At 62.4% G+C, this 57671-nt stretch carries 50 protein-coding genes (1 of these 50 running past the window's edge); 23 read left to right on the forward strand and 27 right to left on the reverse strand.

The window, feature by feature from the left end; translation table 11 throughout:
- Positions 1-226: 226 nt before the first annotated feature.
- The 4 genes from C6W91_RS05040 to C6W91_RS05055 all read right to left on the reverse strand — a co-directional run bounded on the left by C6W91_RS05040 (position 227) and on the right by C6W91_RS05055 (position 6638).
- Entirely contained in the window at positions 227-2209 is a 1983-nt protein-coding gene (locus C6W91_RS05040; RefSeq protein WP_370570476.1) for an FAD-dependent oxidoreductase, read from the reverse strand.
- Positions 2210-2212: 3 nt separating this feature from the next.
- Positions 2213-2938, reverse strand: a complete 726-nt coding sequence (locus tag C6W91_RS05045; protein WP_274837694.1) for an NAD(P)-binding domain-containing protein — start codon at positions 2936-2938, stop codon at positions 2213-2215.
- 1 nt (position 2939) lies between these two features.
- On the reverse strand, positions 2940-4985 hold the full coding sequence (locus C6W91_RS05050) for an NADH:flavin oxidoreductase (protein ID WP_274837693.1): 2046 nt from the start codon (positions 4983-4985) through the stop codon (positions 2940-2942).
- Positions 4986-5075: 90 nt separating this feature from the next.
- Positions 5076-6638, reverse strand: a complete 1563-nt coding sequence (locus C6W91_RS05055) for a trimethylamine methyltransferase family protein (RefSeq protein ID WP_274837692.1) — start codon at positions 6636-6638, stop codon at positions 5076-5078.
- 115 nt (positions 6639-6753) lie between these two features.
- Here C6W91_RS05055 and C6W91_RS05060 point away from each other — a divergent pair, with 115 nt between their 5' ends.
- Positions 6754-7380: a TetR/AcrR family transcriptional regulator gene (locus tag C6W91_RS05060; RefSeq protein ID WP_274837691.1), complete on the forward strand. Its 627-nt coding sequence runs from the start codon at positions 6754-6756 to the stop codon at positions 7378-7380.
- 15 nt (positions 7381-7395) lie between these two features.
- Here C6W91_RS05060 and C6W91_RS05065 read toward each other — a convergent pair whose 3' ends face one another.
- Positions 7396-8172: a cyclase family protein gene (locus tag C6W91_RS05065; RefSeq protein ID WP_274837690.1), complete on the reverse strand. Its 777-nt coding sequence runs from the start codon at positions 8170-8172 to the stop codon at positions 7396-7398.
- Positions 8173-8210: 38 nt separating this feature from the next.
- Positions 8211-9089: a LysR family transcriptional regulator gene (locus C6W91_RS05070; RefSeq protein ID WP_370570477.1), complete on the reverse strand. Its 879-nt coding sequence runs from the start codon at positions 9087-9089 to the stop codon at positions 8211-8213.
- 122 nt (positions 9090-9211) lie between these two features.
- On the opposite strand from C6W91_RS05070, the gene C6W91_RS05075 reads away from it, so the two are divergent.
- A complete protein-coding gene (locus C6W91_RS05075) occupies positions 9212-9493 on the forward strand; it encodes a DUF1330 domain-containing protein (RefSeq protein WP_274831230.1) in 282 nt (93 codons plus the stop codon).
- 67 nt (positions 9494-9560) lie between these two features.
- On the opposite strand, the gene fdhF is transcribed toward C6W91_RS05075, so the two are convergent.
- The 4 genes from fdhF to C6W91_RS05095 all read right to left on the reverse strand — a co-directional run bounded on the left by fdhF (position 9561) and on the right by C6W91_RS05095 (position 15167).
- A complete protein-coding gene (fdhF, locus tag C6W91_RS05080) occupies positions 9561-12335 on the reverse strand; it encodes a formate dehydrogenase subunit alpha (protein WP_274831231.1) in 2775 nt (924 codons plus the stop codon).
- A gap of 3 nt (positions 12336-12338) precedes the next feature.
- Positions 12339-12473, reverse strand: coding sequence for a hypothetical protein (locus tag C6W91_RS05085; RefSeq protein WP_257784212.1), 135 nt, complete (start codon positions 12471-12473; stop codon positions 12339-12341).
- Positions 12474-12475: 2 nt separating this feature from the next.
- Positions 12476-14164 carry an NAD(P)H-dependent oxidoreductase subunit E gene (locus C6W91_RS05090; RefSeq protein ID WP_274831232.1) on the reverse strand — a complete coding sequence of 563 codons (1689 nt, stop codon included), beginning with the start codon at positions 14162-14164 and terminating at the stop codon, positions 12476-12478.
- Between the two features lie 94 nt (positions 14165-14258).
- Complete coding sequence (locus C6W91_RS05095) at positions 14259-15167, reverse strand: LysR family transcriptional regulator (protein ID WP_274831233.1); 909 nt, start codon at positions 15165-15167, stop codon at positions 14259-14261.
- A gap of 504 nt (positions 15168-15671) precedes the next feature.
- Here C6W91_RS05095 and C6W91_RS05100 point away from each other — a divergent pair.
- On the forward strand, positions 15672-16241 hold the full coding sequence (locus C6W91_RS05100) for a hypothetical protein (protein ID WP_065272785.1): 570 nt from the start codon (positions 15672-15674) through the stop codon (positions 16239-16241).
- Positions 16242-16284: 43 nt separating this feature from the next.
- Positions 16285-18114, forward strand: coding sequence for a methyl-accepting chemotaxis protein (locus tag C6W91_RS05105; protein WP_370570478.1), 1830 nt, complete (start codon positions 16285-16287; stop codon positions 18112-18114).
- A gap of 99 nt (positions 18115-18213) precedes the next feature.
- Here C6W91_RS05105 and dacB read toward each other — a convergent pair whose 3' ends face one another.
- Positions 18214-19698, reverse strand: coding sequence for a D-alanyl-D-alanine carboxypeptidase/D-alanyl-D-alanine-endopeptidase (gene dacB, locus C6W91_RS05110; protein WP_370570479.1), 1485 nt, complete (start codon positions 19696-19698; stop codon positions 18214-18216).
- Between the two features lie 113 nt (positions 19699-19811).
- Here dacB and C6W91_RS05115 point away from each other — a divergent pair, with 113 nt between their 5' ends.
- Complete coding sequence (locus C6W91_RS05115) at positions 19812-20618, forward strand: DMT family transporter (RefSeq protein WP_274831138.1); 807 nt, start codon at positions 19812-19814, stop codon at positions 20616-20618.
- On the opposite strand, the gene C6W91_RS05120 is transcribed toward C6W91_RS05115, so the two are convergent.
- The gene (locus C6W91_RS05120) at positions 20607-21212 is read right to left on the reverse strand and encodes a nicotinate-nucleotide adenylyltransferase (RefSeq protein WP_370570539.1); all 606 of its coding nucleotides are present in this window, start codon (positions 21210-21212) and stop codon (positions 20607-20609) included. The two genes, C6W91_RS05115 and C6W91_RS05120, sit on opposite strands and share 12 nt — an antisense overlap.
- Before the next feature lie 238 nt (positions 21213-21450).
- Here C6W91_RS05120 and ettA point away from each other — a divergent pair, with 238 nt between their 5' ends.
- Both ettA and C6W91_RS05130 read left to right on the forward strand, forming a co-directional pair.
- Positions 21451-23106, forward strand: a complete 1656-nt coding sequence (ettA, locus tag C6W91_RS05125) for an energy-dependent translational throttle protein EttA (protein WP_370570480.1) — start codon at positions 21451-21453, stop codon at positions 23104-23106.
- Positions 23107-23384: 278 nt separating this feature from the next.
- Positions 23385-23594 (forward strand): hypothetical protein, encoded by a 210-nt coding sequence (locus tag C6W91_RS05130; RefSeq protein ID WP_274831237.1) that lies wholly within the window; start codon positions 23385-23387, stop codon positions 23592-23594.
- Positions 23595-23635: 41 nt separating this feature from the next.
- Here C6W91_RS05130 and trxC read toward each other — a convergent pair whose 3' ends face one another.
- On the reverse strand, positions 23636-24067 hold the full coding sequence (trxC, locus tag C6W91_RS05135) for a thioredoxin TrxC (RefSeq protein WP_274831238.1): 432 nt from the start codon (positions 24065-24067) through the stop codon (positions 23636-23638).
- A gap of 235 nt (positions 24068-24302) precedes the next feature.
- On the opposite strand from trxC, the gene C6W91_RS05140 reads away from it, so the two are divergent.
- Positions 24303-24854: a L,D-transpeptidase gene (locus C6W91_RS05140; RefSeq protein ID WP_065272778.1), complete on the forward strand. Its 552-nt coding sequence runs from the start codon at positions 24303-24305 to the stop codon at positions 24852-24854.
- Between the two features lie 230 nt (positions 24855-25084).
- Positions 25085-25291, forward strand: coding sequence for a cold-shock protein (locus C6W91_RS05145; protein WP_065272777.1), 207 nt, complete (start codon positions 25085-25087; stop codon positions 25289-25291).
- A 97-nt stretch (positions 25292-25388) separates the two neighbouring features.
- Here C6W91_RS05145 and C6W91_RS05150 read toward each other — a convergent pair whose 3' ends face one another.
- The gene (locus C6W91_RS05150) at positions 25389-26030 is read right to left on the reverse strand and encodes an arylesterase (RefSeq protein ID WP_274831239.1); all 642 of its coding nucleotides are present in this window, start codon (positions 26028-26030) and stop codon (positions 25389-25391) included.
- Between the two features lie 49 nt (positions 26031-26079).
- On the opposite strand from C6W91_RS05150, the gene C6W91_RS05155 reads away from it, so the two are divergent.
- Both C6W91_RS05155 and C6W91_RS05160 read left to right on the forward strand, forming a co-directional pair.
- Positions 26080-26787: an ABC transporter ATP-binding protein gene (locus C6W91_RS05155; RefSeq protein ID WP_065272776.1), complete on the forward strand. Its 708-nt coding sequence runs from the start codon at positions 26080-26082 to the stop codon at positions 26785-26787.
- Positions 26784-29309, forward strand: a complete 2526-nt coding sequence (locus C6W91_RS05160) for an ABC transporter permease (RefSeq protein ID WP_370570481.1) — start codon at positions 26784-26786, stop codon at positions 29307-29309. Before C6W91_RS05155 ends, C6W91_RS05160 begins: the two co-directional genes overlap by 4 nt.
- A 33-nt stretch (positions 29310-29342) precedes the next feature.
- On the opposite strand, the gene C6W91_RS05165 is transcribed toward C6W91_RS05160, so the two are convergent.
- A complete protein-coding gene (locus C6W91_RS05165) occupies positions 29343-29789 on the reverse strand; it encodes an Rrf2 family transcriptional regulator (protein WP_065272774.1) in 447 nt (148 codons plus the stop codon).
- Positions 29790-29878: 89 nt separating this feature from the next.
- Here C6W91_RS05165 and C6W91_RS05170 point away from each other — a divergent pair, with 89 nt between their 5' ends.
- Together C6W91_RS05170 and C6W91_RS05175 are read left to right on the forward strand one after the other, a co-directional pair.
- Positions 29879-30457, forward strand: coding sequence for a gamma-glutamylcyclotransferase family protein (locus tag C6W91_RS05170; protein ID WP_370570482.1), 579 nt, complete (start codon positions 29879-29881; stop codon positions 30455-30457).
- Entirely contained in the window at positions 30454-31635 is a 1182-nt protein-coding gene (locus tag C6W91_RS05175) for a DUF2254 domain-containing protein (protein ID WP_274836367.1), read from the forward strand. The genes C6W91_RS05170 and C6W91_RS05175 overlap by 4 nt, the downstream gene beginning before the upstream one ends.
- Positions 31636-31732: 97 nt before the next feature.
- Here the strand turns inward: C6W91_RS05175 and gltX are convergent, their stop codons facing one another.
- The gene (gene gltX / locus C6W91_RS05180; RefSeq protein ID WP_370570483.1) at positions 31733-33058 is read right to left on the reverse strand and encodes a glutamate--tRNA ligase; all 1326 of its coding nucleotides are present in this window, start codon (positions 33056-33058) and stop codon (positions 31733-31735) included.
- 250 nt (positions 33059-33308) lie between these two features.
- Between gltX and C6W91_RS05185 the strand changes: the two genes are divergently transcribed.
- Entirely contained in the window at positions 33309-34241 is a 933-nt protein-coding gene (locus C6W91_RS05185; protein ID WP_274831244.1) for an MBL fold metallo-hydrolase, read from the forward strand.
- A 17-nt stretch (positions 34242-34258) separates the two neighbouring features.
- Here C6W91_RS05185 and C6W91_RS05190 read toward each other — a convergent pair whose 3' ends face one another.
- The gene (locus C6W91_RS05190) at positions 34259-35608 is read right to left on the reverse strand and encodes an FAD-binding oxidoreductase (protein ID WP_274831245.1); all 1350 of its coding nucleotides are present in this window, start codon (positions 35606-35608) and stop codon (positions 34259-34261) included.
- Between the two features lie 157 nt (positions 35609-35765).
- Positions 35766-37424: an NAD+ synthase gene (locus C6W91_RS05195; protein WP_370570484.1), complete on the reverse strand. Its 1659-nt coding sequence runs from the start codon at positions 37422-37424 to the stop codon at positions 35766-35768.
- A 211-nt stretch (positions 37425-37635) separates the two neighbouring features.
- Here C6W91_RS05195 and C6W91_RS05200 point away from each other — a divergent pair, with 211 nt between their 5' ends.
- On the forward strand, positions 37636-39081 hold the full coding sequence (locus tag C6W91_RS05200; RefSeq protein WP_370570485.1) for a 2-isopropylmalate synthase: 1446 nt from the start codon (positions 37636-37638) through the stop codon (positions 39079-39081).
- Positions 39082-39105: 24 nt separating this feature from the next.
- Here the strand turns inward: C6W91_RS05200 and C6W91_RS05205 are convergent, their stop codons facing one another.
- Positions 39106-40632, reverse strand: a complete 1527-nt coding sequence (locus tag C6W91_RS05205) for a cryptochrome/photolyase family protein (protein ID WP_370570486.1) — start codon at positions 40630-40632, stop codon at positions 39106-39108.
- Positions 40633-40989: 357 nt separating this feature from the next.
- On the opposite strand from C6W91_RS05205, the gene C6W91_RS05210 reads away from it, so the two are divergent.
- Positions 40990-42564 carry a 2-isopropylmalate synthase gene (locus C6W91_RS05210; protein WP_065272765.1) on the forward strand — a complete coding sequence of 525 codons (1575 nt, stop codon included), beginning with the start codon at positions 40990-40992 and terminating at the stop codon, positions 42562-42564.
- A 118-nt stretch (positions 42565-42682) separates the two neighbouring features.
- Here C6W91_RS05210 and C6W91_RS05215 read toward each other — a convergent pair whose 3' ends face one another.
- A complete protein-coding gene (locus C6W91_RS05215) occupies positions 42683-43477 on the reverse strand; it encodes a 23S rRNA (adenine(2030)-N(6))-methyltransferase RlmJ (RefSeq protein ID WP_274837676.1) in 795 nt (264 codons plus the stop codon).
- A 274-nt stretch (positions 43478-43751) separates the two neighbouring features.
- On the opposite strand from C6W91_RS05215, the gene C6W91_RS05220 reads away from it, so the two are divergent.
- From C6W91_RS05220 to C6W91_RS05250, 7 genes are read left to right on the forward strand one after another with little or no spacing between them, the layout of a single operon-like run.
- Entirely contained in the window at positions 43752-44798 is a 1047-nt protein-coding gene (locus C6W91_RS05220) for a rod shape-determining protein (RefSeq protein WP_065272763.1), read from the forward strand.
- Positions 44799-44848: 50 nt separating this feature from the next.
- Positions 44849-45790, forward strand: coding sequence for a rod shape-determining protein MreC (gene mreC, locus C6W91_RS05225; RefSeq protein WP_274827800.1), 942 nt, complete (start codon positions 44849-44851; stop codon positions 45788-45790).
- A complete protein-coding gene (locus C6W91_RS05230; RefSeq protein WP_274827799.1) occupies positions 45783-46319 on the forward strand; it encodes a rod shape-determining protein MreD in 537 nt (178 codons plus the stop codon). Before mreC ends, C6W91_RS05230 begins: the two co-directional genes overlap by 8 nt.
- Positions 46319-48265, forward strand: a complete 1947-nt coding sequence (gene mrdA, locus C6W91_RS05235) for a penicillin-binding protein 2 (RefSeq protein ID WP_274827798.1) — start codon at positions 46319-46321, stop codon at positions 48263-48265. Before C6W91_RS05230 ends, mrdA begins: the two co-directional genes overlap by 1 nt.
- The gene (rodA, locus tag C6W91_RS05240) at positions 48262-49401 is read left to right on the forward strand and encodes a rod shape-determining protein RodA (protein ID WP_370570487.1); all 1140 of its coding nucleotides are present in this window, start codon (positions 48262-48264) and stop codon (positions 49399-49401) included. Before mrdA ends, rodA begins: the two co-directional genes overlap by 4 nt.
- Before the next feature lie 36 nt (positions 49402-49437).
- Entirely contained in the window at positions 49438-49848 is a 411-nt protein-coding gene (locus C6W91_RS05245; protein ID WP_274831251.1) for a VOC family protein, read from the forward strand.
- Positions 49845-50771: a glyoxylate/hydroxypyruvate reductase A gene (locus C6W91_RS05250; RefSeq protein ID WP_274831252.1), complete on the forward strand. Its 927-nt coding sequence runs from the start codon at positions 49845-49847 to the stop codon at positions 50769-50771. The genes C6W91_RS05245 and C6W91_RS05250 overlap by 4 nt, the downstream gene beginning before the upstream one ends.
- Positions 50772-50848: 77 nt before the next feature.
- Here the strand turns inward: C6W91_RS05250 and C6W91_RS05255 are convergent, their stop codons facing one another.
- The 7 genes from C6W91_RS05255 to C6W91_RS05285 all read right to left on the reverse strand — a co-directional run.
- On the reverse strand, positions 50849-52864 hold the full coding sequence (locus tag C6W91_RS05255; RefSeq protein WP_370570488.1) for a M3 family metallopeptidase: 2016 nt from the start codon (positions 52862-52864) through the stop codon (positions 50849-50851).
- A gap of 78 nt (positions 52865-52942) precedes the next feature.
- Complete coding sequence (locus C6W91_RS05260) at positions 52943-53293, reverse strand: hypothetical protein (protein WP_274837673.1); 351 nt, start codon at positions 53291-53293, stop codon at positions 52943-52945.
- Positions 53294-53327: 34 nt separating this feature from the next.
- Entirely contained in the window at positions 53328-54458 is a 1131-nt protein-coding gene (locus C6W91_RS05265; protein WP_370570489.1) for a ThiF family adenylyltransferase, read from the reverse strand.
- Positions 54458-54913, reverse strand: coding sequence for a dUTP diphosphatase (dut, locus tag C6W91_RS05270; RefSeq protein WP_370570490.1), 456 nt, complete (start codon positions 54911-54913; stop codon positions 54458-54460). The genes C6W91_RS05265 and dut overlap by 1 nt, the downstream gene beginning before the upstream one ends.
- A gap of 50 nt (positions 54914-54963) precedes the next feature.
- Entirely contained in the window at positions 54964-56160 is a 1197-nt protein-coding gene (gene coaBC / locus C6W91_RS05275) for a bifunctional phosphopantothenoylcysteine decarboxylase/phosphopantothenate--cysteine ligase CoaBC (RefSeq protein ID WP_370570491.1), read from the reverse strand.
- An 84-nt stretch (positions 56161-56244) separates the two neighbouring features.
- On the reverse strand, positions 56245-57015 hold the full coding sequence (locus C6W91_RS05280; RefSeq protein WP_370570492.1) for a ChaN family lipoprotein: 771 nt from the start codon (positions 57013-57015) through the stop codon (positions 56245-56247).
- Between the two features lie 83 nt (positions 57016-57098).
- On the reverse strand, positions 57099-57671 hold the 3' portion of the coding sequence (locus C6W91_RS05285) for an RNA polymerase factor sigma-32 (protein WP_065272752.1). The gene runs 306 nt beyond the window's last position; 573 of the gene's 879 nt are visible here — the last part of the coding sequence; its start codon lies beyond the right edge, outside the window; it ends in the stop codon at positions 57099-57101.

A 57671-nucleotide genomic window follows, 5' to 3' on the forward strand; every position in this document is an offset into this window, starting at 1 on the left:
CGAAAAAACGGGAAAAATCTCGCAAGACATAACAAAATCAAACTCTTAGCCAACACTTAAATCTGACCCCGATGCGCTGTTGAGCGGTACCTTCTCCTTTTTGCAGGCCCTCCCCCCCACACTCGGCGAGGGATGCTTAGTCCTCCACAGGGTTATCCACAGAATGCCGTTGAATCACGCCTGAAAGGGGCTGGAATCGGATGGAAATCGCCCGGACGAGAGCCAGTCAGAGGGCCAAACCGACTCGACGACCATCGTAGATTGCCTGCGCCGCCATCCGGGGCGCATCGGCATCACCGACGAGTTGCGGCGTAACACCCAGCCCGATCAACTCGTCCCGCAGAGACATATCCGCATGGTTCGGGACCGCCATTACCAAATCGTCTGCCGGAATGGCCCTTTGCGAGCCGGTCAGCAAGCAGGTCACCGTCGCGCCCTGCCCGTCCCAGCCTGCGATGGCGGCCTCGGTTATAAATGTGACACCCAACTCCGCCAGTGCGCGGCGCAGGTGGAGATCCGTGGCCGAACGCTGCAGCTCCTTGCCCACCATTGGGTCCGGCGTCACCAGCGTCACCCGGTGCCCGTCTTCGGCCAGCCGCCAGGCGGTGCCGCAGCCGCGCCAGTTGCCGCCTTCATCCAGGACGATCACCTCCTGGCCCAGACGGGCACGGCGGGCCATCACATCCTCGGCAGACCAGACGTGGCCGTGTTCTTTCCCCGGCAGGTGGGCCAGATGCGGTAGGGCCTTTTGGAACCCGGTCTCCGTCGGCTGGCTGCCGGTAGCCAGGACCACCCTATCGGCGCCCTCGCCCTTTATGTCCTCCGCATCCATATAGGTGTTGAGCCGGACATCAACGCCCAGACGAGTGAGCTGGCGATCGTACCAGCTGATCAGATCGGTAATCTGCCCCCGGCGTGGCTGCAGACCAGCCAGATGGAATTGCCCCCCTAGATGCGCAGCCGCCTCGACCAGGGTCACGTGGTGGCCACGCTCGGCCGCAACCCGGGCAGCCTCCAGCCCGGCGGGGCCACCGCCGACCACCAGCACCTTTTTCGGATCGGTCGTCGGGTTGAAGCGATCACCGCCCCAGTCATGCTCTCGCCCGGCGGATGGATTGACCAAGCAGGAAATCCAGTAATCCCGGCTGCGCCTCCCCCAACACTGCTGGTTACAGGACAGGCAGCCCCGGATATCCTCTGCCCTGCCCGTCTCTGCCTTGGCGACAAGATGCGGATCGGCGATCTGGCCGCGCACCAGGGACACCAGATCTGCCTCTCCCGCGCCCAAAAGGGCATTGGCGTTCTCCGGCGTGCGGATATGACTTTCGGATGTCACAAGGGCCTGCTGCACAGCGCCCTTCAGCGTTCCGGCTAGATCCGAGGTCAGCTTCTCCCCGTGCTGAAAGCTGGGCAGCAGCCGGGCGAAATCGAAATAGGAACCGGAGCCGATGGTCACATAGTCCATCGCACCTTCGCTGTCGTGCAGGGCGACGATCTCGGCCATGCTTTCACGGCTGAGAGCAATATCGACCCCCGGTTCGTCATTGACCGACAGGCCGATGATAAAGTCCTCCCCGCAGGCGCGGCGGATGCGGTGCAGGATCTCGCGCGACAGGCGGGTGCGGTTCTCCAGACTGCCGCCCCAACGATCATCGCGCTGGTTGGAAAAGGGCGTCCAGAACTGATCGAGCAGGCAATGGTAGGCGGCCCAGACCTCGACCCCGTCGAACCCTGCTTTTTGGCAGCGGATCGCGGCCTGAACGAACCCTTCGATGGTTTCCTCGATTTCGGCCTCGCTCATCATGTGGCTGGCGTCGCTGTCGTGGTAACTTGGCCCACCCGAGGGCGACCAGGCGGCGTGCCAGGAGTTGTCCTGATCGCCGTGGGCGCCGACGTGATAGAGCTGCTGAATCATCACCGCGCCTTCGGCCTTGCTGGCCTCGGTCAGGCGACGGAAGTGGGGGATCACTTCATCGCTGGAATGGAGGAAATTCCCGCGCGTCAGCACCGCAGAGGCATGCACCGGCATCGGCTCGACCACGATCATCGCCGCGCCGCCCAGCGCCCGTTCGCGGTAATAGGCCGTATGCGCCTCCCCCGGCAGGCCGCCATGGGCCATGTTGGTGGTATGGGCGCCAAAAACGATACGATTGCGCAGCGTCTTATGGCGCAGGGTCACCGGGCGAAAGATATGCGGAAAGGTGCTCATGGCTCAGCCCTCCAGGTCGTTCAGTCCTGACATCAGATCGCCGGTGATCCCGGCGTCCTCCATATGCAGGCGCAGGCGCTGGTTATAGCCGCCGGGCGTGTTCAGCGCTTCGATCAGATCGGCGCAGCCTGCCTCGGCGAGGCTGGTGGCGACCAGCATCCGCAGGAAGGCCTCTCCCTGCGCCGGATCTGCAACGCGCTCCCCCAGCCAATCCGCTGCATCGCCAACCATGCGCGCCACCGGTGACAGCACCGCCTGCGCACAAAGATAGGCGTCCAGTTCCGCACTGTCCTTCAGCGCAAAAACGGTATTGCGGATGCCAAAGATTTCATTGACCAGATCGGTATCGCCCTGCGCCATGATGGCGGATCCGCCCTGCGCAATGCCGGGGAAGGGCATCATCACCGCCGAGGCCCGCGCGGGGGCGACTAGCTCCCCCACCAGCCCGAGATCGGCGCCCGCCATGAAGGAGATCACCCGCTGATCCGCGCGAAAGGTGAGCGGCGCGAGGATACCCGGCGCGGCCCCGGCCATGAGCCCGAGAAAGATCACATCGCTTTGATCCAGAACCTGCTGGTTCGGCGCGATGGTCACGTTTTCAAACGCATCGGCCAGCGCAGCAGAGACACCCGTGCTGCGCTCCGAAACCGTGATCTGGTGGCCGTCGCCCTCAATGCCGCGCACCACCGCGGCCGCGATGGTGCCGGTTCCGATGACGCCAATGCGCATCTCAGATGTCCTTCATCAGGCGCAAGGCATCATAGATCGCCGCATGGGTGTTGCGGGCCGAAACCGCATCGCCGATGCGGAACAGCTGGAAGGTGCCATCTTCATTGCGCGCCACCTGTTGCGGCTTCCCTGCGATCAGCGCCTCGTGATCCAGCTCACCGCCATTACGGCTAAGCGGTTTCAGATCGAAGTAGAGATCATCCAGCGGCAGGGTGCCATAGTTCACCACCACCTGATCATAATCGGCGGTATAGCTGTGATCGCTGTAATCGGTGCCGATGGTGGCGGTCAGCATATTGCCGTTCTTCGCCACATCGAGCAGACGACGCGTCACGGTAAAGCGCACATCCTTGTCCTGAAGGCTGCGCATGTAAGGCACCAGGTTCATCGCCATGATATCCGGCGCGAACACACGATCCGGGGTCATCACCTCGACTGTGCTGCCTGCCGCAGCCGCAGCCTCGGCCGCCATCAGGCCGGGGTGATCGCCGCTTTCATCATAGATCAGCACGTTCTGCGCAGGCTTCACATCGCCTGAAATCAGATCCCAGGCCGAAATCACGTTGGCGGCTTCCTCCTTGACCTCGAACAGGTGGCCGTTGGGCAGACCGCCAGTGGCGACGATCACCACATCGGGGTTGAGGGCGGTGACATCCGCCGCCTCGGCCCAGGTATTGAAGAGGAAGGTCACATCACGCGCCGCACATTGGGCCATGCGCCAGTCGATGATGCCGATCATCTCGCGTCGGCGCGGGCTTTGCGCCGTCAGCAGGACCTGCCCACCGGGGTCGGCGGCAGCCTCGAACACAGTCACGTCATGACCACGCTCGGCGGCAACACGCGCTGCCTCCAGTCCAGCAGGGCCGGCGCCGATGATGACAACCTTCTTCTTCTCGTCTGCCGCCGGAATGTCATGCGGCATGGTCAGCTCGCGCCCCGTTGCGGCGTTGTGGATGCACAGGGCATCGCCCGCCTGATAGATCCGGTCCAGACAATAGGTGGCCCCGACGCAGGGACGGATATCGTCCTCGCGCCCCTCCATGATCTTTTTCACCACATGGGGGTCGGCCATATGGGCGCGGGTCATCCCCACCATATCAAGAAGCCCCGAGGCCACCGCATGGCGCGCCGTGGCCACATCGGGAATGCGCGCGGCATGGAAGGTCGGCATGCCGGTCGCCTCTTTCACCGATCCGGCAAAATCAAGATGCGGCGCGGCGGCCATGCCCTGCACCGGGATCACGTCGGTCATCGCCGGATCGGTATGGATGCGCCCCCGAATCACGTTGAGGAAATCCACCATGCCGGTGGCAGACAGGCGTTTGGAGATTTCGAGCCCCTCTTCAGGGGTGATGCCACCTGCCTGATCCTCATCCGCCGTGTAGCGCAGGCCGACGATGAAATCCTCGCCGACCCGGTCGCGCACTGCCTGAAGCACATCCAGCGGCATCTTCATGCGGCTTTCCAGACTCGCGCCGCCATAGGGCCCATCAAGATCATTGGTCAGTGGCGACCAGAACTGATCCAGAAGGTGGCCGTAGACCTGCAACTCGATGCCATCCATGCCGCCTGCCTTCATCCGCTCGGCGGCATCGGCGAAATCGGTGATGATGCGTTCGATATCCCAATCCTCGGCCAGTTTCGGAAAGGCCCGGTGCGCCGGTTCGCGGTGGCGGGTGGAGCTGACCGAAGGCAGCCAGTCGCCCTTGTTCCAGTTGGTGCGGCGACCCAGATGGGTCAGCTGGATCATTACCGCCGCACCGTGTTCATGCACCCGGTCGGTGAGCGCCTGGATCCACGGCACCACCTCGTCCTTATAGGCCAGCACGTTGTTGAACACCGGCGGGCTGTCCTTGGACACCGCCGCCGACCCCGCCGTCATGGTCAGCGCCACCCCCGCCTTGGCCCGTTCCGCGTGATAGGCCGCATAGCGTTCCTTTGGCATGCCATCCTCGGGGTAAGCCGGTTCATGGCTGGTGGTCATGATCCGGTTGCGCAGGGTCAGGTGTTTCAGTTGGTAGGGCTGCAAAAGCGGATCATTGGACATCTTGGCGCTCTCCTTGCGGGCATCTGTTGCGGGGTTGTCGGGTCAATGGTGAAACGGAAACGGGTTCAGGAAAAGGCCTCAGTACAGGACTTAATACCAGGCATCGGGGACCTCGGCTTTCTTCCGGGTGATAAAGGCCTGAAGCGCCTCATCGGTGGCTTCATCCATGGCAGGCGCCTCATAGGCGGCCAGCTGTGCCTTCCAGCGGGCGTTGGCGCGGGAGGCCGCATCGACGCCGCCCTTTTCATCCCAGGTTTCCCAGGGCTGGTGATCGTCCACCGCGCTGTCCCAATAGGCGGTCTGGTAATGGCGCAGGGTGTGCTGGGTGGAAAACAGGTGCTGCCCGGGGCCGCCTTCGGCAAGAGCGTCGAACCCGAGCGTGTCGTCGTTAACCTCGAACCCGTTCAGATAAGCATGCAGCGCCCCGCAAAGGTCCGTATCAAGGATGAACTTTTCATAGGACATCGACAAAAGCCCATCGAGGAAGCCCGCCGAATGCAGGATGTAATTCGCGCCGCATTGCACCGCTGACATCATCGACATCATCGCCTGCTGCATCGCCTGCGCGTCGGGCAGCTTCGAGGTTGAGAAATTCCCGGCGCAGCGCAGGGGTAGGTTCAGACGGCGCGCCAGCTGCCCCATGGCAAGCGAGGCCAGCGCCGGTTCCGGTGTGCCAAAGGTGGGAGAGCCCGACCGCAGCGACATGGAGCTGATGAAGGAGCCCAGAATGGTCGGGGCGCCGGGACGCTCCAGCTGGGTGATGGCGCAGGACACCATGGTTTCGGCCAGGCATTGCGCCAGCGACCCGGCCATGGTCAGCGGCGACACCGCCCCGCCCAGCAGGAAGGGCAGATGGATCGACCCTTGTCCCGCCGCCGCATAGGCGCGGATCCCCTGCGAGGTGACGCCATCGATCACCAGCGGCGAGGTGGTGTTGAAATTGCCCATGATGACGCAGTTCTGGTCGACGAAATCCGCACCAAACAGGATGCGGCACATCTCGATACTGTCCTCGGCACGCTCGGGCGCGGTGATCGACCCCAGGAAGGCCCGGTCGCTATAGCGCATATGAGCATAAACCATATCCAGATGCCGCTTGTTGACGGCAATATCGGTCGGCTCGCAGATGGTGCCGCCAGAATGGTGCAGGAAGGGGCTCATCTGCGCCAGTTTCACGAAATTGCGGAAATCGGCGATGGTGCCGTAGCGGCGGCCATTGTCCAGATCCATCACGAAAGGCGAGCCGTATGAGGGCGCCAGCACCATGGCATCGCCGCCGATTTCAACAGAATTGGCAGGATTGCGGGCGTGCTGGGTAAATCGCGCGGGCGCGGTTTTCAGGATCTCCCGGATCATGCCGGGGGCAAATTTCAGGTTCCAGCTGCTGGCGGTCAGATCGGTCACCTCGGCGCCTGCCGCGCGGAACAGGGCAACGGTTTCTGGATCGTCGCGGAACTCCAGACCGATTTCGGACATGATCCGCTCGGCGGTGGCTTCGATCTTCGCAAGGCTTTCCTCGGACAGGATATCGTAGGTGGGAATCCTGCGGCTGATATAGGGCACGCGCAGGTGTTCGTTCTGCCCCGGCTCTGCCGTGCGCCCGGCGCTGCGGCGCGCCCGCCGTCCCCGCGATTTGACTGCCACCTCTGCCATCTGTGCGACCTCCTCTTATCGAATTGACATCATCTGTTGACACCAGTGTCAATTCAATAATCACATGCGTCAACTTCGATTGCGTCACGAGGATGTCGCTGTTATGCAAAATGCCATGAACACTTCTCAGACCCTTGCAGAACTCTCTCAGCAGACCAGCAGCGCGGATGCCTGGCTGATGGCCGCCTATGAAGAGCTGACCGCCCATGGCGTCGGCGCGGTGAAGATCATGCCGCTGGCGAAAAAACTGGGGGTCTCGCGCACCAGTTTCTACTGGTATTTCAAGGATCGCGAGGCGCTGCTGGAGGCGATGATCCGCCACTGGGAGGACAAGAACACCGGCAATCTGGTCGCCCGCACCGAAGCCTATGCGGAGAATCTGTTCGAGGCGGTGTTCAACCTGTTTGATTGCTGGCTAGACCCGGATCTGTTCGATTCCCGGCTGGATCTGGCGATCCGCAACTGGGCGCGCAGCGACCCGTCGCTACAGGCCCGACTGGATCTGGCCGATGCTCGCCGCAAGAGGGCGATGACCGATATGCTGATCCGGTACGGGTATGATCCCGAGGACGCCGAGATCCGCGCACTCACCATGATCTACACCCAGATCGGCTATATCTCGATGCAGGTGCACGAGGACGCGGCCCAGCGTCTGGCGCGGATGCCGGGCTATATGGAGGTCTTCACCGGCCAGAAGCCCGCGCAAAAGGACATCGACCGCTTCATGGCGCGCCATCGCTGAACAGCGCGCTGTTCCTTAGTCGTTGAAGATCGCCACCGCCCGAATGAACCCGGCAGAGGCACCCTTGATCTTGAAGGGAAAGCAGGAAATCTCGAACCCTGTCGGCGGCAGCTGGTCAAGGTTGGTCAGCTTCTCCATATGGCAATAGCCCACCTCCATCGAGGCGCGGTGCCCTTCCCAGATGATCGCCGGGTCGCCCGATTTTGCGTATTCCTGCGCCGTCAGCGGAAAGGGCGCATCCCAGCTCCAGGCATCCGTGCCGGTGACACGCACACCCCGCTCGGTCAGGTACAGCGTCGCCCCCCGCCCGATGCCGCAGCCCCGCACCAGGTAATCGGGATGCCCATAACGCGCCCCGGCCGAGGTATTGACCACCACGATATCAAGCGGCTGCAATTCGTGGCCGATCCGGTCCAGCTCGGCCTCCACATCCGCGGCTGTAACCACATAGCCATCGTCGAAATGGCGGAAATCCAGTTTTACCCCCGGCGCCATGCACCATTCCAGCGGCACCTCGTCGATGGTGATCGCCCGCTCCCCGCCATTCATGGTGGAATGATGGTGATAGGGCGCATCCAGATGGGTGCCGTTGTGGGTGGCGATCTGCAGCCGTTCGATCGCCCAGCCCTCACCGCCGGGAAGATCCTCCCGTTTCAGCCCCGGGAAAAAGCTCATCACCTGTTCAGCGGTCTGATCGTGAGAAAGGTATTCGATCTGCGGCAGCATGATCTCTGGGTCGGACTGGATACCTGTTTCTAGAGCAACGGAAAGATCGACAAATCGGCGCGGCATGGGAAATCCTTTTTGAAATCTGCCGCGATGCTAGCGCCTCAGGGCAGGCATGAGAACAGGGTTCTGTTGTCGCGAAACCAAGGTTCCAGAATGCCCTTGAGCGCCGTGACTTTGGCCGATCCCTGCAGGTCCCGGTGGCTCAGCAACCAGATCGGCGCATAGGGTTGTACCGGCAGATGCGGCAGTGGCACCAGCTGCGGATAGGCGCGCCCAAGGAAGACGGGCATGCGCAGGGCACCCATCCCCGCCAGCGCCGCGGCAATCATACTGGGCATATCATCAAGCCGTGCCCGCACCCGTATATCGGGATGGATCTTGCTGGCGGCGGCGGGCGGCGCATCGTGCCCCGCATAAAGCACCCATTCCAGCGGTGCCTGCGGATCGCGCGCCGCCGCTTCGGCGATCTCGGGCAGCGCGAAAAAACCGCTCTGCTGTTCGGCAAGCTTGCGCCCCACCAGCGTCTCCTGCGGGTGGCGACTGATCCTGAGCGCCAGATCAGCCTCACGCCGGGCGAGATCCAGAACGCCATTGGCCGCCCTGACGGTCAGCTCCAACTGTGGGTGCCCGGCCGTGAACTCTGCCAAAAGCGGCGCCAGAAAGGTCTGGATCAGCAAGGGCGGCGCGGTGAGGCTCAAAGGGCCGCTCAGATCCTGCGCCCGGCCCGACAGGCGCCGCATCGCCGCCTGCTCCTCGGCCTCCATTCGGGCGGCGGCCGCAGCGATCTCATGCGCCTCTTCGGTCGGGTGATAGCCCTCGGGGCGGCGTTCGAACAACGGACGACCCAGCGCCTCCTCGGCGCGGCGGATGCGGCGCGCCACGGTGGTATAGGTCAGCCCCAGCTGCGCGCCCGCAGCGGCCAGATTGCCGCCGCGCACCAGCGCAAGAACGGTCTGCATATCATCCCATGTGATCTTCATGCGTGCGTTTTTGCATGTCTGATGTCGAAATTCACGCGTTTTTCTACACCACACTGCCGGGCATTCAGCACGGGTTGAAACACGGGTCGCAAACCCGACCACTCCACAGAAGGAAACGCATCATGGTTTATGCCTATGTCAATCTGCCCATCACCGACCCCGACAGCTTTGCCGCCTATCGCGAAAAAGCAGGCGCCGCGCTTGCAAAACACGGGGCGCGGGTCGTGACCTCCTCCCCGCAGCAGCAGGTGATCGAAGGCTCCCGTGACGAAACCGGGGTCGGCGTGATCCTGGAATTCGACAGCACCGAGGCTGCGCTCGACTGGATCAACGATGAAGAATTGAAAGAAGTGCACGGCCTGCGTCAGGCCGCGGGCAACGGGGCCATCACCCTGTTGGGCTAACCCATAAAAATAAAACCGGGCGCAATATGGCTGACATTGCGCCCGGTAACAGTTTCATTTGGCTGGATTACTCCGCCGCGATCTGCTCTTCCGCCTTTTCGACCCGGACCGCCGAGAATTTGAACTCGGGGATCATGCCGTAGGGGTCCAGCGCCGAGTTGGTCAGCACGTTGGCTGCCGCCTCCACATAGGCGAAGGGCACAAAGACCATATCTTCGGACACGGCCCGGTCGGCGCGCGCCATGATCTTGATCGAGCCGCGCCGGGTGGAGAGACGCACCATGCCGCCGGGCTCGACACCCAGTTTGCGCAGGGTCTTCGGATGCAGCGAGCAGTTCGCTTCCGGCTCTACCGCATCCAGCACCAGCGACCGGCGGGTCATCGCTCCGGTGTGCCAATGCTCCAGCTGGCGGCCGGTGGTCATGATCATCGGATACTCATCATCCGGCGCCTCATCCGGGGCGATCACTGCCGCCGGCGTGAACATCGCCTTGCCACCTTCGCGCGGGAAGCCATCGCCGAACACCACCGACTGGCCCGGATCCTCGGGCGACAGCGACGGGTAGGCCACGGTCTCGTTCTCCAGCCGCTCCCAGGTGATGTTGTTGAGCGACTTCATGTTGAGCTTCATCTCGGCAAAGACCTCGGACACATCGGTATAGGTCCAGGGCAGACCGATCCGCTGCGCCAGATCGACGGTGATCGACCAATCCTCGCGCGCCTCACCCGGAGGGGCGACAGCCGGGCGGACCCGCTGCACCTGCCGGTTGGTGTTCGAGACGGTGCCGTTTTTCTCGTAAAGGGCCGAGGCGGGCAGGATGATGTCGGCAAAGTTCGCAGTCTCGGTCAGGAAGATATCCTGCACGATCATCAGTTCCAGCTTAGCAAAGGCCTCCCGCGCGTGATCCGCGTCGGGGTCGGACATCGCCGGGTTCTCACCTTGGATGTACATGCCCTTGATATTGCCCGCATAGACCTGATCGACGATCTCCGTCACCGTCAGGCCCTTCTCGTTCGAGAAGTCGCCGCCACCCCAGACATCGGTAAAGGAGCTGCGCACTTCGTCGCTGGTCACCGTCTGGTAATCCGGCAGGAACATCGGGATCAGGCCGGCATCGGATGCGCCTTGCACATTGTTCTGACCGCGCAGCGGGTGCAGGCCCGTGCCCGGACGCCCGACGTTGCCGGTCATCAGCGCCAGGCTGATAAGGCAGCGCGAGTTGTCGGTGCCGTGGATATGCTGGCTGACGCCCATGCCCCAGAAGATCAGCGCAGATTGCGCGCCAGCGAACATCCGGGCCACGCGGCGCAGCTGCTCCGGCGGGATGCCACAGATTTCGCTCATCTTCTCAGGGGTGAACTGGCGCAGATGCTCTTTCTCGGCGGCCCAGTTGTCGGTCCAGCGGTGGATGTACTGGCTGTCGTAGAGCTCCTCCTCGACGATCACATTCATGATCGCGTTCAGCATCGACACATCCGCGCCGGGGCGGAACTGCAGCATCTCAGTGGCGTAGCGGCGCATGCCGACACCGCGCGGATCCATCACGATCAGCTTGCCACCGCGTTTGGTGAACTGCTTGAAGTAGGTCGCCGCCACCGGGTGGTTCTCGATCGGGTTGGCACCGATGATGATCGCTACATCGGCGTTTTCGATCTCGTTGAAGCTGGCGGTCACCGCACCGGAGCCGACGTTCTCGATCAGCGCCGCCACCGAGGAAGCGTGGCACAGACGGGTGCAGTGGTCGACGTTGTTGTGCTTGAAGCCTTGGCGAATGAACTTCTGGAAGAGATAGGCTTCTTCGTTGGTGCATTTTGCCGAGCCAAAGCCCGCAACGTTGCGCGGATCCTCGTTGCGCAGCTTGATCAGCCCCTTGGCCGCGAGATCCAGCGCCTCTTCCCAAGTCGCTTCGCGGAAATGGGTGGAGAGGTTGCCCGGATCGACGTTTAGCCCCTTGGCCGGCGCGTCGTCGCGACGGATCAGCGGCTTGGTCAGGCGGTGCGGGTGGTGGATATAGTCGTAACCGAAGCGGCCCTTGACGCAGAGACGGCCTTCGTTCGCCGGGCCATTGATGCCCTCGACGTATTTGACCTTGCCGTCCTTCACCTTGAGGCTGACCTTGCAGCCGACGCCGCAGAAGGGGCAGACGCTCTCGGTTTCGGAATCGTAATCCTTGCTGTCGCCAACCTGCGCCTCGTCCACCACAGAGGCGGGCATCAGCGCGCCGGTCGGGCAGGCCTGCACGCATTCGCCGCAGGCCACGCAGGAGGATGCGCCCATCGGGTCGGCGATATCAAAGGTCGGATAGGCATCGTGACCACGCCCGGCCATGCCGATCACGTCGTTCACCTGCACTTCGCGGCATGCACGCACGCAGAGGCCGCAGGAAATACAGGCGTCAAGGTTCACGCTCATCGCGACATGGCTATCGTCGAGCAGCGGAATGCGACCCTCTTCCAGTTTCGGGAAACGCGACTCCGAAACCCCGTTCAGCTCGGCCATGTCCCACAGGTGCGAGGACTTATCATGCGCCTCTTCCTGTTTGGGCTGGTCGGCCACCAGCAGTTCCATCACCATTTTGCGGGCGTTTGTGGCGCGCGCGTTATTGGTGGTGACAACCATGCCCTCGGCGGGTTCGCGGATACAGGAAGCTGCGAGCGTGCGCTCGCCTTCGATCTCCACCATGCAGGCGCGACAGTTGCCGTCGGGGCGGTAGCCGGGCTGCGGCTTGTGGCACAGGTGCGGGATTTTCAGACCGCGACCGTTGGCGACTTCCCAGATGGTCATGCCCGCATCCGCGGTGACCTGTTCGCCGTCGAGGGTAAAGGTGATTTGCTTCGACATGGCTCAGATCTCCTTGGCTTGCGAAGATGAGAATAGGGGAGTGCCCGACCCGGGGTGGGCGTGAAGCGCCCGCCCATGGGGGCGGGTCGGGCGCTGCCCGGCGTTACCCGCCGGGCGGAACATCAACTGAAGGATCATGCTCAGATCTCCTCCGGGAAATGCTTCATGGTCAAACGGATCGGGTTCGGCGCAGCCTGGCCCAGACCACAAATAGACGCATCGACCATGGTCTGGCTCAGCTCCTCCAAAAGGCCCTGATCCCACTTGTCGGCCTGCATCAGTTTTACCGCCTTCTCGCAGCCAGCCCGGCAGGGGGTGCACTGGCCACAGCTTTCATCCTCAAAGAACCGCAGCATATTGAGCGCGGCCTCGCGGGCGCTGTCCTGATCGGACAGGACCACCACGGCGGCCGAGCCGATGAATGTGCCATGCGGTTGCAGCGTGTCGAAATCGAGCGGGATATCGTCCATATGCGCTGGCAACAGACCGGAGGACGGACCGCCCGGCTGATAGGCCTTGAAGGCGTGGCCATCGAGCATACCGCCCGCAGCCTCGATGATATCAGCGATGGTGGAACCTGCAGGCAGCAGATGAACACCGGGGTTCTTGACCCGGCCCGAGACGGAGTAGTTGCGTAGCCCCTTGCGACCGTTCTTTTCAACCGAATTCAGCACTTCGGGGCCAAACCGGCAGATGCGCGCCACCCAGTAGAGGGTTTCGACATTGTGCACGAGCGTCGGCTGACCAAAGATCCCCACCTGCGCCACAAACGGCGGGCGGTGGCGCGGTTCACCGCGCTTGCCTTCGATGCTTTCGATCATCGCGCTTTCTTCGCCGCAGATATAGGCCCCTGCCCCGCGGCGCAGATCGATATAGCCTTCCTCGACAATACCGGCATCTTCCAGCGCCTTGATCTCGCGGCGCAGGATTTCCAGCACCGCCGGATATTCGTCGCGCATATAGATAAAGGCTTTCTCGGCCTCGACGGCCCAGGCGCCGATCAGCATGCCCTCAAGGAACATATGCGGGTCGCGTTCAAGATGGTGACGGTCCTTGAATGTGCCGGGCTCGCCCTCATCGCCGTTTACCGCCAGATAGCGGGGACCGGGATTGGCGCGTACAAAGCCCCATTTCTTACCCGAGGGGAAACCGGCGCCGCCAAGACCGCGCAAACCGGCCTCAAGCACCTTGTCCTGCACCGCTTCCCAGTCGCCGCCCGCGCGCAGCTCGGCAAGGATGCGATAGCCGCCATCGGCGACATATTCGGCATAGGTTTGGTAATCGGGGATCTGCGGGTGGGTGTCACCGGCGTGAACGGCGGCAATCGCCTTTTCCGCGGTGGCGTGATCGATGTGATTGTGACCGATCTCCAGCACCGGCGCCGTGTCGCAACGGCCCATGCAAGGCGCGCGCAGCAGACGCACCTCGGACGGGTCCAGCCCATCCTCCAGCGCTTTTTGCAGCTGCTGGGCACCGGCCAGTTCGCAGGACAGGCTGTCGCAAACCCGGATGGTCAGCGCAGGCGGCGGGGTCTCGCCTTCCTTCACCACATCGAAATGTGCGTAGAAACTGGCGACCTCATAGATCTCGGCCTGACCGGTGCGCATTTCCTCGGCCAGCGCCCGGATATGCGCCGCACTGAGACAGCCATACGCATCTTGGATGAGATGCAGGAATTCGATCAGAAGATCGCGATTGCGGGGACGGTCCCCCAGAAGTGCCAAGACTTCCTCGTGGGCCTGATCGTCAAGCTGACGACCCTTGGGGGTTTTGCGTCCCTTGCCCTTGCCGGATTTCCATACGCCCTTGCTATTGTCCAACGGTGCCACGTTGATCTCCACTTCGCTGGTGCCATGCGCTTTGGCATTTCATCAGCTGTGAATATCGTCAAATCGCATATTCATAAGGCACGATAACGAAGACTTATTGCTCAAAGGCGGCAACCACGTCCCTCAGCGCCCGGACCGTGGTCAGCTCGGGCTGGCGGTCCAGCGTGGCCATGCAGATCGGCCGCGCCTGTTCCGGCGCCTCCAGCCGCAGCACCCGGGTTCCTTCGATCGGGCCCAGCGCATCGGCCAGCGCTTGCGGCAGGATGGTAGCCACAAGCCCCTCACGCGCCATAATAATAGCGGACATAAAGCCGCTGGATTCCGACAGGACCTCGGGCCGCAGCCCCTGCTCGGCAAAGATCCAATCCAGAATACGCCGGTTCTGCATCGATTGATCCAAGAGGCTCAGCGGCAGTTCAGCAGCCTGTGCCCAGCTGATTTCACCGGCGCCCTCGCCCGCCTGCAGAGCGATCTGCGCCACCAAGCGGACCGGCGCCAGAACCACATAACGTTCGTCGTAAAGCGGCTGCCTGATCACAAGATTTTGTTCGATGGAGTCCATATACGTGAGCCCCGCATCCAGCGTTCCCTCGAACAGACGCTGCTGGATGGCCGCCGAAGACATCACGTTGATTCGAGCGAGAATGCGCGGGTGGGCCTGTTGCAGCCGGTTGACCAACCGCGCCGCGAAACTGGTGGCCGTCGGCACCACACCCAGATCCAGCGTGCCAGTAACCTGCCCGCGGGCCGCCGCGATCTCCTGCTCCAGCGCCCGGGCGTCATCCAGCAGCGACCGGCCCCGCGCCACGATCAGCTCGCCTTCGCCTGTCAAACCCTGAAACCGGTTGCCGCGCCGCACGATGGACACGCCCAACTTGTCCTCCAGGTTGCGGATCCGCATCGAGAAGGCAGGCTGCGACATGCCGCATTCTTGTGCAGCTTTGGCGAAATGCTGGTGTCGGGCCAGCGCCGTTAGCAGCTGTAGGTCTTTGAGCTCAATCATGCGGTGACATTAGGGGCTTGCAGAGTGCAACTTCAATGCCGCGCGGTTCGGTCCAGATCACAATGACTTTTCCAATATTCGAAAGCTCGCGATGCCTGACATAAGCAGAATGCGATGCCATGAATGGAATCGACTGGTAACCGCCCCTGTGCCGTCAATATTCAACCATCAAAAACGCCATGAAAACCGCGAGATAACACTTACAATTTTAAGCTTGTTATCTCCAATGCCCCCCCCCTGCACACGCCCCCCTTCCCCCTGTTTCAAGGCTGTGTCTTCCTTACTGCGCCCTGTCACACAATCGTGATTTTGAATGTAATTCAGAGGCTTGCTGCATTTCGCAGGCACGCCCCCGATCAGTCGCTGCAACGCAGAATTTCCCTTCAAAACCTGGCCCAAAGGCCGCCCAGGCCCCTCACTGCACCGTTAATTCATCCGTAAACCCTTGGACCTAGCGTCGATCATGGTCTGCATCCCGACCTAAATCACAGCAAAGAGTATCCAATGCGTATAGTTACCTGTTCCGCCCTGTTTTCCCTTGTTCTGTCGCCCGTCTGGGCCAACGACTTTGAGCCAAGCATGAAAGCGTATCTGGAAAATAGCATCCGTGACTGGGCAACCGCCCCGGTTCTGATTGATGCCATCAACGGGCAAAACGCCCGGACTTCCGGCTATTCGCAGGCTCAGATCGATGCCATGGACACAGCTTGGCGCGCCGAAGTGGGGACCGCCTCCACACCGACGATCACGCCTGTGCTGGAGAATGCCGCCGCCGACTTCCTGCGCGAGCAGGTGGTGAAATCGGGTGGCCAGATCACCGAAGTTTTCGTCATGGATGCCCATGGGCTGAACGTGGCTGCCTCGGCGGCGACCTCTGACATGTGGCAAGGCGACGAGGCCAAGTTCCAGCAGACCTACCCCGTCGGCCCGGATGCCGCGCACTTCGGGGATGTCGAGCTTGATGCATCTACCCAAAGCTATCAGGCGCAAATCTCGCTTACCATTGTGGATCCCGCAACCGGCGCTCCGATCGGAGCAATGACGGTGGCTGTTGACGCTGAATCGCTGATGTAATCCAGCGCGTTCCACGCACTGCAAAAGATCGAAAGGTGCACAAATGAAAGTCCGTCTTCCCTCGATATCCCTGTTCAAAGGCATGTCGGTATTCATGAAATGCTGCCTGTTGATCGCGGCAACCACTCTGGTGGTAGCCGGATCGCTGACCTACAAGAACGAGAAGACCTTCAGGGCCGCCGTTGAAAAGGGCGTCCGCACGCTGGGCAGCGGGGTCACAATCACCGTGGCGGCCCGCAGTGGCGGCGCCATCCGGTTTGGGGACTCGGACCGGCTGTCGGCTGATATCGAGAAACTGATCGAACTGTCCGATGGCCGCGCCCTGGCAGGGGTTGCCGTAAACAAGGATGGCAAGGTCGTTGCAACCGGTGGAGAAATCAGCGAAGCCGACCAGGCAAAGCTGAGCGAGCTCGGCCATGCCTCGGCCCAGTCTGGTCAGACGGAAATGTCGGCGGACGGTTACTATGTTGCCGCTCCCGCGACGGCCGGGGCCGATGGATCCGTCATTGTCGGCTCTGTCGCAATGCTCTGGTCGCCCGAGGTGGCCTTTGCCGAAGCCGCCTTTGACGAAATGATGTCCATGGTCTTCGCGATCGCCGCCTTTGTGATCATGTGTACACTATCGGTCTTTGCACTGCGCTCTATCCTGTCGCGCCCGCTCAGCAGCGTCACCAAGTCGATCGACGTGATTGCCGACGGCGATTACGACACCGAAGTCAGCCACCTGGACCGCCGCGACGAAATCGGCCGGATTGCCCAGACGCTGGATCATTTGAAGTCCCAACTGGCCGCCGCCCGTGAGGTGGAGGAGCAGCGCAAGGTGGCCCAGGCTGAGCAGAAAAAGGTCGTCGAGACGCTGAACGTGGCGCTGCAGGACATGTCCGAAGGCGATCTGAGCAAGACCATCGACACGCCGTTTGCCACCGAATACGAAAGCCTGCGCCAGAACTACAATGCCACCGTGGAAAAGATGGTCGGCATCATCGACGCAGTGATCGACAATTCGACCCGCATCCGGGAAAACTCCGAGGAAATCAGCCAGTCGTCCAGCGATCTGTCGCAGCGCACCGAAAGCCAGGCGGCCACGCTGGAGGAGACTGCAGCGGCCATGGAAGAGCTGACCGTCAGCGTCCGCTCCGCCGCGGATGGCGCCAAGGAAGTTGAAACCATCGTGACCGAGGCGAAATCCACCGCCGAGCAAAGCGGCAAGGTGGTGACCGATGCGGTCAACGCGATGTCCCAGATCGAAACCTCTTCCGAAAAGATCTCGCAGATCATCTCGGTCATTGACGATATCTCCTTCCAGACCAACCTTCTGGCGCTGAACGCCGGGGTGGAAGCCGCCCGTGCAGGCGAAGCAGGCCGTGGCTTTGCCGTCGTTGCCTCGGAAGTGCGTGCCCTGGCGCAGCGTTCCTCGGATGCTGCTCAGGAGATCAAGGGCCTCATCGCCGAAAGTTCCCAGCATGTGAACAAGGGCGTTGATCTTGTCGGCAAGGCCGGTGACGAGCTGAAGAAGATCATCGACCGCGTCGGCACCATCTCCGGCCATATCTCCGAGATCGCCGGCGGCGCGCGGGAACAGTCGACAACACTGGCCGAGATCAACACCGGCGTCACCCAGCTGGATCAGGTCACCCAGCACAACGCCGCCATGGTCGAAGAGGCAACCGCCGCAGCCCAGATCCTGCGCAACGATGCCAACGAACTGGCCCGGCATGTCTCGGTCTTCAACACCGGGGGCGGTCGTCGCCCCGTGGCCAGCATCGCAACGATGCCCGCGCCATCGGCCCACCCGGCACCCGGCAGCGAGAACGACGATTTCTTTGCGGACGAGCCGCCTGCGAAAGTGGCGGTAGGCTGGGAAGACTTCTGATCCCCGCCCACTCCTCAGGGATAATAAAAACGCGGCCAAATAGGGGCCGCGTTTTTCATTGTAAGGGGGCACCATCGGCCTTTTGGGAAGGCGCCGGTGTCAACTTCCGTAAACGCTGCCCCAGCGCTCGATCAGCATCTGTTGCAGCGCTTTCGCCTTGCGGTTCCATCCACGCGCGCCTGGCGGGCGCTCCCGGTCGGCGCGTTTGATCCGTGACCGGGCCGTGGTGTTGGCGGCAAAGATCGCAAAGGCCAACTCGGTACCGTCGGCAGCCGTCATGAAACCGCCCAGCCCCGAGACGAAATTCAGGGTCCCGGTCTTGGCCAGTACTTTGATGGGATGAGATTTCAAGACCCGCCCTTTGCGGTCCCGCATCGGAAACGGTTTCAGCAAGGGCTTCAGCTGCCCTGCCCCATGATCCGCGATCAGCACCGTGACCAGATCATCCGGCGTCATCCGCGAGGCATCGCCAAGGCCCGAATGATCCACCAACCGGCTGTCTTTCATACCGTACTTACGCGCTGCCCAATCGCTCATCTGGGCAGCGGACTGCCGCAGCGATCCGGGACGCTTGCCCGCTGCTGCTGTCGCCGACATGCCGATCATTTCAGCCATCAGATTGTTGGAATACTTCAGCATCGCCTTCAGCATCACACTCAGCGGCGGGCTCTGATGCTGGGCAAGAACCTGCGTCTGCGGCAGGCTCTGCGTGACCTTGGCCTTGCGCAGGGCAATACCGTGCGACCGCGCCAGGGTCCGGAACACATCCCCCGCATATTCCGCCGGGCGCCGCACCGGCAACCAGCGCGAACCACCATTGCCCAGCGCCTGACTGGCCACGGTCCAGGTATCGGCGCCGCCCCGGTCCGCATAGGTATAGACCGGCAGGGCGCGGTTCTTCACCGCCATGCGCGCCATGGCAACTTCGGGGCGGTATTTCTCGGTGCGGGCATCCATGCTGACGGACCAGCCCTTGGCCCCGCGTTTCCATTCGAAATGAACACGGTTGAAATTGAGCGCGATGCCAGACACCGCCGGGCTGTAACCCACGTGATCCGGCTGCTCCGGATCGATCGACTGCACCTGTGGCAAGGCGCCATCCCAGACTTTGAAATCGCCACGCACCTCACGCAGGCCCGCGGCCTTCATGCTACGCGCCAGCTGCGCCAGATGGTCGGTGTTCAGCATCGGATCGCCGCCACCAGCAAGGATCAGATCACCATGCAGCACGCCACTGCGGATCTGGCCTGCGGCCAGAATATGGGTGGCAAACCGGTGTTCGGCCCCCAGCACATCAAGGGAATAAAGCGCCGTCAGGGTTTTTGCGACGCTGGCCGGCGGCAGCCCCGCCGCGCCCGCTTGCGATTCAAGCCGCGCTCCGGTTTTGACATCCGCCACCGCGCAGGCGACCTTGCCCTGAAGGCCAGAGCGCGCAAGCACCGTCTCCAGATCCGCCACCGCCGCAGCGGTCCGTTCTTGTGTCCGAGCTACAGGACGCAGGGACACCGTCGGCGCATTGGCCCAGCTTGCCGATCCTGCTAGCGCCGCCACCCCGGCGCCAAGGAATTTTCGTCGCGATATCATATCTGTCAGTGTCTTATAAAAACTGCCAAACGGCAAACCCGGGCGGCTTTTCCTGTTTCGCCTCCGTGCCCTGCCTGCTACCGCTGGCCCCCATGTTGCAAGCAGTCACTATCATGTTCATCGCCATGTCAATGATCCCTGCCGGGGATCTTTGCGGGAAGTTATTGACCAGCAGCGGTCTGGCAACACCCGGGTTCGTGGCCTGGTCGCGGTTTGCCATCGGTGCGCTGCTGGTGCTGCCCTTTGCCCCGCGGGGTTGCCTGCGCCTGCTGAAGGACTGGCGGATCTGGCTGCGCGCGAGCCTCATTACCGGCGGCATCCTGTCGATCCAGACGGCCCTGCAGACCGAGGCGATCGCCGATGTCTTTGCCGCCTTCTTCATCGGGCCGGTGATCAGCTATGTATTGTCTGTGACCCTTTTGCGGGAAAGTACCACGCCGCTGCGCGCAATCCTGATGGGCGCAGGCTTTTGCGGTGTGCTTCTGGTGGTCCGCCCCGGCTTCGGTGGCTCGGCCAATCTGATGTATGCGGTTCTGGCGGGTTGTTTCTACGGCTGTTTCCTGACGGCGTCGCGCTGGCTGGCCCATGTCGGCAAACCGGTCGAGCTGAGCTTTACGCAGCTCCTGCTCAGCGCGCTGTTTCTGTTGCCGCTTGGCCTGTCCAACCTGCCCGAGGCGAGTCTCTCTACCGCCGCCCTGACCGTCGGAAGCGCGACCTTTTCCATGCTGGGGAACCTGCTACTGCTCTATGCCTATAGCCGGAGCGAGGCCTCGCGTCTGGCGCCCACCGTCTATTTCCAGCTGATCGCGGCGGTGCTGCTGGGCTGGGCCGTCTTCGGTCAATTGCCGGATCTTCTGACATGGGCCGGGCTTCTGGTGGTGATCAGCGCCGGGATCGCCTCGGCCAGCTTACGTCGCTGACCAGTCCCCCCGCGCGCGGATTTCCGTCGAACTGGTATCGACCATCGGCACATTCAGGAAACACCAGGCAGGAGTCTCTGCCCCGGCCAGCAGGTGGCTCTGGCTGCTTTTCAGCCGGTAGTGCCCATAGATCTTCGCAGCCGGAGACAGCCGCGCCGAGATCCGGTCGCCGGGGCGCGCCAGCACCCCGACCGGCACCGTCTCAAGGATCTCGCGCCAGTCCTTCCAGCGGTGAAAATGGGTGAGGTTGTCCGCCCCCATCAGCCAAACAAATCGCACGCCGGGATAACGCGCCCGCAGATGCCGCAGGGTCTCCGCCGTGTAACGCGTGCCAAGGCGCGCCTCGATATCGCTGATCTCGATCCGCGGATGCTGCATCATCTCCCGCGCCGCCGCGACCCGCCGCTCCAGCGTGGCCGGGGCACGGGATTTGAGAGGATTACCGGGCGACACCAGCCAGAGCATCCGATCCAGCCCAAACCGTTTCAGCGCCGCAAGACTGATCTGCACATGCCCCATGTGCGGCGGATCAAAGGAGCCGCCAAGCAGCCCCACGCGCATGCCGGGCCGAAGATATGGAAATCCACAGGTCATGGCCGCTTGATGCGCATAGTTCTGCGGGGAAATCAATTGGGTGCGCCCCTCGGTTTGGACGCGGGTCCTTCCCAGGTGAGGCAAACCGCGCATTGGAGCGTTGCACTGATGGTTTATGCACACCTCCAAGATGCTGTGCGCGTCAGGGCCTCAGCCCCGCGCGCCTACCCGATTGCTCCTTGCCCCCCCATCCGCTATCACACCGGGCAGCGAATTTTCCCGATTATGGAGCAGTCACATGGCCGCCTATCAATACGTCTACCACATGCAGGGGGTCTCCAAGACCTACCCCGGTGGCAAGAAATGCTTTGAAAACATCCACCTGTCCTTTCTGCCCGGCGTGAAGATCGGTGTCGTCGGCGTCAACGGCGCCGGTAAATCGACTCTGCTGCGCATCATGGCCGGGATCGACAAGGATTTCACCGGTGAAGCCTGGGCCGCAGAAGGCGCCAAGGTGGGCTACCTGCCGCAGGAACCGCAGCTGGACGAAAGCCTGTCGGTGCGTGAAAACGTCATGCTGGGCGTTGCGGAAAAGAAAGCAATTCTCGACCGTTACAACGAGCTGGCCATGAACTACTCGGATGAGACCGCCGAGGAAATGGCCAAGCTGCAGGACGAGATCGACGCCCAGAACCTTTGGGATCTGGACAGCCAGATTGACGTGTCGATGGAGGCGCTGCGCTGCCCGCCGGATGACGCAGATGTGAAAACCCTCTCGGGCGGTGAAAAACGCCGGGTCGCCCTGTGCAAACTGCTGCTCGAAGCGCCCGACATGCTGCTGCTTGACGAACCAACCAACCACCTCGATGCCGAAACAATCGCCTGGCTGCAACAGCACCTCATTGATTACAAAGGCACAATCCTCTGCGTCACCCACGACCGTTATTTCCTCGATGACATCACCAGCTGGATCCTGGAACTGGACCGCGGCGCCGGTGTGCCCTGGGAAGGCAACTATTCCAGCTGGCTGGAGCAGAAGGCCAAACGGCTGGAGCAGGAAGCGCGCGAAGACAAATCCAAGCAGAAAACGCTGGAGCGCGAACTGGAATGGATGCGTCAGGGTCAGAAGGCACGTCAGGCCAAATCCAAGGCCCGTATCGCCGCCTATAACGAGCTGGCAAACCAGTCCGAACGCGAAAAGGTCGGCCGCGCCCAGATCGTCATCCCCAATGGTCCGCGCCTTGGCTCCAAGGTGATCGAGGTCCACGGTCTGTCCAAACACTATGGCGACAAGCAGCTGATCGAAGGGCTGGATTTCTCGCTGCCCCCGGGTGGCATTGTCGGTGTGATCGGCCCCAACGGCGCCGGTAAATCAACCCTGTTCCGCATGCTGACCGGGCAGGAGCAGCCCGACGATGGCAGCGTCGAATTCGGCGATACGGTGAAGCTGTCCTACGTCGATCAGTCGCGCGACGATCTCAATGACAATGAAACCGTCTGGGAAGCGATTTCCGGTGGCGCCGAGATCATCGAACTGGGCGACGCGCAGGTAAACTCCCGCGCCTATTGCTCTTCCTTCAACTTCAAGGGCGGCGATCAGCAGAAAAAGCTGAACCTGCTATCCGGTGGTGAGCGCAACCGCGTCCACATGGCCCGGCTCCTGAAAGAAGGCGGCAACGTGCTGCTGCTTGACGAACCGACCAACGATTTGGACGTGGAAACCCTGCGCGCGCTCGAAGACGCGCTGGTGGATTTCGCGGGCTGCGCGGTTGTCATCTCGCACGACCGTTTCTTCCTCGACCGGATCTGTACCCACATCCTGGCCTTTGAAGGCGATGCGCATGTGGAGTGGTTCGAGGGCAACTTCGAAGATTACGAAGAAGACAAGAAACGCCGCCTTGGCGCCGACGCGCTGGAACCCAAGCGCCTGAAGCACAAGAAATTCGTGCGTTAAACCTCAGCCGGGCCTGTCCATATGGCAGGCCCGGGTCTGACCCTAGGGAGGTGCGAAAGCGCCTTGCCGCGGGGAAAGTCTGGCGCGGTCAGAACTATAAAAAGCCTGCAAAACGCAGGGCCAGATGCCCAACCGCCCCACTCCCTGCCGTGGATTTTCCACAGCTTCGCCCCAGACCCATCCAGATTTAAACAAAATCTTAAGAACTATTGTCTGTAGTGAAAAACACGGGCTGAGGTATCGTCCTTTCGTCGATCTATCCGGAAACAGGAGAAGACATGGCACTTGCAGGCATCATGATGGGAACGCTGACCGGTTTCTTCTCGGCGCTGTTCAGCCTTGTTGTACTGGGCCATTCCGTCTGGACCAGTCTTCTGGTCTACTCCGGCGTCGGCATTGCAACAGCGCTGGTGCTGACGATTGCGGTGCTGTTGCGCAATCTTTCTGATGCACCGCACCTGACTGACGAGGCGACGGCCGAGGCCTGAACGCTGGGTCCAGCCTCGAACGCAGCCCGTTTAGGCGACCGTTACGCCGGGCTTTGCACCCATCCGACAATCTGACCTTCGCTCAGCGCGCCTGACTGGCGCTTGCTCTCGCGACCACGCTCAAAGGCGACCATGGTCGGAATCCCGCGAATCCGATAGCGCGCGCCGGTGGACTGGTGGTCCTGGGTGTTCAGCTTCACCAGCCGCGCCTTGCCCGCCAGCTTCTTCGACGCCTTGGAGAACTCCGGCGCCATCATCCGGCAGGGGCCGCACCAGGGCGCCCAGAAATCCACCACCAGCGGCAGGTCATCATTCTTGGCTGCCTTTTGCAGAATGGCCGGATCGATATCCAGCGGCGCATCCGGGATCAGAGCCGCGCCACAGGTGCCGCACTTGGCGCCTGCGGTCAGTTTCTCCTCGGGCACCCGATTCAGCTGGGCGCAGGACAGGCAGGTCAGGGTTTTGGCTCCCATGACAGGATCCTCCTCAAAAGGGGTCTGGCGCAGAGGGCGCTGCGCCTCTGCTGAAATATTCAAAATTCCATATAGGAATGAAACCGTCCCCAGCAAGAGGCGCACATGCACAGTCAATCACCGCCTCAGGTCATTGTGATCACACCTCTGACTGCATGCTTCCCGCCCCATTGACGCAAATTCAGCGCCAGATCAAAATATTGATCTGTAACGTTCCATAGTAAATGAGGCCGATATGATTTCACGCCGCCTGTTTCTCGCCAGTTCCGCCCTCGCCGCGACCCTTCCTGGTTTTGCCGCTGCTGAGGGTGCTTTCGATCCGACTCCTCAGGTCGTGAGAATCAAGAAAGAATTCGCCCCCGGGCAAATTCTGGTCCTGCCCCGGTCCTATTACCTCTATTTCGTGACAGAGCCCCGCAAGGCGATCCGTTATGGGGTCGGGGTCGGCCGGGCGGGCCTGGAATTCACCGGCAGCGCGGTGATCGAGGCCAAGAAGGAATGGCCCACCTGGCGGCCGACGCAGGAAATGATCGAGCGCAGCCCGCGTACCTACAGCCGGTTTGCAGGCAACAAGTACATCCAGCCGGGCGGCCCCGATAACCCATTGGGCGCGCGGGCTCTTTACCTGTTTCAGAACGGCATCGACACCTATTTCCGCATCCATGGCACCAACCAGCCGGACACCATCGGGCATTCGGTTTCCAACGGCTGCATTCGCATGCTGAACGAACATGTGGTGGACCTTTATGAACGGGTTCCGCTGGGCACCGTCGTTACCGTTCTTTAGACGCTGCGCGCATCGCAACAGGCGCATTTTAGCCACACAGCAAAAATCCCCACCAAGATAAGGCGCGCGTTTTTCTTGCGTGATGGGGGCAGGATGGCCAATGCTGTTACTGCGACGTTACGCGAATGACATTACTGTACGCCTTACAGGCACGGTCGTGACCATCTGCTGATGCGGCCGCCTGACCGCACCGGCGGTTAGACTGAGACTAGACTTTAGGAGTACAGACGATGGCCACAGGCACCGTCAAATGGTTCAACACAACCAAAGGCTATGGATTTATTGCCCCCGATGCGGGCGGCAAAGACGTATTTGTTCACATTTCAGCGGTTGAACGCTCGGGCCTGACCGGCCTCGCAGACAACCAAAAAGTATCCTACGAGCTGCAACCGGGCCGTGATGGCCGCGAGTCGGCCGTGGATCTTCAACTGCTCTGACTGCCGGGTAATTCCTCCGGACCAGCGCTACGATGCTGCAGCTCCCTGCTTGGGGGCTGCTTTCTCGGTCGTTCTTGCTGCAGTGTTAAGGGGCGGCTCAGCCCGAAACCCGTGCCACGAGTTGCAGCGCGACCGGACCTAGCGCCTCGATATTTTCCCGAACGCCTTCGGCATTTGGGTGGATATCGTCGTCCTGCATGAATTCTTGCGCCTTGGCGGGATCCCCTCCGACACGTTTAAAAATCCCGGCGAAGGCATCCGGGTGCAGCAGGGCACCGAACTCCTTGGCCAGATCCGGGTACACAGCGTTGAACGCGGCCCGATAATCGGGTCCATAGTTATTGGGCGCCCGCATGCCGACCAGCAGGACCTCGGTGTCGGCCTGTTGTGCAGCGCTCAGGATCTTGCTCAAATTGGCGCGCATTTCCTCGGCCGACAGGCCGCGCAACAGATCGTTGCCGCCCAGAAGGACGATCAGAGCGTCGGGATCATCCGCCAGCGTCCAGTCGATCCGCGCCGCCCCGCCCGCGCTCGTGTCCCCCGAGACGCCCGCGTTGGTGATCTCGACTTCGGCGCCGTGCTCCTGCAGCCAGTGTTCCAGCTGGGGCACGAATCCATCCCCCTGTGGCAGGCCATATCCCTGCACCAGACTGTCGCCAAACGCCGTGATCCGCACCGGTTCGGCCCAGGCCGCAGAGACACTGATCAGAAATCCGATTATCACCCATACCTTGCGCATTGTCACAATCGCTCCATATCCGAAAGAACACATTCAACAGGCCGCCTTTATGACAGATCAAAACCGCCCCGTTCTTCACCTCAAAGATGCGTCTTTGACCCTGAATGGCAATACCGGTCCCGTCCGTATTTTGCAGGACATCACCCTGGATGTGCACAAGGGCGAGACACTGGGCATGATCGGCGCCTCGGGATCGGGGAAATCCTCGCTCTTGATGCTAATGGGCGGGCTTGAACAAGCCACCGGCGGTACCATTACGGCACTGGGGCAGGATCTGACCGCGATGAACGAAGACGCGCTGGCCCATTTCCGCCGCGATCACATGGGGGTGGTCTTTCAGAACTTTCACCTGATCCCAGCGATGACAGCGCTGGAAAACGTGGCGACCCCGCTTGAGCTGGCCGGGGTTACGGATGCCTTTGAACGCGCGCAGGCGGAGCTCGACGCTGTCGGTCTTGGCCACCGTTCAGGCCACTACCCGGCGCAGCTGTCCGGCGGCGAACAACAGCGGGTGGCGCTGGCCCGCGCCCTGGCGCCGCGCCCGGCGATCCTGCTGGCGGATGAACCCACCGGCAATCTGGACGAGGCCAACGGCGCCGCCGTGATGGATCTGCTATTTGGCCTGCGCGACCGTTACGGCGCCACGCTGATCATGGTCACCCATGCGCCGGAACTCGCCGCCCGCTGCGACCGGGTCGTGCGGCTGCGCGATGGGCATCTGCTGGATGATCGGGCCGCGCATGAGGCCGCGGAATGAGTTTTCCAGATCTTCGCCTCGCCTGGCGTTTTGCCCTGCGTGAGTTGCGCAGCGGGCTGAAGGGCTTTCGCATTTTCCTGGCCTGCCTTGCGCTGGGCGTCGGGGTGATCGCCGCCATCGGTTCGATACGCGCCTCGATCGAGGCCGGGCTAACCCGCGAGGGTGCCACCATGCTGGGCGGCGATGCGGAGATGTCCTTTACCTACCGCTTTGCCAACGAGGAAGAGCGCGACTGGATGGCCTCCATCGCCGAGCGCAGTTCGGAAATTGCCGACTTCCGCTCCATGGCAGTAGTGGGCGAGGAACGCGCGCTGACACAGGTGAAGGCGGTCGATGGGCTTTACCCGCTGACGGGGACCCTGCGCCTGTCGCCCGACATTCCGCTGGAAGACGCGCTGGCGGGATCGAACGGGGTGCCCGGCGGTCTGATGGAACGGGTTCTGGCGGATCGTCTGGGCCTTGCGCCCGGGGATGTCTTCCGTCTTGGTACCCAGGATCTGCGCCTCGCGGCCATTATCGAAAACGAGCCGGATGCGGCGGCATCCGGCTTCACCCTTGGCCCGCGCACCATTGTTGCCACTGACGCGCTGGCGCAGTCGGGCTTGCTAGAGCCGGGAACGCTATATTCCTCAAAATACCGGCTTGATCTGCCCCCCGGCGCAAACCTTGAACAGCTGCAAGCTGCCGCCGAGGAGCGGTTTGCCAATTCCGGCATGCGCTGGCGCGATGCCCGCAACGGCGCCCCGGGCATCACTTCCTTTGTGGAGCGTCTGGGCGGGTTCCTGGTTCTGGTCGGCCTCTCCGGTCTCGCGGTGGGCGGCGTCGGTGTTTCGGCCGCCGTGCGTGCCTTTCTGGCGGGCAAGACCGAAACTATCGCCACCCTGCGCACCCTTGGCGCCGGGCGGCAGGTGATCTTTCTCACCTATTTCCTGCAAATCGGGGTGCTGGCGCTCTTGGGCATTGCCATGGGCATGGCGATCGGTGGGCTTGGACCGGTTCTGGTGGGGCCGCTGATCGCCGCGCAGCTGCCATTTCCCGCGATCTTCTCAGTCTACCCCGGCGCGCTGGCCGAGGCGGCGCTTTATGGTCTGCTGACCGCCTTCATCTTTGCGCTCTGGCCGCTGGCCCGGGCTGAGCGGATCCGCGCAGCGGCGCTGTTCCGCGATGCCTTTGCCGGTGGCAGCAGCCTGCCCGCGCCGCGCTATGTGCTGGCAACCGCTCTGGCACTGGCTCTGCTGGTGGCGGCGGCGGCCCTGTTCAGCGGATCAGTGCGTCTGACGCTCTGGACCGCTGGCGGGCTTGGGGGGGCGCTGGCCGTCCTGATGGTGGCTGCGCTGATCCTTGGCGGTCTGGCCCGGCGCGCCGCGCGCATTGCCCGTGGACGCCCGGCCCTGCGATGGGCGCTAGCGGCGATTGGCACTTCCCGCGATGGCGCGGTTCCAGCCGTTCTGGCACTGGGTCTTGGCCTGACGGTTCTGGCCGCCATCGGACAGATCGACGGCAATATGCGCCGCGCCATCACCGGCACCCTGCCAGATGTCGCGCCCTCCTATTTCTTCGTCGACATCCAGCGCGATCAGATGCCCGCCTTTCTGGATCGGGTCGAAGGTGACCCCGCCGTCAGCCGTATCGAAAGCGCGCCAATGCTGCGCGGGGTTGTGACTGGCATCAACGGTCAGCCCGCCAGCGAAGTCGCTGGAGATCACTGGGTGGTGCGCGGCGACCGTGGCCTCACCTACGCAGGCGCCAAACCCGAAAATACCCAAGTCACTGCGGGGGAATGGTGGGGCGAAGACTACAACGGCCCGCCACAGATCAGCCTGGCCGAAGAAGAGGCCGGAGAGCTGGGCATTGCCATCGGCGACACCATGACGGTGAATGTACTGGGCCGCGACATCACCGCCACGGTCACCAGTTTCCGTTCGGTCGATTTTTCCACCGCAGGGATGGGTTTCGTGATTGCCATGAACGAATCCGCGCTGGCCGCTGCGCCGCACAGCTATATCGCCACCGTCTATGCCGAGGAGCAGGCCGAGGCGCAGATTCTGCGGGATCTGGCCCAGGAAATGCCGAATATCACCGCGATCCGGGTGCGCGATGCGGTGGACCGGGTTTCCGACATCCTGCGCCAGCTGGCCGCAGCGACTTCATACGGGGCGGCGGCAACTCTGCTGACCGGGTTCCTGGTGCTGCTTGGCACCGCAGCCGCCGGAGAACCCGCCCGCCGCTACGAGGCTGCTTTGCTGAAAACACTCGGGGCGCCACGCGCGCAGATCCTGAAAAGCTTTGCGTTGCGCTCCATCATTCTGGGCGCAGGCGCGGGCATGGTGGCGCTAGCGGCAGGTATCGCCGGAGCCTGGGCAGTGAATTCCTATGTGTTTGAAACCAGCTACAGCATCATCTGGCCGAATGCGCTGGCCGTGGTCGGTGGCGGGATCCTGACGACACTGCTGGCCGGTCTTGCCTTCGCCTTGCGTCCGCTGGCGGCACGCCCGGCCCGCATTCTGCGCGCCCGAGATTGATCAGCTGCCCCGACAACGGGGCGGCAACTGCGATCACCGGGTGCAGGTAGCTGGTTGCAGCAAGCGCATCAGATCCGGATTGTCGCAGATCAGAGAATCCAATGAGACGTTGTCGAGGGATTCGTAAAAAGCCTGCGCCGCATCCGAAAGGGCCAGCCGCAGCCGACAGGCATCGACCAAGGGACAGGTGTTATCGGCGTCAGCAAAACATTCCACCATCGGCAGATCGCCTTCGATATGACGAAACACGTCACCGATCCGGATCTCAGTGGCGGTTCGCCCCAGGCTCATACCGCCATTGCGGCCCCGCTGGGTGTGCAGGTAGCCAAGCTGGCTCAGCTGATTGATCACCTGCGCCAAATGATTTTCTGATATATTGCAGGACTCTGCGATCTCTGATTTGGTCACCAACCGGTCAGCATTGGCCGCACAGTACATCAGCAACCGGACGGCAATATTCGTCCTCTTTGTAATTCGCATCGTTCTGCACCCCTCAAAACATGCAGATTACAGTATATATTTTTTCAGCGCCCGATTTGACATAGATCAAATGGCAAGGAGGACCCGAGATGACCCAGACCGCTCCGTATTTCTTCGGATATGGCAGCCTCGTGAACACGGCGACCCACGATTACAGCGATCCGCGCCCTGCCCGGCTGAGTGGCTGGCGCCGCACCTGGGCACATACCGATCTGCGCGACGTGGCCTTTCTGACCGCCAAACCGGCGCCGGGCGATACCATCGACGGGCTGATCGCTGCTGTTCCCGGTGCGGATTGGGCGGCGCTTGATGAACGCGAGTACGCCTATGACCGGGTTCTCGCTTCGCAAGCGGTGGGCCACGACCTGCCCGGCGCGCCGGAAATTTCGGTCTACGCGGTTCCGGCTGAGCGCCAAGCACCGGGGTCGAACCGCCATCCGATCCTGCTGAGCTATCTTGACGTGGTGCTTCAGGGATACTTGCAGGTCTTTGGCCGCGAAGGCGTAATCGACTTTGTCGCGACCACCGATGGCTGGGACGCGCCTATTCTGGATGACCGCGACGCGCCCCGCTATCCGCGCCACCAACCCACCACCGCGCAAGAACGCAGCCTGTTTGACGATCTGATCGCATCAACCGGCGCCCACAGACTGCGCCCTGCGTCATGATCTCGAAAACACTGCTCTATTTCCAGCGCCTGACGCGCCAGCTGTGGCTGAGGGTGGTTCTGATCTCGCTCTGCTCCGTGCTCGCTCTGGCATTGGCGCCGCTTCTGACCCCCATGCTGCCTGAGGGGCTGAGCAACCGGTTCGGGCGTGACGCAGTCCTGCCGATCCTGACCATTCTTGCCTCTGGCATGCTGGCGGTAACGACCTTTTCGCTCAACGTCATGGTCAGCGCCTACCGGACCGCCTCTTCGATGTCTACGCCGCGGGTCTACCGGCTGCTGCTCGAAGACACGGTCACGCAAAGCGTTCTTGCCACTTTTGTCGGCGGGTTCGTCTATTCGCTGTGCGCGATCATCCTGTTCCGGGCCAAGGTCTACGCGCCTGAATCCGCCATTGTCGTCTTTGCCATGACCATCTTTGTCGTTGCGCTGATTGTCATCGCCATCCTACGGTGGATCGACCACCTGTCGGGACTTGGCAGCATGGACCACACCCTGCGTCTCATTGAAACCCGTAGCCGTACCAGCCTGAAACAGCAGGCAAAACGCCCCTGCCTGGGGGGCAAACCCGCTGACAGCGATGAACAGCCAGAGGGCGCCCTGCCCATTCCGGCCAGGCGCAGTGGTTTCGTGCGTTTTGCCGATATGGCGCGTCTGAACGAGATCGCCGCCGAGGCAGGCGCGCATATCACCATGCACCGCGCCCCGGGTGATTTTGTCCTGCGCGGCCGCCCTGTCGCCTGGACAGAAAGCGGCGATGAGAGCCTCTGCAAGGAAGCTGCGAAGGCCATTGAAATCGGCGATGTACGCAGTTTCGATCAGGATCCGGTTTTTGGCCTGACGCTGCTGGCCGAGACCGCGCAAAAGGCCCTGTCGCCCGGGGTCAACGACCCTGGCACCGCGATTGAGGTGATGGGACGGCTGGAACGCCTGCTGTGGGAAACCCTCCCCGAAGATCCGACCGAGGATGACTGCATGTTTGAACATGTCAGTATGGTGCCAATATCGCCCAAGCTTTTGCTGGACAGCAGCTTTGCCCCGATTGCCCATTGCGGCAAGGAGGACCCTTTCGTGATGAAATGGATGCAGCAAGCGCTGACTGCCCTCGCCTCGCATCCGAACAGGGAACTGGCGAATTCCGCTACCGACATGGGCAAAGAGCTGAAAGCAAAGCCTTAGATCCGCCCGTGCAGATGGCCATCAAGGAAAAAGACGGCCCGGAAACCGGACCGCCTTTGTTTTCTGGTCAATCAGGCGCGGATCGCACCCCAACCGCTCAGCCCTTGGCGCGGACCTTCTCCATCAGCGCCAGAAGGGCACTCATGTCGGGGCCGCGTTCCATGCCCGTGACTGCGTGGCGCAGCGGCATGAAGAGGGATTTGCCCTTGCGGCCAGTCGCCTCTTTCACCGCAGCGGTCCAACTGCCCCAGGTGGTTGAGTCGTAGGGGCCATCAGGCAGCAGCGCCATCGCCTCGGCAATGAACTCCTTGTCTTCATCCGCGATGAGCGGCTCAGCCCCGTCACGGCACAGCGTCCACCAGCCTTCAAGGTCTTTCAGCGTGGTGATGTTTTCCTTGGCCATATCCCAGAAGGCGGCCTGTTTTTCCGCCGGAACACCCAGCGCCTCGACCTGCTCCTGGACGGCTTCCAGCGGCAGGCTCTGCAGATAGCGCCCGGTGAGCGGGAACAAATCCTCAACGTCGAATTTCGTCGGCGCGGCGCCAAAACGGTTGATGTCGAAGCCCTCGATCAGCTCGGCCATCTCGCTGCGCAACTCGACCGGGTCAGAGGAGCCCAGCCGCGCCATCAGGCTCAGCAGGGCCATCGGCTGCACGCCCTGTTCGCGCAGATCGCGCAGCGCCAGCGTGCCAAGACGTTTGGACAACGCCTCGCCCTGCGGGCCGGTCAGCAGCGAGTGATGGGCAAATTCCGGCACCTTGCCGCCCAGTGCCTCGATGATCTGGATCTGGGTCGCAGTATTGGTCACGTGATCCGATCCACGCACCACGTGGGTGACGCCAAATTCCGTGTCATCCACGACCGAGGCCAGCGTATACAGGAACTGCCCGTCGCCACGGATCAGAACCGGATCCGAAACCGAGGCCGCGTCGATTGAAATATCGCCAAGGATACCATCGTTCCATTCGATGCGCTGGTGGTCCAGCTTGAACCGCCACACACCATCGCCGCGCTCGGCGCGCAGGGCGGCTTTTTCATCTTCAGACAGGTCCAGCGCAGCGCGGTCATAGACGGGCGGCTTGCCCATGTTCAGCTGCTTCTTGCGCTTCAGATCCAATTCGGTCGGCGTCTCGAAGGCCTCGTAGAACCGGCCCATCTCGCGCAGCTTGTCAGCCGCTTCATGGTAGCGGTCCAGCCGCTCGGACTGGCGTTCGATCCGGTCCCAGCCAAGACCTAGCCACTCCAGATCCTGCTTGATCGCATCGACATATTCTTCCTTCGACCGCTCGGGGTCGGTGTCGTCGATGCGCAGGATGAACGTGCCGCCAGCCTTGCGGGCGATCAGGTAATTCATCAGCGCGGTGCGCAGGTTGCCCACATGGATATAGCCGGTGGGCGACGGAGCAAAACGGGTGGTGGTCATGAATGGTCTCCTGTTGCTGTGCCCCATCTCACATGGAACGGGTTTTGTCCAGTTTTGGCACCCATAGCGCCCCCTCCTTTCGGATTGGTGTCTTTGCTGGGGCCCAGAGGAGATTTACCCGCTGCCCCCCTCGTAAAGCGACACGATCCCGTGACCTCGCGCTGCGCGTACCTTGTCCCCCGCCAAAAAGCCCTATCTCGATCCCAAAGACCGCATAACAAGTGCCAACCAACAAAGAGGAGACCAGAATATGACCGTAAAGATGTCCCGCCGCAGCGTGCTGACCGGCGCAACCGCCCTCCCCCTGGCCGCGACCGTCACACCCGCCTTGGCAGAGGGCCACGCGGCCACGGCACCGGCCACCCACGCTCGCAGTTTCAAGCTGGGCGATTTCACCGTGACGACCCTGCTGGACGGCAGCCTGCCTCGCGACGGCGCCAAGGCAATTTTCGGCGGCGGTGCAACGGACGAGGAATTCGCCGAAGTCTCGGCCCAGAACTTTATCCCCGCCGAGATGGCGCAGTTCTTTTTCACCCCCACGCTTGTCGATACCGGCAAAGAAAAGATCCTTTTCGATACCGGGCTTGGCCAGGGCGGCATCCAGAAAGCCCTGGCAGAGGCAGGCGTCACCCCGGATCAGATCGATGTGGTCGTCATCACCCATATGCACCCCGACCACATCGGCGGCATGACCACCAGCGGCGCCGCGACCTTTGCCAATGCGCGCTATGTGACGGGGCGCACCGAGTATGATTTCTGGGCCAAGATGGACGCCGAAAACCGCGTTGCCGATCTGGTTTCCAAGAAGGTGACCCCGATGGCCGAAAAGATGACCTTTGTCGAGGACGGCGGCGAAGTAGCCTCTGGTATCACGGCGATGGCCGCCTTTGGCCATACCCCCGGTCACATGACCTATATGCTTGACAGCGGCGATCAGCAGCTGCTGCTGACAGCGGATCTGGCCAACCACTATGTCTGGTCCTTCGCCCACCCGGAATGGGAGGTCCGCTTTGACATGGACAAGGCTGCTGCCACGGCATCGCGCCGCCGTATTCTGGATATGCTGTCCGCCACGCGCACGCCAATGATCGGCTATCACATGCCCTTCCCGGCAGCCGGTTTTGTCGAAACCCGTGGCGAGGGATTCCGTTTTGTGCCGGTCAGCTATCAGATGATGGGCTGAGAATTGCGCCGCGCGCCTTAGCGGGCGGTGCCAATGACTTCGGGCGCGGGCACTGCTGTCCGCGCCTTTTTCGTGAACCGGCTCAGCGCAAAGGCGCGCGGGTCCACGATGGGCGCATCGCCGGTCACCAGATCTGCGGTCAGCCGTCCAGCAGCAGGGCCAATGCCAAACCCATGGCCGGAATAACCGGTCGAGACGAACAGCCCCGGCAGATCGTCCACCTGCGAAATTACCGGAATGGCATCCGGGGTCACGTCAATCATGCCGCCCCAGCTTTGCACCACATCAGCGGACTGCAGGATAGGAAAGGCCTTTTGCGCGGCGGCCCAGCTGTTGCGGATCGCCTTTTGCGAGGGCGCGGGATCCAGCACCCGGCAGGTTTCGAACGGCGTGCGCTGATCCGGTGCCCAGCGCCGGTCCTGCCCCGCCTCGATCCGCCAACGGTCGGACAGGCGGAACCGAAGGGATCGCCACTCCTCCAAGAAGGCCGGGAAAAACTTCAGCGCCAGCCGCAAGCTGTCCGGCACGATATCGACTACATTCTCGGTGCCATCCGCGATGGAATAGCCACCATCGGCGCGCTTGCGCATGGCGAATCCAGCGGCCCACATAGCGGCCTCGGGACCGCCCTGCACCGCCGAGGTTCTAAGCACCGAATTCAGAACTTTGAGCTGCGGCAGCGCCACGCCCGCATTGCCAAGGAACAGCCGCGACCAGGCCCCGCCCGCAACGACCACGGCCGAACAGCCGACACGGCCGCGTTCGGTCATCACGCCGCTGACACGTCCAGCCTCGGTTTCGACGCTGCGCACAGCGCATTCGGTCATCACCTTGGCCCCGGCTGCCCGCGCGGCGCTGGCAATAGCATGGGTGGCCAGTTGCGGCTCGGCCCGGCCGTCTTCGGGCGTATGCAGCGCCGCGATGGTGCCGGTTTGATGCCCCGGCATCAGCTCCGCCAGTTGCTCTCCACGCACCATCTGTGCCGGAATGTCATAGGGGGTCAGATGCTCTGCCCAGGCCGCCAGTTCGGCCTCGGCCCGCGCCCGTTCGGCGGTGAACAGAATACCGGATCGGGTATAGCCGGTGGGATGTCCTGTGCGAGCCTCCAGACCGGGCCAGATCTCCATCGCCTTGGCCATCAGGGGCAATTCGCGTGGATCGCGCTGCGAGATGCGCACCCAGCCCCAGTTGCGCGAGCTTTGCTCGGCGCCAATCTGGCCCTTTTCACAAAGAAGAACGGAATACCCCCGCTCGGCCAATTCGAGAGCGGTCGTGGAGCCGATGATTCCCCCGCCGATGACAACTGCATCGACACGTTTGGGCAGGGCAAGATCAGCTTGGAAATGTGGCAGCTTAGGTCCAGGCATAAGAGGTCTATGCCGTGCCCCGCGCCCCTGGTCCATGGGGCAAGAGCGCTCTTTCATCCACCCCGTGCAAGCTGTGGCTTTTTCGCGTCAGCCCAGGCACGCGGGGGTATGGTTTTCCTGCCCCTGGACGCGCACTCTTGCTGGCAAATACGCCGGTTCAGCCCGGATCGCGCCAGCGGTTTGCAATCGGGTAACGCCGGTCCAGCCAGAAGGCGCGCGGCGTCAGGCGGGTGCCCGGAGCGGACTGGAAGCGCTTGTATTCACTGATATAAATCAGGTGTTCCACCCGTTTCGCCACATCGCGGTCAAACCCGGCAGCGACGCAATCGGCAATCGAGCCTTCCTCGTCCACCAGGATCGTGAGCAGCGCATCCAGCTCGGGATAATCGGGCAGGCTGTCGCTGTCTTTCTGATCCTCGCGCAGCTCGGCTGACGGGGGCTTGTCGATGACATTGGGGCGGATCACCTCGCCCGCCGGGCCCATCATCCAGGGCCGGTGATTGGCGTTGCGCCAGCGGCAGGTTTTAAAGACGCGGGTTTTGTAGAGATCCTTGATCGGGTTGTAGCCGCCGTTCATATCGCCATAGATCGTGGCATACCCCACCGCGACCTCGGACTTATTGCCGGTGGTCAGCAGCATCTCACCAAACTTGTTCGACATGGCCATCAGCAGAAGACCGCGTAGGCGGGACTGGATGTTTTCCTCGGTAATGTCGGCGTCGCGCCCTTCGAACAGCGGCGCCAGCGTGTTGGTGATGGCGGCCCGCCCTTCGCTGATCGGCACATAGTCGTAATGCACGCCCAGCGCCTTGGCGACGGCTTCGGCATCTTCCAGGGATTCCGCGCTGGTATATTCCGAGGGCAGCATCACGCAGCGCACATTTTCGGCCCCGATGGCATCGACGGCAATGGCGGCGACAATGGCCGAATCCACCCCACCGGACAGACCCAGAAGCGCCTTTTTGAACCCGGTCTTGGCCATGTAATCGCGCAGGGATTCGACCATGGCGCGGTAGTCCTGCTCCCATTCATCGGGGAAATGCGCCTTCTCGCCCTCGACCGCGCGCCAGCCTTCGTCGGTGCGTTCAAGATCCAGCTGGGTCACCGCCTCGTCATAAAGCGGCATCTGCAGGGCCAGCGCCCCACCGGGGTTCAGCACGAAACTGCCACCGTCAAAGATCTGATCGTCCTGTCCGCCAACCATGTTGAGGTAGATGACCGGCAGATGGGTTTCGATGCAGCGCGCCACCATCATGTTATAGCGCACCTCCATCTTGCCGCGGAAATAGGGCGAACCGTTCGGGATCAGCAGGAACTCGGCGCCGGTCTCTGCAAGCGTCTCGGCCACGTCTTCGTGCCAGCCATCCTCGCAGATGGGGCTGCCGATGCGGGTATCATCAATCGCATAAGGCCCGCCCAGCGGCCCGGCATCAAAGACGCGAACCTCGTCAAAGACGGTTTCATTGGGCAGGTGGTGTTTCAGGATGCGGGAGGCAATGCGCCCGTCCTTGAGGATCAGATAGGCATTATAGAGCTTGCCACCCTCGGCCCAGGGCGCGCCGATGGCCAGCGCGGGTCCGTCGGCACAATCCTGCGCAAGCTGTTCGGCAGCCGCCATGGCGGAGCGGTGGAACACCGGCTTCATCACCAGATCCTGGGTGTTATAGCCGGTCAGGAACATTTCGGGCAGCGCCACAAGCTGCGCACCGGCCTTGCGACCTTCCTCCCAGGCCGCGTGGGCCTTGGCCGCATTGCCCGCAATATCGCCGACCGTCGGGTTCAGCTGCGCCAGAGAGATACGGAAACGGTCTGCCATGGTGGTCGTGCCCTTCGCAATACTTCTTCCCAGCCGTTTACCAGATCCCCGGCCAAGGGAAAGAGTGCAGGCCGCAAAAGACATTGCGACAGGCCGCCCTGTCGCATAGTTTCGCAGCTGAGATGCAACATCAGGCGGTATTCCATCCGCAGACTGGCACCGCGCCCGGCCCATTGGTCCGGCGCAGAACTAAAGGGCAGGCAGAAGTTTCATGACCCGTTTCGGCTCCGTATTCGTGATTTCAGCAGCTATGGCGCTGGCCTCTCCCCTGCAGGCGCAGGACGGTCAGGTCCTTACCACACAGGATGAAATCGGCGGCGAATACGAAGGCACCTTTCGCGGCGGCCTGCAGCATGGCACCGGCACCTACCGGCTGCCCAATGGTTATGAGTATTCCGGCAACTGGATCGATGGCGAAATCCGCGGTCAGGGCGTGGCGCGCTACCCGAACGGCGCCGTCTACGAAGGCGAGTTCGCCAAGGGAAAACCCGAGGGGCTCGGCAAGATCACCTTTGCCGATGGCGGCACCTATGAAGGCGAATGGACCGATGGTCTGATCAGTGGTCAGGGCATCGCGGTCTACGCCAATGGCGCGCGCTACGAAGGCAGCTTTGTCAACGGCCAGCACCATGGCAAGGGCGTGATGCGCAATCCCGGCGGTTATGAATACGCTGGCGACTGGGTTGAGGGCCGCAAGGAAGGCGAAGGCAAGATCGTCTATCCTGACGGTGCAACCTACGAAGGTGGGATCGCAGACGGTCTGTTGCATGGCACCGGCACGCTGACCATGCCAGACGGGCTGATCTACGAAGGCGACTGGGCCAACAATCAGATGCACGGCACCGGCAAGCTGACCCAGCCCAACGGCGACGTCTACGAAGGACCGCTGGAAAACGGCCGCAGGCAGGGCATCGGCAAACAGACCCATGCCAATGGTGACGTCTATGTCGGCGAATTTCAGGATGACCTGCGCCACGGCACCGGTACCTTCACCAAGACCGATGGCTATGTTTACGAGGGCGAATGGCTGGCGGGTCAGATCGAGGGCACGGGCAAGGTCACCTATCCTGACGGCTCGGTCTACGTGGGGGAATTCCGCGATGATCTGGCTGATGGCACAGGTAAGATCACCTATCCCGATGGTTCGACCTATGAAGGCGACTGGATCGCCGGTGTCATCGAAGGCACCGGCACCGCCACCTATCCCAACGGCGTGACCTACACCGGCGGTTTCAAGAACGCCCGCAACCACGGTCAGGGTGTCATGACCTATGCCAGCGGATACCGCTACGAAGGTGAATGGCAAGACGGGCAGCGCCACGGTCAGGCCAAGGTCACCTATGCGGATGGATCGGTCTACACCGGGCAATTTGCCAACAGCCAGCGCCACGGCAAGGGCCGGATCGAGATGCCCGGTGGCTTTGTCTACGAAGGCGACTGGCAGGAAGGCAAGATCACAGGCGAAGGTGTTGCCACCTATGCCAATGGCGACGTCTACCAAGGCAGCTTCGTCAACGGCAAGCGGCAGGGCCCCGGCAAGATGCGTTATGCCACTGGTCAGGAAACCGACGGTGACTGGCAGAACGGCGCCTTGGTGACCGAAACTACTGAAACGGACGCCGCTGCGGACGACAACGCCGCCAGCACCGACAACTGATCCAGCGGCGGTCCGCCCTTCGGGTTAGACCGTACCGCCCGCCTCAAGCCGGGCCAAAAAGGCGTCAGCCTCTTCCAGAATCTGCGCGCGCTTCTCCGCATCCATCCGGTCCCAGCTGCGATACATGTTGCCCATGCGCGGATTTGCCGAGAACCGCTCCCGGTGGCGGTCGAGGAAATGCCAGTAGAGCAGGTTGAACGGACAGGCGCCCTCCCCCACCTTGCGACTGACGGAATAGGCGCAGGATTTACAGTAATCCGACATGCGGTTGATATAGGCGCCGCTGGAGACATAGGGTTTGGAACCCACGATACCGCCATCGGCAAACTGGCTCATCCCGACGGTATTAGGCGCCTCGACCCACTCAAAAGCATCGGCATAGACAGCCAGATACCATTCGTGCACCTCCTGCGGATCAATCCCGGCCAGAAGCGCGAAATTGCCGGTCACCATCAGCCGCTGGATATGATGAGCATAGGCCTCTTCCCGGGTCTGCGATACCGCCTGTGACAGGCAGTGCATGCCCGTCTCAGCTCCCCAGTAAAGCGGCGGCAGCGCGCGATCATGGCCCAGCACATTGCGCTGCGGATAGTCCTCCCCTTCCAGGAAATAGATCCCACGCACGAATTCGCGCCAGCCAAGGATCTGCCGAATGAACCCTTCGGCGGCGTTGAGCGGCACATCACCTGCTTTCCACGCCTCTTCGGCCGCGACGCACAGCTCCATCGGATGCAACAGACCGATATTGAGATAAGGCGACAGAACCGAATGGTAGAGCCATTTCTGCCCTGTCATCATCGCATCCTGATAGTCCCCGAACAGTGGCAAGCCATGCCGGATGAAATGCGCCATTGCCCTCAGGGCATCGGCACGGGTGACCGCAAAATGGAACGGGCGCAGATCACCGAAGTGGTCCCCAAACCGCCGCTCGACAAGGTCCAGGACCTCTTCCGTCTCGTCATCCGGGGTGAACTGCATGGGCCCCGGGGTCTTGATGTCCTTGGGCGGTGCCTTGCGGTTCTCCTGATCGTAGTTCCATTTGCCCCCGGCGGGGTTGTCACCCTCCATCAGCAATCCGGTCTTGCGCCGCATCTTGCGATAGAAATACTCCATGCGCAGTTGCTTGCGCCCCTCGGCCCAGTCGTTGAAATCAGCCCGCGTGGCAATGAACCGCGTATCCGGCCTGAGACCGACCTTCAAAGGCAGAGACTGCAGATGCCGGATCAGCCTCCATTCCCCCGGCGTTGTGGCGATCACCTCATCAGCGCCGCTCTGGGCCGCCCGGCGCAGGATTTCCTCCGCGATGGAGCCGGTGTTGTCCGCATCGTCGAGTCGGGTATAGGCGACAGTCCAGCCCTCTGCCCGCAACTGCTCCGCAAACTTCCGCATCGCCGCGAGAATCAGCGCGATCTTCTTGGGATGGTGACGCACATAGGTACCTTCCTCGGCAACCTCGGCCATGACGATGATGTCGGTGTCCTTGTCCGCGACCTGCAGCGCCGACAGCGACAGGCTCAGTTGATCGCCAAGAATTAGGATGAGTTTTGCCATGTGTCCTGCCTCTGCCGCACCTTTTGCCTATGGCTCATCGCCAAGGCTCTGGCGCAGCTAGGAGGAATTTCCCACAAATCAAATCTGCCCGCACCAAAGCGCTCTGCCGACCGCCAAATGGTCAGGATCACTGAGCTATTTTCGCTCTTTCCATTCGCGGCGCGCTCTGTATAACTTTGCCGCATGACAGCTCGCGCACATATCTTCGGCCCGGCCACCGCCATTTGCGGTGCGGCTCTGCGCGACCTACTGATCCTAACCCGCCTCTGAGCGTGCCATTCGGCGCGCCCGCTCAGAGGAGGAGGCTTGCGCGCCACGAGAATGGATCCAGGACAGAGTTTTAAGAAAGCTACCGACATGACGACTGCACTTGAAAAAGATCGCGTATTGATCTTCGACACCACTTTGCGCGACGGCGAGCAGAGCCCCGGCGCCACCATGACCCACGATGAAAAGCTGGAAATCGCGGGCCTTCTGGACGAGATGGGCGTCGACATCATCGAGGCCGGTTTCCCCATCGCCTCCGAAGGCGATTTCAAAGCGGTGAGCGAGATCGCCGAACGCTCCAAGAACGCGGTGATCTGCGGTCTGGCGCGCGCCAATTTCAAGGATATTGACCGCTGCGCCGAGGCCGTGCGCAAGGCTGCGAAACCCCGCATTCACACCTTTATCGGGACATCGCCCCTGCACCGCGCCATTCCGAATCTCACCATGGATGAGATGGCCGAGCGGATTCACGACACGGTGACTCATGCGCGCAATCTCGTCGATGACGTGCAATGGTCGCCCATGGATGCGACACGCACCGAATGGGATTATCTCTGCCGGGTGATCGAGATCGCCATCAAGGCCGGCGCCACCACCATCAACATCCCCGACACCGTCGGCTATACCGCGCCGCTGGAATCGGCTGATCTGATCCGCCGCCTGATCGAAACCGTACCGGGCGCGGACGAGGTGATCTTTGCCACCCACTGCCACAACGACCTGGGTCTTGCCACGGCCAACGCTCTGGCCGCCGTCGAGGGCGGCGCGCGTCAGATCGAATGCACCATCAACGGTCTGGGCGAGCGAGCCGGCAACACCGCGCTCGAAGAGGTGGTGATGGCGCTGAAGGTCCGCAATGACATCATGCCCTGGCACACGCAGATCGACACCACCAAGATCATGCATATCTCCCGCCGGGTCTCCACCGTCTCTGGCTTCCCGGTGCAGTTCAACAAGGCCATCGTCGGCAAGAACGCCTTTGCCCACGAAAGCGGCATCCACCAGGACGGGATGCTGAAGAACAAAGAAACCTTCGAGATCATGCGCCCCGAGGACGTAGGTCTTTCAGGAACCTCGCTGCCGCTTGGTAAGCACTCGGGCCGCGCGGCGCTGCGCGACAAGCTGAATAACCTCGGCTATGAGGTCGGCGACAACCAGCTCAAGGATATCTTTGTCCGCTTCAAGGAGCTCGCCGACCGCAAGAAGGAAGTCTTTGACGACGACATCATCGCGCTCATGCGTTCTGGCGAAGATGCCGAAAACGATCATCTGCAACTGGTGTCGATGAAAGTGATCTGCGGCACCGGCGGTCCGGCCGAAGCGACGCTGGAAATGGAGATCGACGGCAAGGATCTGAGCGCCACGGCACAGGGCGATGGCCCGGTGGATGCCGCCTTCAAAGCGGTGCGTGAGCTTTATCCGAACTCGGCGCACCTGCAGCTTTATCAGGTTCACGCCGTGACCGAAGGCACCGATGCACAGGCAACGGTTTCCGTCCGGCTGGAGGAAGACGGCAATATCGCCACCGGCCAGTCGGCCAACACAGATACTGTGGTTGCCTCGGCCAAGGCCTATATCAACGCGCTGAACCGGCTGATCGTGCGCCGCGGCAAGGTCGGCGAAGGCGCCGATACCCGCGAAATCTCCTACAAGGACGCGACCTGAGCGTCTGAAAGATTCGGCGCCGTGCCGCAGGCGCGGCGCCAGGCCCAACGCCTTGTCGCCCATCTCTGATGGGCGGCCAAGGGGGCGGGAGATCCCCCCACCTCTACAGGTCTTCGCCTCAGCCCTGATTGAGCCTCTCGAACAGGGCCGAAATACGCGCGGCTTCCTCTTCGGCGCCAAAGGGCGCATTCACTACGAACATACCTGATCCAACCATCCGGTGCCCGGCGCGCACCGGCGGAAAGCGCACCTCGTGGCGCAGGGCGCCCGGCAGCGCCTGCGTCTCTAGCGCGCTCAGCATCTTTTGATGCGCCCCATCTGTCAGGATCGGATACCACAGCGCGATGACGCCGACGTTCCATTTCCGGTGCAGCTTGCCGATGATGCCGGGGATACGTGCGTAATCGGATTTCACCTCATAAGACGGATCGATCAGCATGAGCCCTCGGCGCGGCGTCGGCGGTGCCAGCGACAGGGCCAGCTCGAACCCATCCTGCTGATGCACCTTGGCATGCCAGGGCCTCAGCGCCTGCCGCAGGGCAGCGTATTCCTGCGGGTGCAATTCGGCAAAATGCAGGCTGTCCATCTCGCGCAGCAAGGCCGCCGCCACCAGCGGCGATCCGGGATAGCTGGTCGCGCCAAACCGCTCGCGACAGGCATCAATCGCGCGGCTCAGCGGATGATCCGCCGCCAGTCCGTGGTTTTCCAGCACCCGGGAAATCCCCGCGGCCGCCTCCCCCGTCTTCAGCGCCTCGGGCGCCTCCAGCTCATAGACGCCCCGCCCGGCATGGGTTTCGATATAGCTGAGCGGTTTGTCCTTGCGGGTCAGATAGGTCAGCATCCAGGCCAGAAGCGCGTGTTTCTGGACATCCGCCAGATTTCCGGCGTGGTAGATATGTTGATAGGACAGCATGACACAGCCCCTACCCCGGTTGGCGCGCCATAGAAAGATCCTTTCGCCGATGCTGCGCCGCAAATGCCCCGCCCGCCGTCGCCGAAGGACGGCCCGGACCACGGCCATCACATTGCCCGCTATGTGGCCAACCCCCATGTTTCACAGGCGGAAAGGCGCTAGTTGGAGGTAATCGGCCCTTTCGCGGCAGCGCTGCGCTGCTTATAAGATCTACAATGCGCGTTGGCAGCAGAGTCGCGGGCACGAACGGCAGAACTTACAGGATCCCTCATTTATGGCGCTCTTTGGAAATCTAGGCGGTCTGTTCACTTCGGACATGGCCATCGATCTCGGCACTGCGAACACTCTGGTCTATGTCAAAGGCCGCGGCGTGATCCTGTCCGAGCCGTCGGTTGTTGCCTATCACGTCAAGGACGGCGTCAAAAAGGTACTGGCCGTGGGCGAGGACGCCAAGCTGATGCTGGGCCGTACCCCCGGCTCGATCGAGGCGATCCGCCCGATGCGCGAAGGCGTGATTGCGGACTTCGACACCGCCGAGGAAATGATCAAGCATTTCATCCGCAAGGTGCACAAACGCTCGACCTTCTCCAAGCCCAAGATCATCGTCTGCGTACCCCATGGCGCGACCCCGGTTGAAAAACGCGCGATCCGTCAATCGGTGCTCTCCGCAGGTGCCCGCCGCGCCGGGCTGATCGCAGAGCCCATCGCAGCCGCCATCGGCGCGGGCATGCCGATCACCGACCCTACCGGCAACATGGTCGTGGACATCGGCGGCGGTACCACCGAGGTGGCGGTTCTGTCCCTTGGGGATATCGTATACGCACGCTCGGTCCGCGTCGGCGGCGACCGCATGGACGAGGCAATCATCTCCTACCTGCGCCGCCAGCAGAACCTTTTGATCGGTGAAGCCACCGCCGAACGTATCAAGACCTCCATCGGCACCGCCCGCATGCCCGACGATGGCCGAGGCCAGTCGATGCAGATCCGCGGCCGTGACCTGTTGAACGGCGTGCCCAAGGAAATTGAGATCAGCCAGGCGCAGGTCGCCGAGGCGCTGGCCGAACCGGTGCAGCAGATCTGCGATTCCGTGATGACCGCGCTGGAAACCACCCCGCCGGATCTGGCCGCCGATATCGTCGACCGTGGCGTCATGTTGACCGGCGGCGGCGCGCTGCTGGGCGATCTGGATCTGGCCCTGCGCGAACAGACCGGCCTTGCGGTTTCCATCGCCGACGAAAGCCTGAACTGCGTGGCGCTTGGCACCGGCAAGGCGCTGGAATTCGAAAAACAGCTGCGCCACGCCATCGACTACGACAGCTGAGGCGCCCTGCCCCCGCACGCCGGGGGTGATCCACACCCGAAAGGAGTCCCTTGGCCAAAGACCGGTCACAGCGCGAAGATTATTCCGCCCCGCTGCGCCGTTTGCTGATCGGGCTGGTGTGCCTGTGCCTTGCCGCCATTTTTCTGGTCTGGCGGATCGACAGCCCAAGGGTCGAACGCTTTCGCGCGCAGCTGGTGGACACTGTTGTGCCGAATATGGACTGGGCCATGGTGCCGGTCACCGCGACGGTCAACCTGTTCCGGGACTTCCAAAGCTATCAGCGCCTTTCCGAACAGAACCAAGAGTTGCGCTCCGAGCTGCGCCAAATGCGCGCCTGGAAAGAAGCTGCGCTGCAGCTGGAACAGGAAAACGCCCGCCTGCTGGATCTCAACAACGTGCGGCTCGATCCCAAGCTGACCTATATCACCGGTGTGGTGATGGCCGACAGCGGATCGCCCTTTCGCCAGTCTGTGATCCTCAACATCGGCGCCCGGGACGGGATACAGGATGGCTGGGCCGCCATGGACGGGATCGGTCTGGTGGGACGTATTTCCGGCACCGGACAGGATACCGCGCGGGTCATTCTGCTGACTGATGCCGCCAGCGCGGTGCCCGCCACCATCCAGCCTTCGGGGCAGACCGTTCTGGTGACCGGTGACAACAGCGCTGCGCCAGTGCTGGATTTCCTTGAAAACCCCGATCTGATCCGCCCCGGCGACCGGGTTATCACCTCTGGCGATGGCTCTGTCTTTCCGCCCGGTCTGCTGATCGGTCAGGTCACCGAGGACCGCACCGGCCGTAAGCGGGTGCGCCTCTCCGCAGACTACGAACGGCTGGAATTCCTGCGGGTGCTGCGCCATCAGGGCTCTGAGGTAATCAAGGAACCTGGCGGACTGGTTGTCCCGGCGCCGGATGCCACTGTGCCACTCCCGCGGCCGCAAAACCTGGCGCCCGAAGCCCTGTCCGCGTCCGAAGGGGAGAGCAATGGCTAGCACCTCGCCCGCGCGGATCTGGATGATGCGGATGGCCTTTCCGGCTCTGGCACTGGTGCTGATCTTCTTTCACCTGCTGCCTCTGGACACTCTGCCGCGCCGTTGGGCACCGCCAGACCTGCTGCTGGCGCTTGCCATGGCCTGGTCACTGCGGCGGCCGGATTTCGTGCCTGTTCTGCTGCTGGGGGCAACCATGCTGGTCGCCGACATGATGTTCCAGCGCCCGCCCGGCCTTTTTGCGCTGCTGGTGGTACTGGGCTGCGAATTCCTAAAGTCGCGAATCCCGCCGCACCGGGAAACCGCCTTTGCCGCGGAATGGCTCGCCGTCGCCTTTGTGATCGCAGGTATCGTGGTGCTCAACCGGGCCATTCTTGCTATTCTGGCCGTGGCGCAGGCACCCTTGGGCCTCACGCTGATTCAAGCCCTGCTGACGATTGCCGCCTATCCGCTGGTCGTGATCTTCAGTCAAAGCCTTTTGGGTGTGCGCAAACTGTCACCTGCCGAAGCCGAAGCCCTGGGAAGCCGCTGATGAAACGCAATCCGAAAGAACTGGAATTCAGCCACCGCAAGCTGACCCGCCGGGCGCTGCTTCTGGGCGGTTTGCAACTGGGGTTTGCGGGCGGGTTGGCGGCCCGCATGCGCTATCTGCAGGTAGATCAGGCCGATCAGTTCCGGCTGCTGGCCGAGGAAAACCGGATCAATATCCGTCTGCTACCGCCAGCACGCGGTGAGATCTTCGACCGCAACGGCATCACCCTGGCGCAGAACTCGCCCTCCTATCGCATCACCATCGTCCCCGAGGACGCCGGCGATGTGGGCGAGGTGATCGCCAAACTGTCACGGCTGATCGAAATCGACCCTGAAGATATCGAGCGTGCCATGGCCGAAATGCGCCGCTCTCCGCCTTTCCTGCCGGTGACGCTGGCCGATCAGATCGGTTGGGAGGACATCTCGAAAGTAGCGGTCAACGCCCCTGCCCTGCCCGGCATTACCCCCGAGGTCGGCCTGACGCGGATCTATCCGCAACGCGGCGCCTTTGCCCATGTGGTCGGGTATGTCGGGCCGGTCTCGGATTATGACCTCAGCAAGATGGAATCGCCGGAACCGATCCTGCGCATTCCTCGTTTCCAGATCGGCAAAGTTGGGTTTGAGGCCAAGCGTGAGGACGCCCTGCGCGGCAAGGCCGGCGCCAAGCGCGTCGAGGTGAATGCCACCGGCCGCGTCATGCGCGAGCTGGACCGGCGCGAAGGTGAGGCTGGCGCCGACATGCAACTGACCGTCGACGCCGAGTTGCAAAGCTATGTGCAGGCGCGCCTTGGCAACGAAAGCGCCGCTGCGGTGATCATCGATTGCGAACATGGGGACACCCGTGCCATCGCCTCCTCGCCCAGCTTTGATCCCAACCTCTTTGTGCGTGGCATCTCGGTCGCAGACTATAGCCTGCTGACCGGCGACCCCTACCGCCCGCTGGCGAACAAGGCGGTGCAGGGCACCTATCCGCCAGGTTCGACCTTCAAGATGGTGACGGCGCTGGCTGCACTGGAGGAAGGGTTGATCGGCCCCGAGGAAACCGTCTGGTGCCCCGGGTATCTGGAGGTCTCCGGCCGCAGGTTCCACTGCTGGAAACGCGCGGGCCATGGGCATGTGGATCTCAACACCTCGCTGAAACAATCCTGCGACGTCTATTACTACGATCTGGCGCTGAAGGTGGGGATCGACAAGATTTCTGCCATGGCGAACCAGCTGGGGCTGGGTGTGCGTCACGATCTGCCGATGTCGGCCGTGGCCAGCGGCCTGGCCCCGAACCGCGAGTGGAAGCAGCGGGTGCACGGGCAGGACTGGCTGATCGGCGACACTGCAAACGCCTCTATCGGGCAGGGCTATATGCTGGCCTCGCCAATGCAACTGGCAGTGATGACCGCGCGGATCGCCTCGGGGCGCAGTATCACCCCGCGTCTGCTGAAATCCATCGACGGGATCGAACAGCCTAGCGGCGGCGGCGAGCCTTTGGGGCTCAATGAAAACAACCTGCGGACCGTGCGCAGGGGCATGTTCTCGGTCAGTAACGACCGGCGCGGCACTGGCTACCGCTCACGCATCATCGCCGAAGACATCCGCATGGCCGGCAAAAGCGGCACCAGCCAGGTGCGCAATATCACCGCGGCCGAACGCGCCGCGGGGGTGATCCGCAACGAGGATCTGCCCTGGGAGCGGCGCGACCACGCGCTCTATGTCTGCTTTGCGCCTTATGACAAACCCCGCTTTGCGGTTGCTGTCGTGGTCGAACACGGGGGTGGCGGGTCACGCGCCGCCGCGCCCATCGCCCGCGATGTCATGCTGCAGGCGCTGTTTGATGGAACGCCGCCCCTGTCCGCCTACCCCAAAGGCGATCGCAGCCGCATCAAGGCGCAGCAGGAGCGGCTGGAACGCGAACGTTTGAAACGGGAAGAAACCGGAGGCAGCGACCGGGCATGAGTTATCTTGAAAGCCGCGCCAAATCCGTCCCCTCGGGCCTGCGCAAGATCCTGTATCTGAACTGGCCGCTGACCTTGCTGCTGGCCTCGGTCGCCGGGGTGGGGTTCCTGATGCTCTATTCCGTGGCAGGTGGGTCGTTCTCGCCTTGGGCCGAGCCGCAGGCAAAACGCTTTGCCCTTGGCATGGCGGTGATGACCATGGTGGCCATGGTGCCGATCTGGTTCTGGCGCAACATTTCCGTCCTCGCCTATCTGATGTCCATCGTGCTGCTGCTGGCGGTGGAGTTCTTCGGCACCGTCGGCATGGGTGCGCAACGCTGGATCGACATTGGCTTCATGCGGCTGCAACCCTCTGAACTGATGAAGATCACCCTAGTGATGCTACTAGCCGCCTATTATGACTGGCTGCCAACGGAAAAGACCTCGCGCCTGTTCTGGGTGCTGGTGCCGGTGATCATGATCCTGTTCCCCACATTTCTCGTGCTGCGGCAGCCGGATCTGGGCACCTCGATCCTGCTTATGGCCGCCGGTGGCGGCGTCATGTTTCTGGCGGGCGTGCACTGGGCCTATTTCGCGACGGTGATTGCCGGCGCCGTTGGCCTGGTCACGGCGGTGTTCTATAGCCGCGGCACCGACTGGCAGCTGATCAAGGACTACCAGTTCCGCCGCATCGATACCTTTCTTGATCCCTCTCAGGATCCGCTCGGAGCGGGCTATCACATCACCCAGTCCAAGATCGCCCTTGGCTCGGGCGGCTGGTCCGGGCGGGGTTTCATGCAGGGCACTCAGTCCCGATTGAACTTCCTGCCGGAAAAACACACCGATTTCATCTTTACCACCCTGGCAGAGGAATTCGGTTTCATTGGCGGCTTTACCCTGCTCAGCATCTACGTGCTGATCATCGTCTTCTGCGTCGCCACCGCGCTTTCGGCGCGAGACCGGTTCTCGTCACTGGTGACGCTTGGCATCGCCATCACCTTCTTCCTGTTCTTTGCCGTGAACATGTCGATGGTGATGGGGCTGGCACCGGTTGTCGGCGTGCCCCTGCCGCTGGTTTCCTATGGGGGTTCGGCCATGCTGGTGCTGCTCGCCGCCTTTGGCCTGGTGCAAAGCGCAAACGTCCACCGCCCGCGCTAGAACGGGCGGCCCAACCAACAACAGGAATTCCGGAATATGAGCATATTTCACCTTGCCTATCATGTTGACGATCTGGAGGCAGCCCGCGCCTTTTATGGCGGCGCTCTGGGCTGCGACGAAGGGCGCAGCACCGATACCTGGGTCGATTTCAATTTCTTCGGCCATCAGATTTCGCTGCATCTCGGGCCAGTCTTTGCCACCGCCAATACGGGCAAGGTGGGTGAGCACATGGTGCCGATGCCGCATCTGGGTGTGATCCTGCCACAAGAAGAATGGCGCGCTCTTGCCGACCGGCTGGAGGCCGAGGGGATCGACTTCACCATCCCCCCCACCACCCGTTTTGCCGGAGAACCGGGTGAGCAAAGCACGATGTTTTTTCACGATCCCGCAGGCAACCCGATCGAGATCAAAGGCTTCCGGGACATGGCAGGAGTATTTGCCACATGATCAACGTTCAGTTCGCCGCCCTGCCCGCCCGCTGGGACACCTACCGCGAGCCGCTGAAACGCGCCTTTGCCGAGGCCGGGCTGACGGTCGATATGCGGCAGGATCATCCCGCCGATCAGGTGGATTACGTGGTCTATGCGCCGAATTCCGACCTGCAGGATTTCACCCCCTATACCCGCTGCAAGGCGGTGCTGAACCTCTGGGCCGGGGTGGAAAAGATCGTCGGCAACCAGACCCTGACCATGCCGCTGTGCCGGATGGTGGATCCGGGGCTGACAGCCGGCATGGTGGAATGGGTCAGCGGCCACGTGCTGCGCTATCATCTGGACATTGACCGCTCCATCGCCATGCAGGACCGGTGGGAGCCGGTGGTGCCACCGCTGGCCTTTGAACGCCCGGTCACGGTGCTGGGCCTTGGCGCGCTGGGGAGCGCCTGCGCACAGAGCCTGGCCCGTATCGGCTTTCCGGTCACCGGCTGGTCGCGCTCGGCCAAGGAGATTGAAGGGATCACCTGCCTGCATGGCGAAGACGGGCTCAAACAGGCGTTGTCGACGGCAGAGATCGTCGTTCTGCTGCTGCCGGATACGCCTGCGACAAACAACATCCTGAATGCCGAAACGCTGGCAATGCTGCCAAAGGGCGCGCGGATCATCAATCCGGGCCGGGGGCCACTGATCGACGATGCAGCCCTGCTGGAAGCGCTGGATAGCGGTCAGGTGGGCCATGCCACGCTGGATGTGTTCCGGGTGGAACCCCTGCCTGCGGATGATCCTTATTGGGCGCATCCCAATGTCACCGTCACGCCCCATATCGCCGCGGAAACCCGGGCCAGCACGGCATCCCAGGTGATCGCGGAAAACATCCGCCGCGGCGAAGCGGCTGAGCCGTTCCTGCATCTGGTAGACCGGTCTCTGGGTTACTGACGGGACCATTTTCTAACCCCGAAACGAATGGCGCCGGGAAGAACAATCTTCCCGGCGCCATTTTTTTATTCAGCAGCTTATTCTGCGGCCAGCCCCCGCCCCTTCAGCAGCGCATCCACCCCGGGCAGACGCCCGCGGAAGGCGGTATACAGCTCTGCCGGATCCTTGGAACCGCCAGTGGACAGGATATTCTCCTCCAGCGCCTTGGCGCGTTCGGGATCAAAGGCCCCGCCAGCCTCTTCAAAGGCGGCAAAGGCATCGGCATCCATCACCTCGGACCACATGTAGCTGTAGTAACCGGAGCTATAGCCATCGCCGGAGAAGACATGCGCGAAATGCGGCGTCGCGTGGCGCATGGTGATGGCGTGGGGCATGCCGATTTCGGCCAGAACCTCGGCCTGGCGCGCCATCGGATCTGCCGGGGCGGCACCATCGTGGAAGGCCAGATCGACAAGCGCCGAGGCAACGTATTCCACTGTCTGAAAGCCCATGTCATAGGTCGCTGCGCCCAGAACCTTGTCCAGCATTTCCTTGGGCATCGGCTCGCCAGTCTCGGCATGGGTAGCAAACTCGCTCAGCACCTCGGGCACTTCCAGCCAGTGTTCATAGAGCTGCGAAGGAAGCTCCACGAAATCGCGCGCCACCGAGGTGCCCGAGATGCTTTCATAGGTGACATCCGACAGCATTTGATGCAGCGCGTGGCCGAATTCGTGGAACAGTGTGCGCGCATCATCATAGGACAACAGCGCCGGATCGCCCTTGGCAAAGTTGCAGACGTTGATCACGACAGGCGCCTGTTTTTCCGGAAACTTCGCCTGACCGCGCATGGCCGAACACCAGGCACCCGAGCGTTTCGATCCACGGGCAAAATAGTCGCCGATGAAGACCGCCATATGCTCACCGTTGCGCGTGACCTCCCAGGCGCGGCAATCGGGGTGGTAAAGCGGGATATCAAGCGGCGCGAACTCCAGCCCGAACAGGCGGCTCGCACAGGAGAAAGCCGCCTCGATCATCTTGTCGAGCTGCAGATAGGGCTTCAGCTCGGCCTCATCGAGGTCATGTTCGATCTTGCGGCGCTTCTCCGAATAATAGCGCCAGTCCCAAGGCTCCAGATCACCGTTGATACCATCGGCATGCATCATATCGGTCAGGATGACCGCATCCGCATCCGCCCGCGCCTTGGCCGGGCCCCAGACATCCATCAGCAGGCCCCGCACGGCTTCGGGCGTCTTGGCCATTTCAGTTTCCAGCTTGTAAGCCGCGAAATTCTCATATCCCAAGAGCTTGGCTCGTTCCTCGCGCAGGGCAAGGATCTCTGCCGCAATCTCCCGGTTGTCCGTCTTGCCGCCATTGGCTCCGCGCGCCGCCCAGGCCTGGAACGCCTTTTCCCGCAGATCCCGGCGCGGAGAGAATTGCAGGAACGGCGTGATGATGGAGCGCGAGGTCGTTACGACAGGCCCGTCCACGCCCTTTTCCTTGCCCGCAGCCCGGGCAGCCGCGATGGCGAAGTCCGGCAGGCCTTCCAGATCCTCTTCAGAGAGCTCCATGAACCAGTTGCTCTCATCCGCCAGCAGGTTCTGAGTGAATTCGGTGCCAAGGGTGGCAAGCCGTCCCTTGATCTCCTGCATCCGGGCATCCTCCGCCCCTTCCAGTGCTGCACCACCGCGCACGAAACTGCGGTGGGTCAGCATCAACACGCGCTGCTGTTCCTCGGTCAGGTCCAGCTCATCGCGCTGATCCCAGACCGCCTTGATCCGCGAATAAAGCGCCTTGTTCGCGGTAATGGCCGAAGAATGCGCCGCCAGTTTTGGGGAGAATGCACGCTGCAGTTCCTGCCGCTTGGGATTACTGTCGGCGCCTGCCACCGTGTAGAACACCGACAGGATCTGCTCCAGCGCCTGGCAAGGTGTTTCCAGCGCCCCGATCACATTGTCAAAGGTCGGCGCATCGGGATTTGACGCAATAGCGTCGATCTGGGCGTTATGGGCCGCAAGGGCCTGATCCAGCGCGGGGGCGAAATCTTCGTCGGAAATCTGGTCGAAGGGCGCGATTTCAAACGGGGTATCCCAGTGGGACAACAGGGGGTTGGTCATAGGCAAGGCCTCCTTTGCCCAGAAGCTATGCCCGCGCCCCGGCAGCGTCCAGAGACGCACGCGGATTTTCCGCAAATACTAGCCGCCCGGCCTCAGATCCTCGACCAGATCGGCGGCAATGATGCGGATCGGAACGCCTGCAATATTCGCGGCTCGGGCAATGCGCCACTCGAACCGGCCCATGACCCCATCGGTGTCGATCAGCACCACGACGGCCTCCTTGCCGGTGATTTCGGCCGCGAACAACGCCTGTTGCAGACTGTCAAGGCTGCTGCGCTTGTCGAGGCCAAACTCCACCACCCGATTGCTGTTCTCGCAATCGACCCGGATCGAGGCCCGGCCTTCGGGATAGTCGAATTGATGCACCTGTTCCGGCTCACCGCCCATCAGGGCACCGCACATCAGGGAAATATATAGCGCTTCGGACACGTTGGGACTTCGCTCTATGCGTGGCGTTTAACGCTTATTCGTTGCCAGAGGCAGCTTTGCCACCGCTGGCGTCAGACCTGTTCCCATCGCCCCCGGCGCCGCAGATCGGGCAGTCGACCCGCTGTTTCAGCCCGATGCGGCGGGTTTCGCTGTAAAGGGCATCGTAGATCAGCATGGCGCCGCGCAGCACTTCGCCAGCTCCGGTGATCTGCTTGATCGTCTCCACCGCCATCATCGCGCCGACGACCCCGGGCAAGGGACCGATGACGCCGGCTTCGGAACAGCTCGGTGCCAGCCCCGCTGCCGGGGCCTCCGGGAAGATACACTGGTAGCAGGGGCCGCCTGCCTTGGGATGAAAGACGGACAGCTGCCCCTCCCATTGCGACAGGGCGCCGGAAATCAGCGGCTTGCCCAGCGCCACGGCGGTGCGATTCGACAGATAGCGGCTTTCGAAATTATCGGTGCCATCCAGAATGATGTCATATTCCGCAAACAGGTCGGCGGCGATCTCATCCGTCAGACGGCGGTGATAGGGGCGCACGGTGACAAACGGGTTCTGCGCCTCCATCGCCTTTTGCGCCGAGAATACCTTGGGCAGACCGATATCCCGATCGCGGTGAATAACCTGCCGCTGCAGGTTGGCGTTTTCGACCACATCGTCGTCGATCACACCGATGGTGCCAACGCCCGCCGCCGCCAGATATTGCAGCGCCGGGGCGCCAAGTCCCCCGGCCCCGATCACCAGCACCTTGGCGTTCTTCAGTTTCTTTTGCCCTGGACCGCCCAGCTCCCGCAGCACGATATGCCGCGCATAGCGGTTCAGCTCTGTCTCGGAAAACCGGCCCGGTTTGGTCGCCGTTTTCGCCTCGGCCGTGGGTGCTTGCCCGCCATCTTCGGCTTCTTCATCAGCCTCCGCCCGGGCGCGCAGGCGGGAGACGCCCCAGCTGTAGACACCGATCAGCAGCCCGATCCCGCCAAGGATCAGCCAGGAGGAGGCAGAGCCACCGGTGGCGGCCCGCAGGCCATGACCATCGGGCAGGGTCAGTTGCAGGATCACGACGGCCGCAAACAGCAGCGCCAACAGGCTTCCCCGCATCGCCCGTGGCAGGCCCATCAGGCGCCCGCCCCACCAGATCAGCCCTGCAAGACCCAGAACCAGAATCATCAGCCTCTCCCCGTGGAGCCAAAGCCACCGCTGCCGCGCTCTGTCTCGCTCAGCTCCGTCACCTCGACGAAGGCCGCCTGCAACACCGGCGCGACCACCATCTGCGCAATCCGCTCTCCGTGGCGGATCTCGAACGGTTCCTGCCCCGCGTTCAGCACGATGACGCCCAGCGGACCGCGATAATCGCTGTCGATGGTACCCGGCGTGTTCGGCAGGGTGATCCCGTGTTTCAGCGCCAGGCCGGAGCGGGGCCGGATCTGGATCTCGTATCCCGCCGGGATTTCCACCCGCAGCCCGGTTGGCACCAGTGCTCGCTCTCCCGGCGCCAGCAGGATGCTGCCGCGCCCTGTCAGGTCGGCCCGCAGATCCGCGCCTGCGGCGCCCGGCGTCTCATACGAGGGCAGCGGCAGATCGTGATCCGCCTCTGCATCACGGCGTATACGGATTGTCACCATATCGGAACCTGCGGTTTGATGTGCTGTGTCAGTGGCTGGATGGAACGGGCTTAGCTATCGAGGGCAGCAGCGATGCGGTTGGCCAGTTTCCTCGCAACCTCCTGCTTCGCCATGCGCGGCCATTCCTCGGCGCCGGTGTCCGTGATCAGGATCACCGCGTTTTCGCTGCCACCCATGATACCGGTGGCGGGTGAGACGTCATTGGCGACGATCCAGTCGCACCCCTTGCGCAGCCGTTTGGCGGTGGCGTTGTCCACCACGTCGTTGGTTTCGGCGGCGAATCCCACCACCAGTCCCGGTCGGTGTTCAGTCATATGCGAAACCGTCTTCAAGATGTCGGGGTTTTCGGCGAATTCCAGCGTCGGCAGGCCATCCTTGGATTTCTTCAGCTTCCGGTCCGAGGCGCTGGCAACCCGCCAATCCGCCACGGCAGCAGCGAATACGGCCGCATCGGCGGGCAAGGCTGCCTCTACCGCCGCCTGCATTTCCAGCGCGCTTTCGACGGGAACGACCTCTACCCCCTCGGGGGGGCGGACCGTTGCCGGGCCCGTGACGAACACCACCTCCGCTCCCAGATCACGCAGAGCACGGGCCACCGCTGTGCCCTGCGCCCCGGAGGAGCGATTGGCGATATAGCGCACCGGATCAATGGGCTCATGTGTTGGGCCGGAGGTCACGACGATGCGTTTGCCACTGAGAGGTCCGTCCCGGAACTCGGCGGCAGCGGCAGCGACGATTTCATCCGGCTCGGCCATCCGACCCGGACCGAATTCGCCGCAAGCCATGCCGCCCGCGTTTGGGCCGACAAAGCGGATGCCGTCCGCTTTCAGCGTGGCGATATTGCGTTGCGTGGCGGCGTGTTCCCACATGCGCACATTCATGGCGGGCGCCACCAGAACCGGCGTGTCGGTGGCCAGGAGCAGGGTCGAGGCCAGATCATTGGCCAGCCCCTGCGCCATCTTCGCCATCAGATCCGCGGTGGCAGGTGCCACAACAACCAGATCCGCACTGCGCGACAGTTGGATATGGCCCATTTCCGCCTCGGCTGTGAGGTCAAACAGATCCCGGTGCACCGGCGCCCCAGCGAGGGCCGAGACCGACAGCGGGGTCACGAATTTTTCCCCGGCCTTGGTCAGGACCGGCGCCACGCTGGCGCCCTGATCCTGCAGGCGGCGGATCAGTTCCAGCGCCTTATAGGCCGCGATGCCGCCACCGATGATCAGTAGAATATGTTTGCCTGCCAGCATATTATCCGCCCCTGCGCCACCTTGGAGTTCTGCGTCAGCGCCGACTTTACTTGGCCCAGGCCAAAGTGTGAAACGGTTTTCCCCTCAACCCTTGCCGAAGGCAAGACAGGGGTCCGGGCGCTCTGCCGCCGCGCTATCCAGCAGCAGATCGAAATCCCCGGATATCGCGCCGCCCTCGCTCTGGCCAAGGCTCTTGATCCGCACCTCGGGCCGCGCCTTTGACAGGTAGACCGCAAGACCCCGATCCAGCCGTGCATGACCATTGCCGGTGATCACCGCCACCGGCCCGCCAGTCTCTTCCAGCGCCTGATCCACCGCTGCAGCAAGTGCCGCATCACGCAGCCGCTGGAAATCGACCAGCACCGGCAGCATCTCCGCAGGCATCGCATTGCAGTGATTGGCCATCTGATCCGCCTCGCGTTCCGTCTGCTCCGCCTCTGGCAGGGGCTGATCCAGCCCGAAATCTGCGGCCCGTACGCCGAAATAGGCCGCGATCCCCTGATCCAGCGCCTGACGCGCGACCGAGCGCGGCACCAGCGCGCCGTACTGCCGCGCGGGCGCGGCGGCTTCAAAGACCGGCGCGTAGAGCGCAAACTCCGGCCAGCCCGAGGCCTCCCAATCGAGCGCGTCGGCAGTCGCTTCCGCGTCGCTCATCATTGGCTCGCTCAGCCTCTCTGCCTGCGCCTCCGTTATCATTTCCCAAACCACGGCGCGCGGCGCCAGATGCCGCAGGATTTCGGCCTGCTTCTGGTGGTGGGCCGCGTTGTCATGAACCTCACCCAGAATGGCCACATCGGCTTCCTGCAGGACTTCGGCCGCAGCCTTGGCCGAGGGAAGCACTGCAGACTCGGCCACGGCGGCGGAGTTTGCCCCATACATAAAGAAAGCGGCTGCCGCACAGACGGCACCCGCTTTTCTGATAAAAAGAATCGACTTTGTCATGAGAGGAAGTTGTGCACCTCCCGGGAGCACCCTTCAAGCGTTTTCCGCATCTTCTGAAACGCCGCGGCCTCCAGCTGGCGCACCCGTTCCTTGGACAGGTTCAGCTCGTTACCAAGGCTTTCCAGCGTGCGCGCCTCTTCCCGCAGTTTGCGTTCGGTGATGATGAACCGCTCCCGCTCGTTCAGCGCCTGCAGCGCCTCGACCAGCCAGGCCCGAAGCTGGCGCCGGTCGTGCCGCTCTTCCACCAGTTCAGCAGCCTGCGCGCTGTCATCCTCCAGCGCTTCGATCCATTCGCGGCCCTCGTCCTCGGAAGATTGCACGGCGTTGAGCGAGAAGTCAGAGCCGGACAACCGCCCGTCCATCATCTCCACATCGCGCAATGGCACGCCGATTTCCGTGGCTATCTGCTGGTTCAGCTGATGCTTGTCGAGTTTGACGCCTGCCGCGCGCGCCTCGCGCTCCAGCTGGGCCTGCACCCTGCGCATATTGAAGAACAGGGATTTTTGCGAGGAGGTGGAGCCGGTGCGCACCATCGACCAATTGCGCATCACGTAGTCCTGGATCGACGC

Source organism: Phaeobacter sp. SYSU ZJ3003 (genome assembly GCF_041300735.1).
Classification (GTDB): Bacteria; Pseudomonadota; Alphaproteobacteria; order Rhodobacterales; family Rhodobacteraceae; genus Phycobacter; species Phycobacter gallaeciensis_A.

What these genes read in the sequence shown, in the direction of transcription:
- fdhF (WP_274831231.1), bottom strand. Translation starts at nt 12,335, where the DNA reads ATGTCGAAGCAAATCACCTTTACCCTCGACGGCGAACAGGTCACCGCG.
- C6W91_RS05185 (WP_274831244.1), top strand. Translation starts at nt 33,309, where the DNA reads ATGACCGTAAAGATGTCCCGCCGCAGCGTGCTGACCGGCGCAACCGCC.
- C6W91_RS05115 (WP_274831138.1), top strand. Translation starts at nt 19,812, where the DNA reads ATGTTCATCGCCATGTCAATGATCCCTGCCGGGGATCTTTGCGGGAAG.
- C6W91_RS05095 (WP_274831233.1), bottom strand. Translation starts at nt 15,167, where the DNA reads ATGATTGAGCTCAAAGACCTACAGCTGCTAACGGCGCTGGCCCGACAC.
- C6W91_RS05175 (WP_274836367.1), top strand. Translation starts at nt 30,454, where the DNA reads ATGATCTCGAAAACACTGCTCTATTTCCAGCGCCTGACGCGCCAGCTG.
- coaBC (WP_370570491.1), bottom strand. Translation starts at nt 56,160, where the DNA reads ATGCTGGCAGGCAAACATATTCTACTGATCATCGGTGGCGGCATCGCG.
- C6W91_RS05050 (WP_274837693.1), bottom strand. Translation starts at nt 4,985, where the DNA reads ATGTCCAATGATCCGCTTTTGCAGCCCTACCAACTGAAACACCTGACC.
- C6W91_RS05210 (WP_065272765.1), top strand. Translation starts at nt 40,990, where the DNA reads ATGACGACTGCACTTGAAAAAGATCGCGTATTGATCTTCGACACCACT.
- C6W91_RS05085 (WP_257784212.1), bottom strand. Translation starts at nt 12,473, where the DNA reads ATGATCCTTCAGTTGATGTTCCGCCCGGCGGGTAACGCCGGGCAGCGC.
- C6W91_RS05070 (WP_370570477.1), bottom strand. Translation starts at nt 9,089, where the DNA reads ATGAAGATCACATGGGATGATATGCAGACCGTTCTTGCGCTGGTGCGC.
- C6W91_RS05130 (WP_274831237.1), top strand. Translation starts at nt 23,385, where the DNA reads ATGGCACTTGCAGGCATCATGATGGGAACGCTGACCGGTTTCTTCTCG.
- C6W91_RS05060 (WP_274837691.1), top strand. Translation starts at nt 6,754, where the DNA reads ATGAACACTTCTCAGACCCTTGCAGAACTCTCTCAGCAGACCAGCAGC.
- gltX (WP_370570483.1), bottom strand. Translation starts at nt 33,058, where the DNA reads ATGACCACCACCCGTTTTGCTCCGTCGCCCACCGGCTATATCCATGTG.
- C6W91_RS05140 (WP_065272778.1), top strand. Translation starts at nt 24,303, where the DNA reads ATGATTTCACGCCGCCTGTTTCTCGCCAGTTCCGCCCTCGCCGCGACC.
- C6W91_RS05200 (WP_370570485.1), top strand. Translation starts at nt 37,636, where the DNA reads ATGACCCGTTTCGGCTCCGTATTCGTGATTTCAGCAGCTATGGCGCTG.
- C6W91_RS05155 (WP_065272776.1), top strand. Translation starts at nt 26,080, where the DNA reads ATGACAGATCAAAACCGCCCCGTTCTTCACCTCAAAGATGCGTCTTTG.
- rodA (WP_370570487.1), top strand. Translation starts at nt 48,262, where the DNA reads ATGAGTTATCTTGAAAGCCGCGCCAAATCCGTCCCCTCGGGCCTGCGC.
- C6W91_RS05245 (WP_274831251.1), top strand. Translation starts at nt 49,438, where the DNA reads ATGAGCATATTTCACCTTGCCTATCATGTTGACGATCTGGAGGCAGCC.
- C6W91_RS05120 (WP_370570539.1), bottom strand. Translation starts at nt 21,212, where the DNA reads ATGACCTGTGGATTTCCATATCTTCGGCCCGGCATGCGCGTGGGGCTG.
- C6W91_RS05190 (WP_274831245.1), bottom strand. Translation starts at nt 35,608, where the DNA reads ATGCCTGGACCTAAGCTGCCACATTTCCAAGCTGATCTTGCCCTGCCC.
- C6W91_RS05265 (WP_370570489.1), bottom strand. Translation starts at nt 54,458, where the DNA reads ATGATTCTGGTTCTGGGTCTTGCAGGGCTGATCTGGTGGGGCGGGCGC.
- C6W91_RS05055 (WP_274837692.1), bottom strand. Translation starts at nt 6,638, where the DNA reads ATGGCAGAGGTGGCAGTCAAATCGCGGGGACGGCGGGCGCGCCGCAGC.
- C6W91_RS05160 (WP_370570481.1), top strand. Translation starts at nt 26,784, where the DNA reads ATGAGTTTTCCAGATCTTCGCCTCGCCTGGCGTTTTGCCCTGCGTGAG.
- trxC (WP_274831238.1), bottom strand. Translation starts at nt 24,067, where the DNA reads ATGGGAGCCAAAACCCTGACCTGCCTGTCCTGCGCCCAGCTGAATCGG.
- C6W91_RS05045 (WP_274837694.1), bottom strand. Translation starts at nt 2,938, where the DNA reads ATGCGCATTGGCGTCATCGGAACCGGCACCATCGCGGCCGCGGTGGTG.
- mrdA (WP_274827798.1), top strand. Translation starts at nt 46,319, where the DNA reads ATGAAACGCAATCCGAAAGAACTGGAATTCAGCCACCGCAAGCTGACC.
- dut (WP_370570490.1), bottom strand. Translation starts at nt 54,913, where the DNA reads ATGGTGACAATCCGTATACGCCGTGATGCAGAGGCGGATCACGATCTG.
- C6W91_RS05150 (WP_274831239.1), bottom strand. Translation starts at nt 26,030, where the DNA reads ATGCGCAAGGTATGGGTGATAATCGGATTTCTGATCAGTGTCTCTGCG.
- C6W91_RS05250 (WP_274831252.1), top strand. Translation starts at nt 49,845, where the DNA reads ATGATCAACGTTCAGTTCGCCGCCCTGCCCGCCCGCTGGGACACCTAC.
- C6W91_RS05230 (WP_274827799.1), top strand. Translation starts at nt 45,783, where the DNA reads ATGGCTAGCACCTCGCCCGCGCGGATCTGGATGATGCGGATGGCCTTT.
- C6W91_RS05065 (WP_274837690.1), bottom strand. Translation starts at nt 8,172, where the DNA reads ATGCCGCGCCGATTTGTCGATCTTTCCGTTGCTCTAGAAACAGGTATC.
- C6W91_RS05195 (WP_370570484.1), bottom strand. Translation starts at nt 37,424, where the DNA reads ATGGCAGACCGTTTCCGTATCTCTCTGGCGCAGCTGAACCCGACGGTC.
- C6W91_RS05100 (WP_065272785.1), top strand. Translation starts at nt 15,672, where the DNA reads ATGCGTATAGTTACCTGTTCCGCCCTGTTTTCCCTTGTTCTGTCGCCC.
- dacB (WP_370570479.1), bottom strand. Translation starts at nt 19,698, where the DNA reads ATGATATCGCGACGAAAATTCCTTGGCGCCGGGGTGGCGGCGCTAGCA.
- C6W91_RS05145 (WP_065272777.1), top strand. Translation starts at nt 25,085, where the DNA reads ATGGCCACAGGCACCGTCAAATGGTTCAACACAACCAAAGGCTATGGA.
- C6W91_RS05205 (WP_370570486.1), bottom strand. Translation starts at nt 40,632, where the DNA reads ATGGCAAAACTCATCCTAATTCTTGGCGATCAACTGAGCCTGTCGCTG.
- C6W91_RS05220 (WP_065272763.1), top strand. Translation starts at nt 43,752, where the DNA reads ATGGCGCTCTTTGGAAATCTAGGCGGTCTGTTCACTTCGGACATGGCC.
- C6W91_RS05105 (WP_370570478.1), top strand. Translation starts at nt 16,285, where the DNA reads ATGAAAGTCCGTCTTCCCTCGATATCCCTGTTCAAAGGCATGTCGGTA.
- C6W91_RS05215 (WP_274837676.1), bottom strand. Translation starts at nt 43,477, where the DNA reads ATGCTGTCCTATCAACATATCTACCACGCCGGAAATCTGGCGGATGTC.
- C6W91_RS05165 (WP_065272774.1), bottom strand. Translation starts at nt 29,789, where the DNA reads ATGCGAATTACAAAGAGGACGAATATTGCCGTCCGGTTGCTGATGTAC.
- C6W91_RS05040 (WP_370570476.1), bottom strand. Translation starts at nt 2,209, where the DNA reads ATGAGCACCTTTCCGCATATCTTTCGCCCGGTGACCCTGCGCCATAAG.
- ettA (WP_370570480.1), top strand. Translation starts at nt 21,451, where the DNA reads ATGGCCGCCTATCAATACGTCTACCACATGCAGGGGGTCTCCAAGACC.
- C6W91_RS05255 (WP_370570488.1), bottom strand. Translation starts at nt 52,864, where the DNA reads ATGACCAACCCCCTGTTGTCCCACTGGGATACCCCGTTTGAAATCGCG.
- C6W91_RS05075 (WP_274831230.1), top strand. Translation starts at nt 9,212, where the DNA reads ATGGTTTATGCCTATGTCAATCTGCCCATCACCGACCCCGACAGCTTT.
- C6W91_RS05170 (WP_370570482.1), top strand. Translation starts at nt 29,879, where the DNA reads ATGACCCAGACCGCTCCGTATTTCTTCGGATATGGCAGCCTCGTGAAC.